57 protein-coding genes (1 of these 57 cut by a window edge) are annotated in these 56122 nt (G+C 59.0%); 24 read left to right on the top strand and 33 right to left on the bottom strand.

Going from position 1 to position 56122, the window contains the following annotated elements; translation table 11 throughout:
* From pyrC to ACR0AL_RS12785, 4 genes are all read left to right on the top strand, one after another.
* Positions 1-1115 carry the 3' portion of a dihydroorotase gene (gene pyrC / locus ACR0AL_RS12800; protein WP_170516704.1) on the top strand. It extends 166 nt beyond the left edge of the window, so the window shows 1115 of its 1281 coding nt (coding positions 167-1281); the start codon falls outside the window, past its left edge; it ends in the stop codon at positions 1113-1115.
* Entirely contained in the window at positions 1115-1720 is a 606-nt protein-coding gene (plsY, locus tag ACR0AL_RS12795; RefSeq protein WP_170350708.1) for a glycerol-3-phosphate 1-O-acyltransferase PlsY, read from the top strand. Before pyrC ends, plsY begins: the two co-directional genes overlap by 1 nt.
* Positions 1717-1986, top strand: a complete 270-nt coding sequence (locus tag ACR0AL_RS12790) for a hypothetical protein (protein WP_170350709.1) — start codon at positions 1717-1719, stop codon at positions 1984-1986. The genes plsY and ACR0AL_RS12790 overlap by 4 nt, the downstream gene beginning before the upstream one ends.
* Before the next feature lie 179 nt (positions 1987-2165).
* Positions 2166-2639: a YHS domain-containing (seleno)protein gene (locus ACR0AL_RS12785; protein WP_170350710.1), complete on the top strand. Its 474-nt coding sequence runs from the start codon at positions 2166-2168 to the stop codon at positions 2637-2639.
* 106 nt (positions 2640-2745) lie between these two features.
* Here ACR0AL_RS12785 and ACR0AL_RS12780 read toward each other — a convergent pair whose 3' ends face one another.
* A complete protein-coding gene (locus ACR0AL_RS12780; protein ID WP_170412613.1) occupies positions 2746-3729 on the bottom strand; it encodes a quinone oxidoreductase family protein in 984 nt (327 codons plus the stop codon).
* 191 nt (positions 3730-3920) lie between these two features.
* Here ACR0AL_RS12780 and ACR0AL_RS12775 point away from each other — a divergent pair, with 191 nt between their 5' ends.
* Positions 3921-4778: a DUF2189 domain-containing protein gene (locus ACR0AL_RS12775; protein WP_170350712.1), complete on the top strand. Its 858-nt coding sequence runs from the start codon at positions 3921-3923 to the stop codon at positions 4776-4778.
* Positions 4779-4812: 34 nt separating this feature from the next.
* Here the strand turns inward: ACR0AL_RS12775 and ACR0AL_RS12770 are convergent, their stop codons facing one another.
* Positions 4813-5799, bottom strand: a complete 987-nt coding sequence (locus ACR0AL_RS12770) for an NAD(P)H-quinone oxidoreductase (RefSeq protein ID WP_480663290.1) — start codon at positions 5797-5799, stop codon at positions 4813-4815.
* Between the two features lie 55 nt (positions 5800-5854).
* The gene (locus ACR0AL_RS12765) at positions 5855-6547 is read right to left on the bottom strand and encodes a COQ9 family protein (protein WP_480663288.1); all 693 of its coding nucleotides are present in this window, start codon (positions 6545-6547) and stop codon (positions 5855-5857) included.
* A gap of 111 nt (positions 6548-6658) precedes the next feature.
* On the opposite strand from ACR0AL_RS12765, the gene rpsU reads away from it, so the two are divergent.
* From rpsU to ACR0AL_RS12750, 3 genes are all read left to right on the top strand, one after another.
* Positions 6659-6865, top strand: coding sequence for a 30S ribosomal protein S21 (gene rpsU, locus ACR0AL_RS12760; RefSeq protein WP_005614280.1), 207 nt, complete (start codon positions 6659-6661; stop codon positions 6863-6865).
* 296 nt (positions 6866-7161) lie between these two features.
* Complete coding sequence (locus ACR0AL_RS12755; RefSeq protein ID WP_480663286.1) at positions 7162-8349, top strand: CAP domain-containing protein; 1188 nt, start codon at positions 7162-7164, stop codon at positions 8347-8349.
* A 203-nt stretch (positions 8350-8552) separates the two neighbouring features.
* Positions 8553-9692, top strand: coding sequence for a CAP domain-containing protein (locus ACR0AL_RS12750; RefSeq protein WP_480663284.1), 1140 nt, complete (start codon positions 8553-8555; stop codon positions 9690-9692).
* Between the two features lie 56 nt (positions 9693-9748).
* Here ACR0AL_RS12750 and ppk2 read toward each other — a convergent pair whose 3' ends face one another.
* Positions 9749-10666: a polyphosphate kinase 2 gene (gene ppk2 / locus ACR0AL_RS12745; protein WP_170350719.1), complete on the bottom strand. Its 918-nt coding sequence runs from the start codon at positions 10664-10666 to the stop codon at positions 9749-9751.
* 291 nt (positions 10667-10957) lie between these two features.
* Between ppk2 and ACR0AL_RS12740 the strand changes: the two genes are divergently transcribed.
* On the top strand, positions 10958-11797 hold the full coding sequence (locus tag ACR0AL_RS12740) for a CPBP family intramembrane glutamic endopeptidase (RefSeq protein ID WP_170350720.1): 840 nt from the start codon (positions 10958-10960) through the stop codon (positions 11795-11797).
* A 3-nt stretch (positions 11798-11800) separates the two neighbouring features.
* On the opposite strand, the gene ACR0AL_RS12735 is transcribed toward ACR0AL_RS12740, so the two are convergent.
* Complete coding sequence (locus ACR0AL_RS12735) at positions 11801-12259, bottom strand: Lrp/AsnC family transcriptional regulator (protein WP_170350721.1); 459 nt, start codon at positions 12257-12259, stop codon at positions 11801-11803.
* Positions 12260-12397: 138 nt separating this feature from the next.
* On the opposite strand from ACR0AL_RS12735, the gene ald reads away from it, so the two are divergent.
* The gene (ald, locus tag ACR0AL_RS12730) at positions 12398-13516 is read left to right on the top strand and encodes an alanine dehydrogenase (RefSeq protein ID WP_226689294.1); all 1119 of its coding nucleotides are present in this window, start codon (positions 12398-12400) and stop codon (positions 13514-13516) included.
* Between the two features lie 166 nt (positions 13517-13682).
* Here ald and ACR0AL_RS12725 read toward each other — a convergent pair whose 3' ends face one another.
* On the bottom strand, positions 13683-14495 hold the full coding sequence (locus ACR0AL_RS12725) for a mechanosensitive ion channel family protein (RefSeq protein ID WP_480663282.1): 813 nt from the start codon (positions 14493-14495) through the stop codon (positions 13683-13685).
* A 208-nt stretch (positions 14496-14703) separates the two neighbouring features.
* Between ACR0AL_RS12725 and ACR0AL_RS12720 the strand changes: the two genes are divergently transcribed.
* On the top strand, positions 14704-15402 hold the full coding sequence (locus ACR0AL_RS12720; protein ID WP_226689292.1) for a glutathione S-transferase family protein: 699 nt from the start codon (positions 14704-14706) through the stop codon (positions 15400-15402).
* Between the two features lie 71 nt (positions 15403-15473).
* On the opposite strand, the gene ACR0AL_RS12715 is transcribed toward ACR0AL_RS12720, so the two are convergent.
* The 9 genes from ACR0AL_RS12715 to ACR0AL_RS12675 all read right to left on the bottom strand — a co-directional run bounded on the left by ACR0AL_RS12715 (position 15474) and on the right by ACR0AL_RS12675 (position 25060).
* Positions 15474-15923, bottom strand: coding sequence for a YtoQ family protein (locus ACR0AL_RS12715; protein ID WP_170361282.1), 450 nt, complete (start codon positions 15921-15923; stop codon positions 15474-15476).
* Between the two features lie 161 nt (positions 15924-16084).
* Positions 16085-18481: a phenylalanine--tRNA ligase subunit beta gene (gene pheT / locus ACR0AL_RS12710; protein WP_170350727.1), complete on the bottom strand. Its 2397-nt coding sequence runs from the start codon at positions 18479-18481 to the stop codon at positions 16085-16087.
* Positions 18482-18569: 88 nt separating this feature from the next.
* A complete protein-coding gene (locus ACR0AL_RS12705) occupies positions 18570-18977 on the bottom strand; it encodes a cupin domain-containing protein (protein ID WP_170350728.1) in 408 nt (135 codons plus the stop codon).
* A gap of 69 nt (positions 18978-19046) precedes the next feature.
* Positions 19047-19841 (bottom strand): CE1 family esterase, encoded by a 795-nt coding sequence (locus ACR0AL_RS12700; protein ID WP_480663280.1) that lies wholly within the window; start codon positions 19839-19841, stop codon positions 19047-19049.
* A gap of 532 nt (positions 19842-20373) precedes the next feature.
* Positions 20374-21447: a phenylalanine--tRNA ligase subunit alpha gene (pheS, locus tag ACR0AL_RS12695; RefSeq protein WP_058281830.1), complete on the bottom strand. Its 1074-nt coding sequence runs from the start codon at positions 21445-21447 to the stop codon at positions 20374-20376.
* An 83-nt stretch (positions 21448-21530) separates the two neighbouring features.
* Positions 21531-22901 (bottom strand): glutamate--cysteine ligase, encoded by a 1371-nt coding sequence (locus tag ACR0AL_RS12690; protein ID WP_170397072.1) that lies wholly within the window; start codon positions 22899-22901, stop codon positions 21531-21533.
* A gap of 64 nt (positions 22902-22965) precedes the next feature.
* A complete protein-coding gene (locus ACR0AL_RS12685) occupies positions 22966-23493 on the bottom strand; it encodes a hypothetical protein (RefSeq protein WP_480648072.1) in 528 nt (175 codons plus the stop codon).
* Positions 23490-24338 (bottom strand): GNAT family N-acetyltransferase, encoded by an 849-nt coding sequence (locus ACR0AL_RS12680; RefSeq protein ID WP_480663278.1) that lies wholly within the window; start codon positions 24336-24338, stop codon positions 23490-23492. The genes ACR0AL_RS12685 and ACR0AL_RS12680 overlap by 4 nt, the downstream gene beginning before the upstream one ends.
* Positions 24335-25060 carry a 16S rRNA (uracil(1498)-N(3))-methyltransferase gene (locus ACR0AL_RS12675; RefSeq protein WP_170350733.1) on the bottom strand — a complete coding sequence of 242 codons (726 nt, stop codon included), beginning with the start codon at positions 25058-25060 and terminating at the stop codon, positions 24335-24337. The genes ACR0AL_RS12680 and ACR0AL_RS12675 overlap by 4 nt, the downstream gene beginning before the upstream one ends.
* Before the next feature lie 12 nt (positions 25061-25072).
* Here ACR0AL_RS12675 and ubiA point away from each other — a divergent pair, with 12 nt between their 5' ends.
* The 4 genes from ubiA (at position 25073) to ACR0AL_RS12655 (ending at position 29225) form a co-directional block, all read left to right on the top strand.
* A complete protein-coding gene (ubiA, locus tag ACR0AL_RS12670; protein ID WP_170350734.1) occupies positions 25073-26035 on the top strand; it encodes a 4-hydroxybenzoate octaprenyltransferase in 963 nt (320 codons plus the stop codon).
* Positions 26036-26099: 64 nt separating this feature from the next.
* Positions 26100-28016 (top strand): OmpA family protein, encoded by a 1917-nt coding sequence (locus ACR0AL_RS12665; RefSeq protein ID WP_480663276.1) that lies wholly within the window; start codon positions 26100-26102, stop codon positions 28014-28016.
* A gap of 1 nt (position 28017) precedes the next feature.
* Complete coding sequence (locus tag ACR0AL_RS12660; RefSeq protein WP_058281823.1) at positions 28018-28338, top strand: hypothetical protein; 321 nt, start codon at positions 28018-28020, stop codon at positions 28336-28338.
* 68 nt (positions 28339-28406) lie between these two features.
* On the top strand, positions 28407-29225 hold the full coding sequence (locus ACR0AL_RS12655; protein WP_170350736.1) for an isocitrate lyase/PEP mutase family protein: 819 nt from the start codon (positions 28407-28409) through the stop codon (positions 29223-29225).
* Positions 29226-29261: 36 nt separating this feature from the next.
* Here ACR0AL_RS12655 and ACR0AL_RS12650 read toward each other — a convergent pair whose 3' ends face one another.
* From ACR0AL_RS12650 to pgsA, 3 genes are read right to left on the bottom strand one after another with little or no spacing between them, the layout of a single operon-like run.
* Positions 29262-29705, bottom strand: a complete 444-nt coding sequence (locus ACR0AL_RS12650; RefSeq protein WP_170350737.1) for a molybdenum cofactor biosynthesis protein MoaE — start codon at positions 29703-29705, stop codon at positions 29262-29264.
* A 1-nt stretch (position 29706) separates the two neighbouring features.
* Positions 29707-29952, bottom strand: a complete 246-nt coding sequence (moaD, locus tag ACR0AL_RS12645) for a molybdopterin converting factor subunit 1 (protein WP_170350738.1) — start codon at positions 29950-29952, stop codon at positions 29707-29709.
* A 3-nt stretch (positions 29953-29955) separates the two neighbouring features.
* On the bottom strand, positions 29956-30624 hold the full coding sequence (gene pgsA, locus ACR0AL_RS12640; RefSeq protein WP_480663274.1) for a CDP-diacylglycerol--glycerol-3-phosphate 3-phosphatidyltransferase: 669 nt from the start codon (positions 30622-30624) through the stop codon (positions 29956-29958).
* Between the two features lie 181 nt (positions 30625-30805).
* Between pgsA and ACR0AL_RS12635 the strand changes: the two genes are divergently transcribed.
* Complete coding sequence (locus ACR0AL_RS12635) at positions 30806-31690, top strand: DMT family transporter (RefSeq protein WP_170412566.1); 885 nt, start codon at positions 30806-30808, stop codon at positions 31688-31690.
* On the opposite strand, the gene uvrC is transcribed toward ACR0AL_RS12635, so the two are convergent.
* The 6 genes from uvrC to ACR0AL_RS12605 form a co-directional block, all read right to left on the bottom strand.
* Positions 31687-33561: an excinuclease ABC subunit UvrC gene (uvrC, locus tag ACR0AL_RS12630; protein ID WP_170350772.1), complete on the bottom strand. Its 1875-nt coding sequence runs from the start codon at positions 33559-33561 to the stop codon at positions 31687-31689. The genes ACR0AL_RS12635 and uvrC overlap by 4 nt on opposite strands.
* 290 nt (positions 33562-33851) lie before the next feature.
* Positions 33852-34631: an SDR family oxidoreductase gene (locus ACR0AL_RS12625; RefSeq protein WP_170350741.1), complete on the bottom strand. Its 780-nt coding sequence runs from the start codon at positions 34629-34631 to the stop codon at positions 33852-33854.
* Between the two features lie 21 nt (positions 34632-34652).
* Complete coding sequence (locus tag ACR0AL_RS12620) at positions 34653-35615, bottom strand: calcium/sodium antiporter (protein WP_170350742.1); 963 nt, start codon at positions 35613-35615, stop codon at positions 34653-34655.
* 168 nt (positions 35616-35783) lie between these two features.
* Positions 35784-36581, bottom strand: coding sequence for a S49 family peptidase (locus ACR0AL_RS12615; RefSeq protein ID WP_170350743.1), 798 nt, complete (start codon positions 36579-36581; stop codon positions 35784-35786).
* Positions 36582-36695: 114 nt separating this feature from the next.
* Positions 36696-37457, bottom strand: a complete 762-nt coding sequence (locus ACR0AL_RS12610; RefSeq protein WP_170350744.1) for an ABC transporter permease — start codon at positions 37455-37457, stop codon at positions 36696-36698.
* A complete protein-coding gene (locus tag ACR0AL_RS12605) occupies positions 37454-38383 on the bottom strand; it encodes an ABC transporter ATP-binding protein (protein WP_170350745.1) in 930 nt (309 codons plus the stop codon). The genes ACR0AL_RS12610 and ACR0AL_RS12605 overlap by 4 nt, the downstream gene beginning before the upstream one ends.
* Positions 38384-38554: 171 nt before the next feature.
* Between ACR0AL_RS12605 and ACR0AL_RS12600 the strand changes: the two genes are divergently transcribed.
* A complete protein-coding gene (locus tag ACR0AL_RS12600) occupies positions 38555-39664 on the top strand; it encodes a CaiB/BaiF CoA transferase family protein (RefSeq protein WP_170350746.1) in 1110 nt (369 codons plus the stop codon).
* 57 nt (positions 39665-39721) lie between these two features.
* Here the strand turns inward: ACR0AL_RS12600 and hemE are convergent, their stop codons facing one another.
* A complete protein-coding gene (gene hemE / locus ACR0AL_RS12595; RefSeq protein WP_170377870.1) occupies positions 39722-40756 on the bottom strand; it encodes a uroporphyrinogen decarboxylase in 1035 nt (344 codons plus the stop codon).
* A gap of 107 nt (positions 40757-40863) precedes the next feature.
* On the opposite strand from hemE, the gene hemC reads away from it, so the two are divergent.
* Positions 40864-41823: a hydroxymethylbilane synthase gene (gene hemC / locus ACR0AL_RS12590; RefSeq protein WP_170361241.1), complete on the top strand. Its 960-nt coding sequence runs from the start codon at positions 40864-40866 to the stop codon at positions 41821-41823.
* A 222-nt stretch (positions 41824-42045) separates the two neighbouring features.
* Here hemC and ACR0AL_RS12585 read toward each other — a convergent pair whose 3' ends face one another.
* From ACR0AL_RS12585 to ACR0AL_RS12550, 8 genes are read right to left on the bottom strand one after another with little or no spacing between them, the layout of a single operon-like run.
* Positions 42046-43323 carry an aspartate aminotransferase family protein gene (locus tag ACR0AL_RS12585; protein WP_480663271.1) on the bottom strand — a complete coding sequence of 426 codons (1278 nt, stop codon included), beginning with the start codon at positions 43321-43323 and terminating at the stop codon, positions 42046-42048.
* 1 nt (position 43324) lies between these two features.
* Positions 43325-44428, bottom strand: coding sequence for a mandelate racemase/muconate lactonizing enzyme family protein (locus ACR0AL_RS12580; RefSeq protein WP_480663269.1), 1104 nt, complete (start codon positions 44426-44428; stop codon positions 43325-43327).
* Positions 44425-45531: a mandelate racemase/muconate lactonizing enzyme family protein gene (locus ACR0AL_RS12575; protein ID WP_480663267.1), complete on the bottom strand. Its 1107-nt coding sequence runs from the start codon at positions 45529-45531 to the stop codon at positions 44425-44427. Before ACR0AL_RS12575 ends, ACR0AL_RS12580 begins: the two co-directional genes overlap by 4 nt.
* On the bottom strand, positions 45528-45812 hold the full coding sequence (locus ACR0AL_RS12570) for a cupin domain-containing protein (protein ID WP_254429568.1): 285 nt from the start codon (positions 45810-45812) through the stop codon (positions 45528-45530). Before ACR0AL_RS12570 ends, ACR0AL_RS12575 begins: the two co-directional genes overlap by 4 nt.
* Positions 45809-46915 carry a mandelate racemase/muconate lactonizing enzyme family protein gene (locus ACR0AL_RS12565; RefSeq protein ID WP_480663265.1) on the bottom strand — a complete coding sequence of 369 codons (1107 nt, stop codon included), beginning with the start codon at positions 46913-46915 and terminating at the stop codon, positions 45809-45811. The genes ACR0AL_RS12570 and ACR0AL_RS12565 overlap by 4 nt, the downstream gene beginning before the upstream one ends.
* A complete protein-coding gene (locus ACR0AL_RS12560; RefSeq protein WP_480663263.1) occupies positions 46912-47484 on the bottom strand; it encodes a dimethylsulfonioproprionate lyase family protein in 573 nt (190 codons plus the stop codon). The genes ACR0AL_RS12565 and ACR0AL_RS12560 overlap by 4 nt, the downstream gene beginning before the upstream one ends.
* Positions 47485-47486: 2 nt before the next feature.
* Positions 47487-48569: an alcohol dehydrogenase family protein gene (locus ACR0AL_RS12555; RefSeq protein ID WP_480663262.1), complete on the bottom strand. Its 1083-nt coding sequence runs from the start codon at positions 48567-48569 to the stop codon at positions 47487-47489.
* On the bottom strand, positions 48566-51022 hold the full coding sequence (locus tag ACR0AL_RS12550) for an FAD-dependent oxidoreductase (protein ID WP_480663260.1): 2457 nt from the start codon (positions 51020-51022) through the stop codon (positions 48566-48568). Before ACR0AL_RS12550 ends, ACR0AL_RS12555 begins: the two co-directional genes overlap by 4 nt.
* A 68-nt stretch (positions 51023-51090) precedes the next feature.
* Between ACR0AL_RS12550 and ACR0AL_RS12545 the strand changes: the two genes are divergently transcribed.
* The 6 genes from ACR0AL_RS12545 (at position 51091) to ACR0AL_RS12520 (ending at position 55958) form a co-directional block, all read left to right on the top strand.
* Positions 51091-51978 (top strand): MurR/RpiR family transcriptional regulator, encoded by an 888-nt coding sequence (locus ACR0AL_RS12545; protein ID WP_170350755.1) that lies wholly within the window; start codon positions 51091-51093, stop codon positions 51976-51978.
* Positions 51975-53063 carry an aromatic ring-hydroxylating oxygenase subunit alpha gene (locus ACR0AL_RS12540; RefSeq protein WP_480663258.1) on the top strand — a complete coding sequence of 363 codons (1089 nt, stop codon included), beginning with the start codon at positions 51975-51977 and terminating at the stop codon, positions 53061-53063. Before ACR0AL_RS12545 ends, ACR0AL_RS12540 begins: the two co-directional genes overlap by 4 nt.
* 19 nt (positions 53064-53082) lie before the next feature.
* Positions 53083-53901, top strand: coding sequence for a hypothetical protein (locus tag ACR0AL_RS12535; RefSeq protein WP_480663256.1), 819 nt, complete (start codon positions 53083-53085; stop codon positions 53899-53901).
* A 20-nt stretch (positions 53902-53921) separates the two neighbouring features.
* Complete coding sequence (locus tag ACR0AL_RS12530) at positions 53922-54662, top strand: sulfotransferase-like domain-containing protein (RefSeq protein ID WP_480663254.1); 741 nt, start codon at positions 53922-53924, stop codon at positions 54660-54662.
* 17 nt (positions 54663-54679) lie between these two features.
* Entirely contained in the window at positions 54680-55063 is a 384-nt protein-coding gene (locus tag ACR0AL_RS12525) for a carboxymuconolactone decarboxylase family protein (protein WP_170350759.1), read from the top strand.
* A 424-nt stretch (positions 55064-55487) separates the two neighbouring features.
* A complete protein-coding gene (locus ACR0AL_RS12520; RefSeq protein ID WP_170361221.1) occupies positions 55488-55958 on the top strand; it encodes an aminoacyl-tRNA deacylase in 471 nt (156 codons plus the stop codon).
* Positions 55959-56122 lie beyond the last annotated feature (164 nt).

Genomic DNA, 56122 nt, shown 5'->3' with positions numbered 1-56122 from the left:
CTGGCATCGTCGATATCGGCGTCAAAGTCTGCGAACCGGGCGAGCGGCACAAGGAAAGCTATAAATCCGCCGGTCTGGCAGCAGCAGCCGGCGGTGTGACCACCATCGTTACCCGCCCCGATACCAGCCCGGCCATCGATACGCCCGAAAGCCTTGAATTTGTCACCCGCCGCGCGCAGGCGGATACGCCGGTCAACGTCTTGCCCATGGCCGCCCTGACCAAAGGACGCGACGGGCGTGAGATGACCGAGATCGGTTTTCTGCAAGATGCGGGCGCGGTGGCGTTCACCGATTGCGATCACGTTGTCACCAACACCAAGGTATTCTCGCGCGCTCTGACCTATGCGCGGTCTTGCGACGCGCTGGTTATCGCGCACCCACAGGAACCTGTCCTGAGCGCCGGGGCCGCCGCGACCAGCGGCAAGTTTGCAACCTTGCGCGGATTGCCCGCCGTCACGCCCATGGCCGAACGCATGGGGCTGGACCGTGATATTGCCCTGCTGGAAATGACTGGCGCTGCCTATCACGCCGATCAGATCACCACCGCCCGCGCTCTGCCCGCGCTAGAGCGCGCCAAGCGCAACGGGCTGGACATCACCGCGGGCACTTCGATCCACCATCTGACGCTGAACGAGCTGGACGTGGCCGACTATCGGACTTTCTTCAAGGTCAAGCCGCCGCTGCGGTCCGAAGATGACCGTCAGGCGGTTATCGAGGCCGTGCGCAGCGGCTTGATCGACATCATCAGCTCGATGCACACACCGCAGGACGAGGAAAGCAAACGCCTGCCGTTTGAAGAGGCCGCCTCGGGCGCCGTTGCGTTGGAAACGCTGCTGCCCGCAGCCCTGCGCCTGTATCATTCGGAACAGTTGGACCTGCCGACGCTGTTCCGGGCCATGGCGCTGAACCCGGCAAAACGGCTGGGGCTGGACAGCGGTCGCCTGTCCGAGGGCGCGCCCGCCGATCTGGTGCTGTTTGACCCGGATGTGCCCTTTGTGCTGGACCGGTTCTCGCTGAAGTCAAAATCGCAAAACACACCGTTTGACGACCAGCGGATGCAAGGTAAGGTCACCGCAACCTACGTGGCTGGACAAGAAGTTTACCGGAGACCCTGATGCCGCCATTTGACAGTTCGATGACCCAGCTGATCCTCTGGGCTGTGCTTGGTTATCTGATGGGGTCTGTTCCTTTTGGCATGATCGTCGCCAAGGTCATGGGGCTGGGCAACCTGCGCAATATCGGGTCAGGCAATATCGGGGCAACCAATGTGCTGCGCACCGGCAACAAGGCAGCCGCGGCGCTGACGCTGATCTTTGACGCCGCCAAGGGCGCGGTGGCCGTTCTGTTGGCGCGGGCACTGGCTGGGGAAGACGCCGCCCAGATCGCGGCGCTGGCCGCCTTTTTGGGCCACTGCTTTCCTGTCTGGCTGGGCTTTAACGGCGGCAAGGGCGTGGCCACCTTTCTGGGCCTGTGGCTGGCGCTGGATTGGCGCGTAGGTGTGGCCTGCTGCCTGACATGGCTGGTGGCTGCAGCGATCTGGCGGATTTCATCACTGGGCGCGCTGGTGGCTGCGGCCATGTCGGTTGTCTGGGTGATTGTGCTGACGGACAGTTCAGCCTTTGCGCTGAGCATCATCCTAACCCTGCTGGTCTACTGGCGCCACAGCGCCAATCTGGCGCGGATCAAGGCGGGAACCGAGCCGAAAATCGGCAAATCGTGATTGCGCCAACCGGTTTTCTGAACGCCTTTTTCGCGTTGCCCGAGGGTACGTTTACCGGTTATGCCAATGGGCGGCGCTATGTGGTCAGCCGTTCGGTTTTTGGCGCTGGAAGGTCTCTCAAACTGGTGGCCCATCAGCTTGGCGGCCCGGACTATATCAGCATGAACTTGTATTTGACGCGACAAAGTGGTGCCCTGCTGCGCCCCTGTGAAATGCCTGCCGATAAGGTCGTTTCATTCGTCACCGCTCTGATCCCGGATACGTAATCTGCATCACCAAAACTTGTGTTACCGGACCTTCACAATTGATTGTCTTGAACGTGATCAGGGCGCTGCCCAATTGAGGTTCTGTGACGGCCAATTACCGGCGTCGCAAAAACAAAATCCGGTTTGCCCGGGCAAAATTCAGGTGCTCTAGAGCGAGCCTATTCACGAAAGGTGAAACCATGAACAAGTTCAAATCCATTCTGGGCGGCGTTGCGCTGTCCGTTGCAATCGCAAGCTCGGCGCTGGCCGCTGGTGTTGAGATCAACGCAAGCTCGACCGGTCTGGCAATGCAGGGCTATGACCCGGTTGCATATTTCACCGTAGGCGAGCCGACCAAAGGCGATTACCGCATCTCGACCCTGCACAACGACGCGCTGTACCGTTTTGCTTCGGAAGAAAACAAAGCTGCCTTTGAAGAAAACCCAGAAGCGTACCTGCCCGCATATGGCGGTTACTGCGCATTCGGCACCGCGATGGGCTTCAAGTTCGACGGCGACCCGAACTACTGGAAAATCGTTGACAACAAACTGTACCTGAACCTGTCGAAAGACATTCAGGAGCGCTGGGAAGGCGACGTTCCGGGCTTTATCGAAAAAGCCGGTGTGAACTGGGAAAACATTGCTGACAAAGATCCGGCTGAGCTGCAGCAATAATTTGCTGACATCTGACAGTCTTTCGGCGGCGAGGTCACTCGCCGCCGTTTTTGTTTGTTCCCGCTGGCGACAGGCCCTGTGACATTTGCCCAGGACTTGATGAGTTTTACAATTCCAGCACCGTGCTGCCAGTGGTCTGTCGTGCCTCAAGCGCACGATGCGCATCGTCCACCTGATCCAACGGAAAGCGCTGGTCGATATGGATCTTGACCTCACCGCCCTCAACCTTGCCGAACAGACGTCGGGCCATCGCCTGACAGACCGCGTGATCGGCAATATGGGTAAACAAAGTCGGGCGGGTGATCTTGAGCGAGCCCTTCTTCGCCAGCATCCCAATATCTATCAGCGGCACAGACCCTGACGCATTGCCGAAGGAAATCATCATCCCCAACGGCTTGAGACAGTCCAGCGATCCGGTGAACGTATCCGCCCCGATGGAATCCATCACCACATCCACCCCCTTGCCACCGGTGATTTCGGCTACGCGCTCGACAAAGTTTTCGGTGCGGTAATTGATGCAATGCGCAGCGCCGTTGAATTGGGCAAGGCTACATTTTTCGTCGGTCCCGGCGGTTCCGATCAGAGTAATCCCCTCGGATTTGGCCCATTGGCACGCGATCAGCCCTACGCCACCAGCGGCCGCGTGAAACAAAACAGTATCGCCACGTTTCAACGGCGTCGTTCGGTGAAACAAATATTCGACCGTCAATCCCTTTAGCATCATCGCCGCCGCCGCATCATACGGAATCCCGTCAGGTAGTGGACAAACCTGCGCTGCGGGCATCACCCGGGCTTCAGAATAGGCGCCTGCCGGTGCCGCCGCATAAGCTGCACGTTGGCCAGGCTCAAGATGGGTCACACCTTCGCCAACAGCTTCGATCACGCCTGCGGCCTCCATCCCCAGAGCGTGCGGCAGATCCATCGGGTACAGCCCGATCCGCTGGTAGATGTCGATAAAATTCAATCCGCAGGCATGATGGCGGATACGCACCTCGCCGGGGCCGGGGTCCCCGACGGGGCGGTCTTCGATCCTCAGAACTTCGGGGCCGCCGTGTTCGTGAATGACGACGGTTCTTGCCGTTTGCTGCATGCTGACCTCCTGTTGCCTGCGACCAAGCTAACACGCCTGAAAATCAGGGCAATCGGCACATTTCCGCGTCACGCAACCGTAACGTGAAAAAATGTGCTATACTGCTATCTGGGCGTTGCCGGCTGGTCCGGCCTCAGGCAATCGATGCCGGATCCACCCTGCTGCGCGATACGCAAAGGGAGGGGAAATCAATGGCTAAAACGATTGGAAATCCGATTAGCTGGGCCGCCCAGAATATCGGTGCGACCGGTGATCACATAGCTGAAAGCGTCAACCATATCGGCAGCGCGGATACGCGGCATCTGCCGGTGGTGCAAAATTTAACAATGCAAGACCTGCGGGCTTGTCTACAGGCTGGGTACAATGACTTTCTGGAAACCAGAGCAGATGCCATATTCATCGTGCTGATCTACCCGATCGCAGGATTGTTGATGTTCGGGTTCGGGCTGAACCGCAACATGGTGCCGCTGCTGGCGCCGCTGATCATGGGGTTTGCTCTGATCGGCCCAATAGCCGCAGTGGGTCTGTACGAGATCAGCCGCAAACGCGAACAAGGGGGAGAAGTGCATTGGCTGGATGCGTTCGGTGTGTTCCGATCGCCATCTTTCGGTGCCATTTTGATGTTGGGTTTCTATCTTGTCATGCTGTTGCTTGTCTGGCTGATGGTAGCGCAGAGCATCTACGTCCACACGCTGGGCCCTGATCTGCCCACATCCTTAGGCGCCTTTGTCACGCAGGTGTTCACCACCGGTGCGGGCTGGACAATGATCATCTTTGGCAACGCGGTAGGATTCCTGTTTGCTCTGGTCGCACTAGCCATCAGCGTGGTCAGCTTTCCGTTATTGCTGGACCGCAAAGTGGGTCTACCAGTGGCGGTTGTGACCTCGGTCCGGGTGCTGCGGCAAAACCCCGGAGTGATCCTGACATGGGGCTTCATTGTCGCCGCCTTGCTGGTGATTGGCGCAATCCCGATGCTGCTGGGGTTGATTGTGGTGATGCCCGTGCTGGGCCACGCCACATGGCACCTGTACCGCCGGGCCGTCGCCTAAAGCGCGCGGCCTGAACCGCGCGCTGGTCAGCAGCTTATCCGGCGACGTTCAAAACGATCTTGCCGATGTGATTTGAACTTTCCATACGCGCATGTGCAGCGGCGGCATCGGCCAGCGCGAACTCGCTGTCCATCACGGGCGCCACCCTTCCGGCGTCCAGCAATGGCCAGACCGCCTCGCGCAGATCCTGCGCAATCTTTGCCTTGGCCAGATCACTTTGTGGGCGTAGGGTGCTGCCGGTCAGGGTCAACCGTTTGACCATCATCAGGGCGAAGTTCAGTTCGACCTTCGGGCCCTGCAAAAAGGCGATCTGCACCAAGCGCCCGTCTTCAGCCAGGGTCTTGACGTTGCGCGGGATATAATCGCCCCCAACCATGTCGAGGATCAGGTTCGCCCCACCTTCGGCGCGCAGGACACCCACGAAATCCTCATCGCGGTAATTGATCGCCTTTTCGGCCCCCAGTTTGACGCAAGCCTCGCATTTATCGGCCGACCCGGCGGTTGCAAAGACCCGTGCGCCAAACGCATTGGCCAGTTGGATGGCCGTCGTGCCAATACCGCTGGACCCGCCATGGACCAGAAAACGCTCACCCGCTTTCAACCCACCGCGCATGAAGACGTTGGACCAGACGGTAAAGAAGGTCTCGGGCAGGCAGGCGGCCTCTTTCATTTCCATACCTATGGGAACCGGTAGGCAATGTGCAGCGGGCGTGGCGACATATTCGGCATAGCCACCGCCGGGCAACAACGCACAGACCTTGTCACCAACCGACAGGCCATCGACACCCGCACCGATCGCCACGACCTCGCCCGACGCCTCCAGGCCTGGCAAATCGCTGGCACCCGGCGGGGGATCATAAGCCCCAGCGCGCTGCAACGCGTCCGGGCGGTTTACCCCGGCATATGCCACTTTGAGGATTACCTGACCGGCTTGGGGTTCCGGTACGGGACGGTCGGTCAGTTGCAAAACCTCCGGTCCGCCGGGTTTGGTGATCTCAACGGCGCGCATTGTCTCGGTCATGGGCAAATCTCCTTTGCCCAATGCCTAGCAGGCAATTTCTGGAAGGCCCAGATGCTTACTTGCGCGGATTCATCATCCCGGGCAGGTCGACCCGCATTTTCACGGGCGGTTTCACCTGGCTGGCAAACCAGTTCGGCACCGCCAGAAACGGTTTGAACAGCGGATTACCATTCACCTGCGCCTTGAGCTTTTCGAATTGCATGACATTGTCGATGCGACGGTCCAGAAACTCCCACGTTTTCTGGTGGTCCGGCGAATCATCCCCCAACCAGAACAACAGGGTCGAGGAATAGACCCCAGACAAGGTCGCGCGCTTGGTGTACCAGTTCACGTCGTCCGAGGTATCGCCCAGCGTATCCCAGATCAGATCGCAGGTCTGCCACAGCGCCTTGGCCCCATCCGCCGCATGGGTCGGCAGCGAAAACAGCGTCAAGCCCCGGCGTACCAATTCCTTGTCAGGCACAGCCTCAAGCCGGAACCGAACGGCAGCGGCCACGCGCTCGCGGAATTTCAGCTCGCTCAGGTCGGTGGATTTCAGGCGCTCTACCATGACCGCATCCCCGCGCGCATGAAAAGCCAGCGCCAGATCAACCGCGCCTCGGGGGCAGATCGCGCGCGCCAAACCGTCATCCAGATCGCAATCAATGATCGCGGCGCGAAAGCTGGTTTCAGACCAACCGTCAAAGGGCACGTGGGTCAGCATCGCATCCAAAAGCTGTTGTTTTGCATCTTCATAGGTAACGGTCATGGCGGGTCTCCGGTTCTCGGGGCCAGTACTAGACAAGATAGACCGGCTTTGCTATACGGCCAACTCCTGCAATTTCCTTGCAACTCTATCTAGAAAGGTGGTGACAACCACATGCAGGTTAGTGTTCGCGACAATAACGTCGATCAGGCGCTTCGTGCCCTGAAGAAAAAGCTGCAGCGCGAAGGCGTGTTCCGTGAAATGAAGCTGAAGCAACATTTCGAGAAACCGTCCGAGAAAAAAGCGCGCGAGAAGGCTGAAGCGATCCGTCGTGCCCGTAAACTGGCACGTAAGAAAGCACAGCGCGAAGGTTTACTCTAAGCACCTCGCTCGTCCAGCTTTGGATGACACTATTTGACGACCCCCGAGGCATCGCCCGGGGGTTTGTCGTTTCTATCACCGGTTGCATTCCGCCGAGTCCACCTCAGCCTTAGGCGACAAGCTGCTAAATCGGGCCAAGCAACATTTTGCCCGGCATTTTGCAGCGCAGCGAATCCCGTATCGGTAGCACGCCCCTGCTGAAATTCGCCTGAAATCTAAACCGCTCTGTCCGTCCGTTCGACGCTCCCTGTAACTGGCCTCGTCTACTCAGACGACCATTCAAAACGGAGGCTACTATGTCGACTGCAAGTACATTCGAGCAAGAAATGCTGGCGTTAATCAATGATGAGCGCACATCCCGCGGGCTATCCCCGCTGCAACTGGAAACCCGCCTGAACGCATCGGCCGAAGATCACAGCACCTGGATGCTGAACGCCGATATATTCAGCCACACCGGTTCGGGCGGTTCTAGCGCGACCGAGCGCATGGAAGATGCCGGGTTCGACTTTACCGGCAGCTGGCGGTCAGGTGAAAACATCGCCTGGCAATCGGAACGCGGTGCCGCAGGCATCAGCGACGATGTCGAGCAACTGCACCAGAGCTTGATGAACAGCCCCGGCCACCGCGCCAACATCCTGAACCCTGACTACGAATTTATCGGAATTGGGATTGAAGAAGGCGACTACAATGGGTGGGATGCCGTAATGGTGACCCAGAACTTTGCCACTACCGACGCTGCAGTGGTGCTGGACAACGGTGCGACACCAACGCCGCCCACGGACGACGTGGCAATGCCGGACGACCCTGTCTCCGAAGACCCGGTCGAAGATACACCGGACACCGACGTCACCGAAACCGATGACCCGGTCGAAGAAACACCGGATACCGATGTCACCGAGACCGAGGACCCGGTTGAGGAAACGCCTGACACCGACGTCACCGAGACCGACGACCCAGTCGAAGAAACGCCTGACACCGATGTCACCGAAACCGAGGACCCAGTCGAAGAAACGCCAGACACCGATGTCACCGAGACCGACGACCCGGTTGAGGAAACGCCAGACACCGATGTCACCGAGACCGACGACCCAGTTGAGGAAACGCCAGACACCGATGTCACCGAGACCGACGACCCAGTTGAGGAAACGCCAGACACCGATGTCACCGAGACCGAAGACCCGGAAACACCTGAACCGGATGTCACCGATACGACTGCAGGCGTTTGCTTCGACGTGGAAGAATTCCTGGCGGCAATCGAGGATTTCGTGAACGACCTGTTGGCGCTGGTAGACGATTTCAGAATGAATGACGACCCGATGGTGACCGATGCGGACACCATCGAGGACGATTTCATGCTGACCCTGGATATGTGCGACGACACTCCGGCGGCGAGTGACGATGCCCCGGTCATGGAGGCGGACGCACCGGATGACTTCTTTATCCTGATACCGGCCGACAGTGGATGCATGATGGACTTTGTCTAAGGTCCGATGCAGCGTGTGAGGCACTGAAACGGTGCCTTACATCGCTTTCACAGCGCACTTGCGCAGTTTTTCGCACAAACAACGCGAATCAGGCGGTGGCAAATCGCCGAACGGGTCGGGGTGTCCAGATTGTGTCTGTATCCCGTCAAATTCTCGCCATTAATGTCTCGCCAAAATAACTCAATTCAATTGGAGGCAGAATCATGTCAACGGCCAGCAATCTAGAACGGCAGATGCTTGCATTGATCAATGACGAACGCACAAGTCGGGGGCTGCAACCCCTCAAGCTTGAGCTTCAGCTGAACGACTCGGCCGAAGATCACAGCGAATGGATGCTGCAGACAGATATCTTCAGCCACACCGGTCAGGGCGGCTCGAGCGCAACCCAGCGGATGAGAGATGCCGGTTTCGATTTCACCGGCAGTTGGAGGTCGGGTGAAAACATCGCCTGGCAATCCGAACGCGGGCCCAATGGTGCCAGCGATGATGTGGTACAGCTTCACCAAAGCCTGATGAACAGCCCCGGTCACCGGGCCAACATACTGAACCCCGATTTCGAATATATCGGGATCGGGATTGAAGAAGGCAATTTCAACGGTTGGGATGCCGTGATTGTGACCCAGAACTTTGCCACGACCTCGGCGCCGGTGCAGTTGGACACCGGCGGGTCCGGTGGCGGCTCGGGTGGCGGCTCTGGCGGCGGCACACCTACCCAACCCGGCCAACAGGCCGTGGACGCAGGCACTGTGGGCGACGCCTCAGACAATTGGTTCATTCTGAAAGCCGGTCAGGCCGGCGCGCTGAACGGCGGCGAAGGAGATGACATTCTTGACGGCGGCTTCGGCCGCGACACGCTGACCGGCGGCACCGGCGATGACACACTAAGCGGTCATGGCGGCAATGACGTCCTTCTGGGTGGCCAAGGCGTCGATTTGTTGATGGGTGCGACCGGCAATGACTGGCTGCAATCGGGCATGGGTGCCGACAGGTTGCAGGGCGGCTCTGGCAACGACGTGCTTAGGGGTGGCCGTGGCCGCGACACCCTGATCGGAGGCGACGACGACGATACTCTGATCGGTGCCCGCGGCATTGACACAATGACCGGCGGCAACGGGGTGGACACATTCGTATTCACCATCGGGCCGGACACCGTCACGGATTTCACCTCTGAAGACTTCATCGACCTCAGCCTGAATAGTGCGATCACCGGGTATAACGACCTGATGAACAACCACATTTCGCAATCCGGCAATGATGTGATCATCGACGACAACGCTGGGAATACTCTGACTCTGCAAAATACTCAGATCGCAGACCTGGCAAACGAACATTTCGTGTTCTGAGACCCCAGGTTTTCCAAATTAATGACGCCCCCGGTTTTGGGGGCGTTTTCTTTTGATCAATAGATTTTGGGAACGTGCAGCTCATCCGGCAGGACGCGCCGTTCATATTCCGGGTTGTATCTTCGATCCGGTAATTCGACCTTTTCCTGTGGAACATCCGTATAGGGAATCTTGGTCAGAAGATGCTCGATACAGTTCAGGCGCTCGCGTTTCTTGTCATTGCCTTCGACGATATACCAGGGCGCCTCGGGAATGTTGGTGCGGAACAACATGTCTTCTTTGGCCTTGGTATAGGCCTCCCAGCGGATGCGGGATTCCAGATCCATCGGCGACAGTTTCCACTGTTTCATCGGGTCGTGAATGCGCATGAGGAACCGCAACTGCTGTTCTTCATCAGTGATTGAGAACCAGTATTTCAGCAAAATGATCCCCGACCGCACCAGCATCCGTTCGAATTCGGGAACGTCCTGAAAGAACTGTTCGACCTGATCCTCGGACGCAAACCCCATCACCCGTTCCACCCCAGCGCGGTTGTACCAGGATCGGTCGAACAACACGATTTCGCCGGCCGCGGGCAGATGCGGTACATAGCGCTGGAAATACCATTGGCTTTGCTCCCGGCGGCTGGGCGCTGGCAAGGCGACCACGCGGGCGACCCGCGGGTTCAGCCGCTGGGTGATCCGCTTGATCACGCCGCCCTTGCCGGCGCTGTCACGCCCTTCGAACAGGATGCACACTTTGGCTCCGGTATGCTGTACCCAGTCCTGAACCTTAATCAATTCGGCCTGCAAGCGCAGCAGATTGCGGAAATAGACTTTGCGATCCAGCATGTCGGGATGCTGGTCCTTATAGATCTTGCGGACTTCCATCGAGAGCATGGGTTCGCTGAACTCGATCTCGAAATCTTCGTCCAGCGTGTCTTCCAACTCGGCTTCCAGCCAATCTTTTGGGGCATCGTTATGTTCGTAAGCCAAGGTCTTATCCTTATCGTCTATCGGGTCCGGACCATACAACGCGCGTGTAACCGCCTGATGTCATCAGAATAATTGATAAAGCCCTTCCCCAAGCGAAACCGCTTATGGCAGCAAGGTCAAGGCGATGCGAAAAGAGGTTTGGTCCTTTTCTAAATCTGAACCTACACGCCCAGGGATACAAGCGGCAGATTTGCCGCATTACCAACAGGTTGGCATAAATCCGCCCCAAACCTACTTGCCAGAGGGTTCATTCCGTCGGCACAAGTGCCCTTCAACCCCCCTGAGGTGAATGTGGCGCATTTCATTTCCCTACTGCCTGCGATCTGGCCCTGGTTCATATTGATTGCCGCACAAATAGGCATGGTATCAGGTCGACAAGGGCTGGGTCTGGCCCTGTTGGCAGCGTTCCTAGGTTCAGCAACAGTGCTTGGCCTGCTAACCCCGCTGGCCTTGGCAATCACGGCAGCGGGCTTGCTGGGTGCTGTAGGGTTGCGCCGTCTGACCGGTGTGCCCGCCGTTTTCGGGCATCTGGTGTTGATCCTGTGGTGTCTGGCTCTGGGGGCGCATCTGATCCCCGGGTTTCACAATCTATTGGTTCTGAATCAGGTACAGGCAGGCCCGGGCAGCGCTGCGTTCACAATGTATCTCAATCTGGACAAACCAATGGTCTTGTTTGCCGTTCTGCTGGCTTGGCCAGGCATGATCCATGGCGCGCGGCTGGTCAGAACCGGGCCTTTGTTGATCGGGTTGGCGGCACTGCCCGCCCTGTTTGCGTTGGGTCTTTCCCTGGGTGCGGTGCGGCCCGAGATAGTCCTGCCCGCATGGTGGCTGATTTTTGCGTTTTCAAACCTATTCCTGACCTGCCTGACTGAAGAGGCTTTTTTCCGTGGCTATCTGCAATCGGTCCTGACGTCGAAAATCGGCGTGGCGCTCGGGATCGCAGCTGCCAGCCTGCTGTTCGGTCTGGCCCATGCGGGCGGTGGCCCGGCACTGGTCGTCTTCGCCTCGATCCTCGGGGCCGCCTGCGGATTGGGGTATTACGCAACCGGGCGGCTTTGGGTGCCGGTTCTGATGCATTTTGGCTTTAACGCCTTGCACCTGGCCCTGTTCACCTATCCCGGCCCGGGCTGAACGTCACACCGGCAGAGCAGTGGTCTTGAACACCGTGCGCAGCGCGAAGGAACTTTGCATCTGCGCCACCCCCGGCAGCCGTGACAAATACTGGCGGTGAATACGGGCAAAATCCTCGGTGTTCTCGGCGACAACCTTCAAAATATAGTCCGCCGTGCCGGCCATGAGATGGCATTCAAGCACATCAGGAATGCGCGCCACGGATTTTTCGAACGCATTCAGAAGCTCTTCGGCTTGCCCTTGCAGCGTGATCTCGACAAACACCGTCGTGGGCACATTCATCTTGCGCGCATCCAGCAGCGCCACGTATTTGCGGATATAGCCTTCAGCCTCTAGCCGCTGAACGCGCCGGTGACAGGCCGAAGGCGACAGATTCACCTGCTCGGACAGTTCCGCATTTGACATACGGCCATCCCGCTGAAGGGCTGCCAGAATCTTTTTATCCGTCGCATCCAAGCTCATTTGCGCAAATCCTTTGCGAGTTTCCGACTATATAACGAAGATTCTCCTGAAAAAAAGCAATTTTGCAGGCAGAGTTTCACAGAAATTGCGCTCTGGATCGCCCATTATTTAGGCAGTTTATGAATGGAGGAGCGAAAAATGAAGATCGGTTGCCCCAAGGAAATCAAACCACAGGAATTCCGCGTCGGCATGACGCCCAATGCGGCACAAGAAGCCGTCGCGCGCGGCCACGAAGTTGTAATCGAAACCGGTGCCGGGATCGGTTCGGGCTTTGACAACGAATCCTACATCGCTGCTGGCGCCCAGATCCTGGACACCGCAGAAGAGGTGTTCGCCACTGCCGACATGATCGTCAAGGTCAAGGAACCCCAGGCGGTCGAGCGCAAGATGCTGCGTGAAGGCCAGTTGCTGTTCACTTACCTGCACCTGGCACCCGATCCAGATCAGACCCACGACCTGCTGGCATCGGGCTGCACCGCGATTGCATACGAAACCGTCACCGCACCTGGCGGTGGTTTGCCGCTGCTGGCCCCGATGTCCGAAGTTGCCGGTCGTCTGGCGCCGCAGGTTGGCTCGTGGACCCTGCAAAAGGCAAATGGCGGTCGTGGCGTTCTGATGGGCGGCGTTCCCGGCGTTGGACCGGCCAAGGTCGTTGTGATCGGTGGCGGCGTTGTTGGTACGCATGCCGCGAAGATTGCGGCTGGCATGGGCGCAGATGTTACCATCCTGGACCGCTCGCTTCCGCGTCTGCGTTACCTCGATGACGTGTATGGCGGAACCTTCAAGAACCAGTACTCGACCGCTGGTGCCACCGCCGAACTGATCCAGGATGCCGACATGGTTATCGGTGCCGTTCTGATCCCCGGCGCGGCTGCTCCTAAACTGGTGACACGCGAACAGCTTTCGACCATGAAGCCCGGCGCGGTTCTGGTTGACGTTGCGATCGACCAGGGTGGCTGCTTTGAAACCTCCAAAGCAACAACCCATGCTGACCCGATCTACGAAGTCGACGGCATCATGCACTATTGCGTTGCCAACATGCCGGGTGCCGTTGCGCGCACCTCGACCATCGCGTTGGGCAACGCGACCATGCCGTTCATGCTGTCGCTGGCCGACAAAGGCTGGAAAAAGGCTTGCCAGGACGACCCGCACCTGCTGGCTGGTCTGAATGTTCACGCTGGTCAGCTCACCTATGAGGCCGTTGGTGTAGCACTGGGTCTGGACGTTGTATCGCCCAGCGACATCGTCAACGCCTAAGGCTGGCACATAGAAATCGAAAGGCGCCCTTTTCCGAAGGGCGCCTTTTTTTGTTGTTACGCAAAGTTCACCGACCTGCGCGACAAAGAAAACGCCGCGCGATCAGCGCGGCGCCGGGCCCAACCGGAGGAGGGCATATCAATGCCCGACCGACGGGCGGGAGCCTTCAGGCCTGTTTGTGAATCTCTACCGAATGCGGATACGGGATCGACACGCCTTTTGCGTCGAAAGCCTCTTTCACCGCTTTGGTGATTTCGAACTTCACGTCCCAATAATCCGCCGCCGCACACCACAGACGGGCCGTCAGATCAACCGAGCTGTCGCCCAGGTTGGTCACACGCACCCAAGGTACGGGATCGCTGTGAATACGCTCGTCCGCTTTGGCGACATCCAGAATGATCTTCATCGCTTCGTCCGCGTTGTCGCCATAGTCGATACCAAACACCAGATCGACACGCCTTGTGTCATGCGCCGAATAGTTGGTGATGATCGACCCCCAGGATTGCCCGTTGGGGACAATGATCTGCACATTGTCCGGCGTCACCAGTTCGGTGGTGAACAGGTTCAGGTCTTTCACTGTCCCGGCCGTGCCGCCAATATCCACATATTGACCCAGCTTGTAGGGGCGGAACACCACCAGCATGACGCCGGCCGCCAGATCGCTGAGCGTCCCTTGCAGCGCCAGACCAATGGCCAGCGACGCGGCACCCAGAATGGCAACGATACTTGTGGCTTCGATCCCGAAGATCCCCAGAACGGCCACCAGAACCATCGCGAGGATGACCCATTTCACCAGGCTGGCTGAGAAGTTGCCCAACGTCGGATCAATCTGCGGAGTCGAGTTGATCCGGCGGCGCACCAGGCCGCCCACGGCCCCAGCCACGATCCAGCCAAGGATCAGAACGATCAGCGCCTTGACCGCGTTCATGATCAGCGGCGCAAACGCGCCCACCTGTGTTACGACCTCATCCACGGCCATCTCCTTTCAACAACAAGAAACCCGCGGCTTTCGCGCGGGAATTGCCAAAGTCTGAGGCAAAAACACACTTTGGTCTAGGTGCTAGTTCCACCGGATTTCCCCGTTGTTCGCCAGCAAACACGCGCTGACCGGTCGCGCACAGCTTCGGGGGCTTCCAAGATGGCCCCTCGCGCCCTACGTTCTGGGGGTATCCACTCAGGAGCCCCCAATGCTGGACACCAAACCACACCCGATCATGAATCGCTGGCCCGCACAGTTCCCGGACCGGATTCAGCTGTATTCCTTCCCTACGCCCAATGGGGTCAAAGCCTCGATCATGCTGGAAGAAACCGGCCTGCCATATGAGGCACACAAGGTCACCCTGTCGGACGCGGATGTCAAAAGCCCCGAGTTCTTGTCGCTGAACCCCAACAACAAGATCCCCGCAATCATCGACCCGGACGGCCCGGACGGACAGCCCATTGGTTTGTTCGAAAGCGGTGCCATCCTGCTGTATCTGGCAGAAAAATCGGGCAAGTTTATTGGTCAGACCCAGGCAGACAAGCACCAGGTCACTCAATGGCTGATGTTCCAGATGGGCGGCATTGGTCCAATGTTCGGCCAGCTTGGCTTTTTCCACAAATTCGCTGGCAGCGAGATCGAAGACCCCCGCCCCCGCGAGCGATACGTGAACGAGGCCAAACGGCTGCTGAACGTGTTGAACCAGCAGCTTGAAGGGCAGGATTGGGTCGTCGGAGAGTACTCGATCGCCGACATAGCCATCGCGCCCTGGCTACGCGGGCTGGATTTCTATGGTGCCAGGGAACTGGTCGGATGGGACGACCACACCAATGTAACAGCATATCTGGACCGCTTTCTGGAACGCCCTGCCGTTCAGAAAGGTCTTGTGACACCGCCACGGGACTGACCGCCCGCCCCCTCGGGCCTGTTCGGGCTTGCAGCCACACTATGCTGCAAGCCCAATTTCAATGGGTCAATTCAGCCCGGCAACTTGCCTGTCAGCACATAGCGCAAGACCTCAACCACTTGCGATGGTTGTTCGGCCACGGCTAGGGCTGCGGCGTCCACCTCTTTCAGCGCATGCTGATGATCGGGGCCGTGTAGGACGATGAGCGACTTGCCCAGCGCTGCCGCATAACCTGCATCAAAGGCAGCGTTCCACTGTTTGTATTTCTCACCAAACCGGACGACCACCACATCTGCATCCGCGATCCCTTTGCGCGTCCGGATCGCGTTGACCATCGCGCCCTTGTGGTCGTGCCAGTATTTGTTCGGCTCTTCGCCCAAAATAGCCACACCGCAATCGTCGCTGGCGTCGTGATCGGTGACGGGGCTGTTGAAGGTGATGTCCAACCCCTGTGCGCCGTCGATAATTTGCTCACGCCAATCGGTGTGAATTTCCCCTGATAGGTATACGTTCAAGCCCATGTCGACCTCCGGTATTGATTTGGAACCTACTTAAGGCGCATTTGCGGGAAGCCCAATCAAGAAAATCCAGAAACACTTATCCCAAACACGCCCTAATTCCCGTAGGTGAAACGAAAAACGCGCCCGGAAGCGCGTTTTTTTGAAGTCTTATGGCAGGGCCCCTATCCGCGCAACACACCGCCTGTGGCCTTGGTGACCTTGGCGATGATCTTCTCGGCCACCGCTTCGATGTCTTTTTCCTTCAGCGTCGCGTCGGTTGGTTGCAGGCGCACGGTGATGGCCAGCGATTTTTTACCCTCGCCCAGACTGCCACCGATGAATTCATCAAAGACACGCACATCCTCGATCAGCGCCTTGTCAGCACCGGCCGCGGCGTTGACCAGCGTCAGCGCCTCGACCCCCTCGTCAACGACAAAGGCAAAGTCGCGTTCAACCGCTTGCAGGTCACGCAGTTCCAGCGCAGCACGGGTGGCTCCGGATTTACGGGGCAGAGGCACCTCGTCCGGCCAAATCGTAAAGGCCATCGCCGGGCCTTTGATATCCAGCGCTTGCAACACACGAGGGTGCAACTCGCCGAAGACGCCCAGCACCTTTTTCGGGCCCAGACAGATTTTGCCGTGACGCCCCGGATGCCACCAGGCATCGCCGTCACGCAGGATCTGCACCTTGGCGGGTGCGCCAATGGCAGCCAGCACCGCCTCGGCATCCGCTTTGGCGTCGAACACGTCGACCGGGCGCGATGCGCCATGCACGTCCTTGGGACCATTACGACCAACCAGCAGACCGGTGATCTGCGTTTTTTGATCTCCCGGTTCGCCATCATGGAACACCGGACCGACCTCGAACAACGCCACATCCGCGTAGCCACGCGCCTGATTGCGGGCGGCGGCCTGCAACAGGCCGGGCAGCAGATCGGGGCGCATGTGGCTCATCTCGGTCGAGATCGGGTTTTCCAACTGCGTCGCTTCGTCCCCGCCACCAAACAAGGCCGCCGAGGCCTGATCGATGAAAGTGTAGGAAACGCACTCATTGTACCCCAGCGCTGCACACGTGCGCCGCGCCATCGACTGACGGCGTTGTGTCGGGGTCATCACCGGTTTCGGGATGCCATCGGTGATACGCGGCAGCGGTTTGCCCTGCAGCTTGGTCAGGGATGCAATCCGCGCGACCTCTTCCACCAGATCGGCCTCACCCATGATATCTGGGCGCCAGCTGGGAACATGCGCCATCTCGCCCTCAAGGCGGAATCCCAGACGAGTCAGGGTCTGGCGTTGTTCGCTTTCGGGGATTTCCATTCCGACCAGAGACTGCACCCGCTCGGCATCCAGTTTAAAGGCGCGCGAATGATCCGGCGCTTTGCCCGCTTCCACGACCTTGGACACTTCGCCACCGCAGATATCCAAAATCATCTGCGTTGCCTGCTCCAACCCTTCCAGCGTGTATTCCGGGTCTACCCCACGTTCGAACCGATAGCGCGCATCCGAATTGATTTTTAAAGCCCGCCCCGTCAGGGCGATCTGCACGTGATCCCAGAACGCGCTTTCCAGGAAGACATTCACTGTTTCTTCGGTACAGCCGGTTTCCTCACCGCCCATGATACCGGCAATGGATTCCGGGCCTTTGTCGTCGGAAATCACCATCATGCCAGGCTGCAGAGTGTATTCTTTCTCGTCCAGCGCAACCAGCTTCTCACCACCCTTGGCGCGATGTACCCGCAGATTGCCGTGCACTTTGTCCGCATCGAAGACGTGCAGCGGGCGATTGTGGTCAAAGGTCATATAGTTGGTGATGTCCACCAGCGCCGAAATCGGACGCAGACCGATGGCCTTCAACTGATCCTGCAGCCATTGCGGGCTGGGTCCGTTCTTAACGCCCTTGATCAGACGTCCGGTGAAATGGGGCGCGCCGTCCAGCGTATCCTCATCAATCGTCACCTTGATTGGGCTTTCGAAATCACCCGGCACCGGAGTGTAGTCACGCTGTTTCAACTTACCAATGCCACGCGCGGCCAGATCGCGGGCAATCCCTTCGACGCCCAGCGCATCGGGGCGGTTCGGGGTGATCGCGATCTCGATCATCGGATCAACCTTCGACGGCTCATTCTCAGCCAGCCAGTCGATGAATTTGTCACCGACCTTGCCCGAAGGCAGCTCGATGATGCCGTCATGCTCATCCGACAGCTCCAACTCACGCTCGGATGCCATCATGCCATAGCTTTCGACGCCGCGGATCTTGCCGACGTTGATGGTCAGGTCCAGACCGGGGATATACATGCCTGGTTTGCAAACCACGACGGTGATCCCTTCACGCGCGTTGGGGGCACCGCAGATGATCTGCAATTCACCCTCATCGGTGTCCACCTTACAGACGCGCAGCTTGTCGGCGTCGGGGTGTTTCTCGGCGTGTTTCACATAGCCCAGCGTAAAGTCCTTCAGCCGGTCCGCCGGGTTCACGATCTCTTCGACCTCAAGGCCCAGATCAGTCAGCGCCTCAGCAATCTCATCCACCGAAGCGTTGGTGTCGAGGTGGTCTTTCAACCAGGAAAGAGTGAATTTCATCGGTCGGTTTCCGCCAGTAAATCTCGGGTCAGACCGCGTTTACCGGATAATGCGCAGAGGGGAAAGAGGGCGCGTAGAACCGCCGCGCCTACTCCGCGGTCACTGTGTTGGCAACGCTGTCCGATCCAGCAAACACCACCAAAATCCGCGCGATCCCGTCGCCGGTATTCTCACCCGCATGGGGCGACCGGAACGCCTCAACCAGCGCATCACCTTCCTTATAGGTCCGGCTGCCCGCGTCGCCGTAATCGACGGTGATCTCACCTTCGAGAATATAGGCCGCCAGCGGAGCGTCATGACGGTGCAGGCCGGTTTTCTGACCGGGCTGCATGGTGACGATGGCCATGGTGATCTGCGGGGTGCCGTCGGGATATTCCAGCGCCTCGCCGATGACCGAAGTTTCGGTCTGCAGCAGCACGTCAACCGGCGGATAGATGTCACGCGCAAAGGCGGGTGCGGCGGCAAGGATCAGGGCGAAGGGCAAGAGCAGTTTCATGCGGCAAGGAATCCCGTGTCAGATCGTTTCGCCTAACTGGAAGGGGGACGCACGGCGATGTCAAACGGTTCAGGGATAACTCGGGGCGCGGCCCAACAATTCATCCAACTGCCGTCCGATCCAGCCGTGGGGGATGAAATGCCCGCCCGGATGCGTGTCCAACACCACCTGCCCCTGCACGCAATCGGTCCACTCCATGCGGCTGAGCGTCAGGATCGGCACTACGCTCCAATCTCCACGCGGGGTCGCGTCGTGGCAGCCGTATTTCTGCCGCCACAGCGCCACCGGATAGGTGGTGTCGCCATCCGAGCCATAGGGGAAATCCATCACCGTATCGCTAAGGCCATGCACATGGCGCACCTCACGCGGGGCCTGCGGGCACTCCTCAGTCTGGCGGATGCTGCCCGCAACGGCTAATAGCGCCGCCGTGTCATTGCCCGACTGGCAGACATAGCGCCACGCCATCGCACCACCAAAGGAATAACCCGAGACATAGATGCGCTCCGGGTCAATGGGATAGCGTTTGGCCACGTCCTCAAGCACCCGGTCAGCAAATGGCACGTCGCCGGTGTCCGAGGTCCAGAAATCCCAGCTTTTGCCCAACCCGTTCGGAGCCACCAGCAACACGCCGCGCAGCTTCGTGGCCCCGGCTATGCGTTCGTGGTTCACCACCACGGTCCCCTGCCGCGCCCAACCATGGAAATGCAGCAACACCGGCAGAGGCGTTTCGCCATCCCACCTGTCCGGTTCCAGCACATGATATGAGCGGTCACCGACCCGACAGGCGGTATCGCCGTGACAGGATTCGATAGCGGTGGCTTGGGTGGCGGTCAGCAGGAGAAGGCAGAGCAGTCGGTAAATCATCCGTCGAACCCTAGCGGGCCTGCGCCCGCTGTCACGTCACAACCCCGTGGGAGATTGTGACAAGCCGCGCTGTTGCCAGACCGCGGGATGGCGATCAACCGGTTGTAGTGGATATTTTTTCTTGGCCAAGCCCGTGCATCGTTCAAATTGAGTGCCTGCGGGGACAAATCGCCAGCCTGTGCGGGCGGTCTGGCGATAGCGCGGCGGCCTATCGACCTTTGCTTCGCGCTTCTGTCTGTTTGACCGCTACCTGTACTTTCTTGATCTGCTCAAGTTCTTCACGCTCTTGTCGAAATTGGATTCCATACCGGATGTATCCCACCAACAGGCCAGGGTAGACAAAAACAATAAGCGCAAAGCCTAGTATCCCTAAGACGACCCCGAACGCTAACATGGCGGGTACCACGGTGGGCACAAAAGACAACAATACAGGACCAATAAACAACGCAACAATCCACCGTACCGGAGCGCTCGCTATTCGGTCACTCCACCAATCGAAGTAGCCTGCTAGATATACCCCAAGCAGATACACTTAGCGGCTCAAGCCACCATGCAGGTTTGGCATATCCAGCGCCGCAAACCCGTAGTGGCGCAGCCAGCGCAAGTCGGAATCAAAGAACGCCCGCAAATCCGGAATACCGTATTTCAGCATCGCCAGACGGTCGATGCCGATACCAAAGGCAAAGCCCTGATAGACCTCGGGATCGATGCCACCGGCAGCGATGACCTTGGGGTGGACCATGCCCGAGCCCAGAATCTCCATCCAGTCGTCGCCCTCGCCGATCTTCAGCTGCCCGTTATCCCAGGAACAGCGGATATCGACCTCGGCCGACGGTTCGGTGAAGGGGAAGTGCGAGGCGCGGAAGCGCAGTTCGACGTCGTCGACCTCGAAAAACGCCTTCACGAACTCTTCCAGAACCCATTTCAGGTTCGCCATCGAGATGTCTTTGTCGATGGCCAGCCCTTCGACCTGATGGAACATCGGCGTGTGGGTCTGGTCATAGTCGGCGCGGTATACGCCGCCCGGACAGATGACGCGGATCGGCGCGCCCTGTTTCTCCATCGAACGGATCTGCACCGGAGACGTATGGGTCCGCAGCACATGCGGCGGGCGGTTATCGCCCTCGGCGCGGTGCATATAGAATGTGTCCATCTCGGCCCGCGCGGGGTGGTGGCCGGGGATGTTCAGGGCGTCAAAGTTGTACCAGTCGTCTTCAATGCGCGGCCCTTCGGCAACCGAGAAGCCCAGTTCAGCAAAGATCGCAGTCAGTTCCTCGGTCGCCTGGCTGATTGGGTGGATCGAGCCCTGACGGCGCGCACGGGTCGGCAGGGTGACGTCCAGCCATTCGGTGCGCAGACGCTCATCCAGCGCGGCATCGGCCAGCGCGGATTTCTTGGCGGACAGGGCCGAGTTGATCTCGTCCTTCAGGGCGTTCAACGCGGGGCCTGCGACCTGCCGTTCCTCGGGCGTCATCTTGCCCAGCTCGCGCATCTTCAGCGCGACCTCGCCCTTTTTGCCCACGGCGGCGACACGGATCGCCTCAAGCGCGTTTTCATCGCCCGCTTCGGCAATCTGCCCCAGATATTTTGACTTAAGATCGTCCATGACGCTTTCCGAAACTGGCCCCTGAATTTGGTCCAGAACCTGCTATCGGCCAATCCCGGTGAATGCAAGCCGCACGGCGCGGATCAATAGCTGTATTCCGGGAACACCCGCGTCAGATCGCCATTCCAATCGCCATTGTAGTGATCCAGCAACTCATCCGCCGGAACCTTGCCGGTTTCGATGCTGTCCTTCAGCGCGTTGAGGAAATGCGTCTCATCCGGGACTAGGCCACCCGCACCTGGGAAGGCACGTGATTTCAGACCGGCCTCGGAAATCGCGACCACTTCGCGTGCCAGATCGTGCATGTTGATGTTGCCAACCTGGGCCTGCAGCCCGTCTTTTGCGGCCTCGACACGCAGAGCCTCACGAGTTTCCGCGTCCCAGCCTTTGACCAGATCCCAGGCTGCATCAAGCGCGCCCTGATCATAGGTCAGGCCAACCCAGAACGCAGGCAGCGCACACAGGCGTCGCCAGGGGCCCCCATCAGCGCCGCGCATCTCCATGAACTTCTTGATCCGCGCCTCGGGGAAGGCCGTGGTTAAGTGATCGGCCCAATCCGACAGGGTCGGCGTTTCACCCGGCAGCGCGGGCAGTTTGCCCTGCAGGAAGTCGCGGAAGGACTGTCCCAACGCGTCGATATACTGACCGTCGCGATAGACGAAATACATCGGCACATCCAACGCGTATTGGACCCAGCGTTCGAACCCGAACCCGTCCTCGAACACAAAGGGCAGCATCCCGGTACGCGCATCGTCGAGATGCTGCCAGATATAGCTGCGCCAGCTTTTCTGGCCGTTGGGTTTGCCATCGAAGAACGGAGAGTTGGCGAACAGCGCCGTTGCCACCGGTTGCAAGGCCAGCGCGACCCGCAGTTTCTGCACCATGTCGGCCTCGGACCCAAAGTCGATATTGACCTGAACCGTACAGGTCCGGCGCATCATCGACCGACCCATGGTGCCGACTTTCTCCATGTAGTCATTCATCAGCTTGTAGCGGCCCTTGGGCATCAGGGGCATATCGTCATGCGACCACGTTGGCGCGGCACCAAGACCGATGAAGCCGACGCCGATCTTGTCAGCAATATCCTTCACGTCGCGCAGATGCGCGTTCACCTCGTCACAGGTCTCATGGATGGTCTCAAGGGGCGCACCCGACAGTTCCAACTGTCCACCGGGTTCCAGCGAGACATTGGCCCCGTCTTTTTGGAGACCGATCAGCTTGCCGTTTTCTTCCAGCGGCTCCCAATCGTGCAAGTCGCGCAGACCTTTGAGCACGGCCAGAATCGAGCGCTCGCCCTCATAGGGCAGCGGCTTCAGCGTGTCTTTGCAATAGCCGAACTTTTCATGCTCGGTCCCGATGCGCCAATCCTGTTTGGGCTTGCAGCCCGATTCCAGATATTCGGCCAGTTGCTCATGGCGTTCGATCGGTCCGCCGCCGGACTGGGGGATGGACATGAACCGTTCTCCGATCCTGATGTGTCTGTCGTTCGGTCTTTCGTGGTCGGAAACCGCGCCAGTGTCAATGCAGCCTGAGATGCGCCGGACGCGAGGGTGTACGTTCCCAGATCACCACCTGATGTGCCGTGCTACTGTTCAGTTCCGCCAGCATTTGTTCGGTTTTCAGCCCTGGCAGCGCCGAGAAAACATCGAACAGCGCCTCGGCCCCTTCGGCATTCACAGGAATGTGAAGCACCGGCTGACCCGGTTGTTCCAGCACCCAATGCGCAGGCGACGACGTCGGGTCCAGCGCCAGACGCTCAATTTCACGCGCGGCGACCATGCCGCCGTCCAACGGGCCCAGATAGGTGATCTGGCCTTCGTCAATGGTTACTACGCCCGGTCCACCGGCCCCGGTGCGGAAGCGGGCACGCTGAATGCCGATGACCGCAAGCGCGACTGAGACCAGAACCAGCACCCAGCCGAGCCATCCCAGCAACCCACCGGGGCCGCTGATCCAGCTGAGCCCCACCAGCAGGACAGCCCCCGCCACCAGCACTTCGCGCCAGCGCCACAGGGTCAGTTTGGCTTCGGGTCGGATGAAACTCATGCCGTGTCCTCGGGGTTTGTGAACAGGATCAGTGAATACTGCCCCGCCGGTTGAAATCCGATTCCGATATAGGCACGCGCGGCGGAATCGGAAGCCGCGAACAGAACTGCACGGGTCACTCCGGCTCGGCACGCCTCAAGCAGATGCAGCGCAACCGCTAAGCGGGCGTAGCCATGGCCGCGCAGGTTGGACGGTGTATAGACGCCGCCGATTTGTACAATCTCGGGCAGGCGGGCGTTGAATCCGGTCATGGCAACCGGCTGTCCGTCGATCAGCAGAACCCGGTGAGAACCGCGGGCTGTATACGCCAGATAATCCTCGCCCGCCTGTTTCTGCGCGCGTTCTGGATCGAAATCCATTGCCTCGATCAGATAATGTTCACGCCACCCTTCAATGACCGCCTTGTCGACTTCACCCAAGGGCACAAGTTCAGCGCCCTCGGCATCGGGCAGCACAAGCTGGTCCAAATCCAGCGAGAAACCCGGCTCATCACTGTTCAGCGTCGCGGGGCGACCTTTCCACCCGGCCAGCCGCATGATCCTGCGTGCCTGCACCGCCTCGGCAGCCAGCCCAAACAGCTTGCGGCCACGGATCAGAGCAATCGCGTCTGCAAGCTCCTGATCGGAACAGTCGGGACATTGCGGCAGGACCATGCCTTCGTTGGTGATGCCAAACACGGCCCGTGGTTCATTCCCCAGAACCCAGAAATTCACGGCACGCGGGTGAGACCCACACAAACCATGATCCCGCAGATTGGCCAACGGGAACATCGAGGTCTGAATATGCTGCGAAAGAAATGCGTCGATCTTTGGCGCATCAGCGGCTTGCGCTAATTGCCATGTCACGACCAATCCCCCAGCGCCTGCTGCCACATGGTCAGCGCCGCAACGGCCGCCGTATCGGCGCGCAGGATACGAGGGCCCAGGCTGACCACATGGGCAAAGGGCAGGCCAACAAGACGCACGCGTTCACGATCCGAAAAACCGCCCTCGGGGCCGATCAGTATGGCCCAAGGCTGTCCTTTTTTGTTTGCTGCCAATCGCAGCGCCGAGCCGACCTCGGCCTCGTTACAAAACATCAGCAGACGGCCATCGGGCCATGCATCCAGAACACGGTCAAGCCGTTGTAGATCAGCGACCTCAGGCACGAAGGTGCCTCCACATTGCTCGGCGGCCTCAACCGCGTGGGCTTGCAGGCGGTCCTGTCGGATACGTTCGGAATTGGTGAACTCGGTCTGCACGGGCAGGATCCGAGCCGCACCCATTTCCGCCGCCTTTTCAACGATGAAATCAGTGCGCGCCTTTTTGATCGGCGCGAACAGGAACCACAGATCGGGCGGCATTTGCAGCGGCTTGGTCTGTTCCACACAGGTCAGAACGCCACCGCGCTTTCCCGCTTCGGCAACATCGGCCAACCACTCTCCGTCCCGGCCATTGAACAGGGCCACGTGGCCGCCCACAGCCAGGCGCATGACACCGAACAGGTAATGGGCCTGCTCGCGCGTCAAATCAACGGATTGCCCCTGACCCAGAGGGTGCTCTACATACAGTCTGATCTTTGCACTCATGAGGCCTTACATATGCAAGGCAACGCCCCAACACCAGACGGTCAGGTCGCCGATGCCGTATCCGGCAACTGGGTCGACACCCACGCGCCTGAATTCACCCGCCCCTATCTGCGCCTCAGCCGCGCGGACCGGCCCATCGGTACGTGGTTGCTGCTAATTCCGTGCTGGTGGGGTCTGGCGCTGGCGATCCTTAGCGACGGCAATCCCAGGTGGGAGGATCTGTGGATCGCCATCGGCTGCGCCCTTGGCGCATTCCTGATGCGCGGAGCAGGCTGTACGTGGAACGACATCACCGATCGCGAGTTCGACGGGCAGGTGGAGCGCACACGGTCACGCCCGATTCCATCCGGTCAGGTCAGTGTGCGGCAGGCGGTGATCTGGATGGGCCTACAATGCCTGATGGCGCTGGGGATTCTGCTGACATTCAATCAGGCCGCCATCGCCATGGGCGTGCTGTCGCTACTGCCGGTGACGATCTATCCATTTGCCAAACGGTTCACATGGTGGCCGCAGGTGTTTCTGGGGCTTGCCTTCAACTGGGGCATCCTGTTGGCCTGGGCCGCGCATACGGGCACGGTCAGTGCGCCTGCAATCATATTGTACTTGGCTGGTATCGCCTGGACGCTGTTCTATGACACGATCTATGCCCATCAGGACGCAGAAGATGATGAGCTGATTGGCATCAAATCCACCGCCCGTCTGTTTGGCACCGATACAGGGCGCTGGCTGAAGTACTTTCTGGTGGCAACGGTTTTCCTGATGGGTCTGGCCATTATCGACGGGGCGCTGGCACAAGCCTCAATCATGTCTTTGGCCGTGGCCTTGGCCGGGCCATGGGCGATGGGCTGGCACATGGCTTGGCAATTGCGCGGGCTGGATCTTGAGGATAACGCGAAGCTGCTGCAATTGTTCCGCGCCAATCGGGACACCGGCCTTATTCCGCTGATCTTCCTCTGCGTCGCACTGTTGCTCTGATTGCACCTTGGCGCGGGGCTAGGTAAGAGTTCGCACATTCGCCTGAGGAGTCGTTAACCCGCACATGCGTTTGCCCTATATCTTTGCCGTAGCCTTTATCTTCCTCGTGTCGGCTGGCCTTTGCCTGTTGGCGGCCAGCTTTGCAGTGACCAAGGTCGAAGAGTCCTCTGAATTTGCCGTGCGCCGTGCGCTGGACCTGAAGGGGCACGATTGGGCCGAGGTGTATTCCGACGGGTTGCGCGTTGTGCTAACGGGCACTGCCACGGATGAGGCCACCCGCTTTAACGCCCTGACCGCAGCCGGGACCGAGGTCGATACCTCGCGTGTGATCGACGAGATGAATGTGGCGCCGACCTCGCAACTGGCCGCCCCCCGGTTTTCCGCTGAGATTTTGCGCAACGACAGCGGGATTTCTGTGATCGGCCTGATCCCAGCCAGTCAGGACCGCGAGGCACTGGTGGAGCGGCTGCGTGATCTGAGCGATGGCAGCCAAGTGTCAGACCTGATGGAAACCGCCGATTACCCCAAGCCAAAAGGCTGGGACACCGCGATCACCTATGCCGTCGAGTCGCTGACCAGCCTACCCCGCGCCAAGATCTCGGCCAGCCCGGGTCTGGTCAAGATCACCGCAATTGCCGACAGCCAGCAGGAAAAGGAACGGCTGGAACAAAGCCTTACCCGTGCCGCGCCGCCCAGCCTGCGGATCGGCCTGGCGATCTCGGCCCCGCGCCCGGTGATCACGCCTTTTACGTTGCGGTTTTTGATCGACGAAAATGGCGGCCAGTTCGACGCCTGTTCGGCGCAAGACGAAAAAGCCCGCGATGCCATTATTGCCGCAGCGAAAGAGGCCGGTCTGAGCGCCACCTACTCCTGCACCATCGGATTGGGCGTACCCTCGCCACGTTGGTCTGACGCCGCCACGCTGAGCATTCAGGCGCTGGCGGATCTGGGTGGCGGATCGGTTACGATGTCGGATGCGGATATCACGCTGGCAGCGGCGCAGGGCACCGATGCCGGGACCTTTGATCGCGTGGTGGGCGAGCTTGAAAATGCGCTGCCTCCGGTCTTTGCCCTGCACGCGATCCTACCGCCCCCGGAAACCGATACCGTGTCCGGCCCCCCCGAATTCACCGCCACACGCAGCCCCGAGGGGTTGGTGCAGATACGCGGACGGCTGGGCGACGACACCCAGCGCGACATGGTCGACAGCTATGCCCGCGCTGCCTTTGGGTCGGAACAGGTCCACACCGCAACCCGCATTGCGCCCGAAGGGCTGCCGACGGGCTGGCCCGTGCGCATTCTGACCGGGCTTGAGGCGCTAGCCCAACTGCATAACGGTGCTTTGACGGTGACGCCGGATGATCTTGAGTTGTCCGGTGTCAGCCATGACCCCGACACAAAGGCGCAGATCGCGGGTCTGTTGTCCGAGAAGCTGGGCGACGCACAGGAATTCACCCTGTCGATCACCCATCAGGAACCCCCCGAACCCGCCGACAAACTGCCTGATCCCGAAGTTTGCGAGGAACGCATCGCCGAGGTTCAGGCGGGCACCAAGATCGCCTTTGAACCTGGCTCGGCCACTGTTGCCACCGACTCGCGCGATACCGTGAACCAGATTGCTGACATCTTGCGCGAATGCGGCCCCATCAGGCTTGAGATTCAGGGCCACACCGACAGTCAGGGCCGGGAAGAGATGAACCAACAACTTAGCCAATCGAGGGCGCAATCGATCCTGAACGAGCTGCGCGCGCGCCGGGTGCCCACCGCCAGTTTCACTGCCATGGGATACGGGGAAACGCAGCCCATTGCCGATAACGACACCGAAGAAGGCCGCGAAGAAAACCGCCGGATCGAGTTCCGCCTTATCCGGCCCGAACCGATTGAGAACCCGGAAACCGGGCTGGACGCGATCGAGGCGGAAATGATCGAGGGCGAACAGACGGACAATACCGCCTCAGACGCGGATACAGGGGACCAGTAAGTTGAACAGAATCGAATTCATCATCGCCACCGCCATTATCCTGTTCTCGGCCTTTTGCATGGGCTGGTTCGCCAACTGGCTGGCCCATCGCCTGTCACGCGTGCGCCAAAGTGACGTGGCCGATCTGGACCGCATGAGCCAAGAGCTGCACGAGGCCGAAGAAACCCGCGATCAGGCGATCACCTACCTGCAACAGCGCGAGGCCGAACTGACCAATCAACTGACCCAGGCCGAGGCTGAACTTGCCGCCGCCATGGACGGTCTGCGGGCCGCCCGACAAGAGGCCGAAGAACTGCGTGGACGTATCAACAACGCAGATTGAGGAACCGGATTTTTCGCTCTGATTCCGGTTACATTGCTGTAGGGTCGTCCCAAACGTGAGGGCGATCCATGTCAAATCAAACAGTCAAATTCGAACAGTTCAGAGACCTGCACTTTGGGTCCAAGGCTTTTGTCATGCCCAACCCCTGGGACGCGGGCTCGGCCCGGTTGCTGTCCAATTTGGGCTTTGAAGCCTTAGCAACAACCAGTGCCGGCTATGCGTTCACAAAAGGCAAACGCGACTCTTTTGCTGACCTAAGCAGGGATGAGTTGCTGGACAATGCCTCAGACATCGTCAAAGCGGTTCCCCTGCCCGTTTCTGCTGACCTTGAGGCGGGCTTTGGGCATGAGCCTGGGGCCTGCGCCCAGACCATTCGCATGGCGGCGGAAATCGGTCTGGTTGGCGGATCGATCGAAGACGCGACAGGCAATCCAGATGCCCCGATCTATGATCTGCACCAATCGGTTGACCGCATTCAGGCTGCTGCAGAAGTCGCGGCAGGCTTGCCTTTCCTGTTGACCGCAAGGGCAGAGAATTACCTTTGGGGCCGCGCGGACCTGGGTGACACGATCAAACGCTTGCAGCTGTTTTCCGAAGCAGGCGCTGCCGTGTTGTACGCCCCCGGTCTGCCGGATTTGGACGCAATCAGAACCGTGTGCCGCGAAGTCGACAAACCGGTGAATGTGGTGATGGGACTCAGCGGACCTGTCTATTCCGTATCCGAACTTTCCGACGCAGGCGTTCGACGGATCAGCGTCGGCGGGTCATTTGCGCGCGCTGCGTTTGGCGCATTGAAGCGGGCGGCTGACGAAGTGAAATCAAAAGGCACCTTCAGCTATTCGGCGGATGCGATCCCCGGCGAAGAACTTAACAGGCTTTTGAGTTGAGATTGGACGGTCACATTCTGTGCACGGCTGGCAATGTCACCAGCGGGTCAGCGCGTCTTCGTCTTCGTCCTTGGCGTCGACCCATTGCGCGCCGGAATTGGTGATTTCCTTCTTCCAGAAGGGCGCGCGGGACTTCAGGTAATCCATCAGGTACTCCGCCGCCTCAAACGCATCCTTACGGTGCCGCGCGGCCGTGGCGACCATCATGATCCGGTCCCCCGGTGCCAGCCGTCCGTGGCGGTGGATCACCAGCACATCGCCTAAAGACCAGCGCTGCTGCGCTTCTTCGGCAATCTTGGTCAAGGCCCGTTCGGTCATGCCGGGGTAATGCTCTATCTCCATCACATCCAGATCGCCCGAGGCCAGATCGCGCACAACACCGGTGAAGGTCACAATCGCCCCGTTGGCGTCGTCACCGGCGGCAAAGGCATTGGCCTCAGCCCCCAGATCGAACTCTTCTTCCTGAACCGCGACGCGCATTTTAGCCGCCTGTCATAGGTGGGAAAAACGCCACCTCGCGCACACCGGTCAGCGAGGCGTCAAAGTCCGACAGTTCCTGATCCAACGCCACCCGCAGCGCGGAAAGGTCGGCAAAAGCTGCGGCATAGCGGTCCTCGCGCGCGCTGAGTTCGGCAACCAGATCGGAAACCGTTGCGGCGTCGGTCTCGACCCGCTCTTTCGGCAGACCGATTCGTTCGCGGACCCAGGCGAAATACAGCACGTCCATCGCTTAGCTCTCCTTCAGATGGGGCATGGCTTTACGTAGGTAGTCAAAGCCGGTGATCAATGTCAGCGTCGCAGCAATCCACAACAGCCACAGCCCAACGCGGCCTGACCAGAACATCCCCTCCAGATGCCAGCGCAGGTGGTTCACGTCCTCAATCTGCCCGGTCAGAGCCTGATCAATCAATTCCGGGTTCATCCCGAAAGAGCCCATCACGAAATTATGCTCAAAGATACCCTGCGAAAACAGCACCGCAATCGCCACCATCTGTGCCGTGGTTTTCCATTTCGCCAGCTTCGTCACCTTCAGCGTTCCGGCCGTGTCGCCCAGATATTCGCGCAGGCCTGACACGAACACTTCGCGGAACAAGATCACGGTGGCGGGCAGCACCAGCCACGGCGTCCAATGTTCGGCTGAATAGCCCACAAGGATCATCAGCGCGATCACCACCATCGCCTTGTCGGCAATCGGGTCCAGCATGGCCCCGATCTTGGTTTCTTGTTTCCACGCGCGGGCCAGATAGCCGTCGAACCAGTCGGTGATCGCCGCTGTTAAAAACAGGATCAGCGCGAACCAGTCCGCATAGGGTCGGGTAAAATACAGAAACATCACGGCCAGACCGGGGGCTGCAATAAGGCGTAGCACGGTCAGGATATTGGGCAGGTTCCACTTCATGGTTTGGACATTACATCGCTGGTTGCAGACATAAAAGACGGCACCGCAAAAAACGGTCCCGATCACAGGCAGTTGCGGCACGGTTGGTCAAAGGGTCGCAAGCTGGAACTCTCAGCCAGATACCCCCTTGGCGCGCGATCCCTTTACGGTCAGATTGGCGCGGTTTCCACGTGGCAGAGCAATGACAACACATATTCAAACCGATCCCCGATCAAACCTGATCGGCAGCGCCTGGATGATCTCGGCCATGGCGCTGTTCGCGTTAGAGGACGCGCTGCTCAAGGGGGCCTCGGCCACGTTACCTATATGGCAGATTCTGTTGTTGTTCGGCGCGGGCGGAACAGTGGTCTTTGCGATTGTCGCGATCGTACGCGGAACACGATTGTTTCACCCCGATGTGCTGTCGCGACCGATGAAAGTGCGCGTGCTGTTCGAAATCTTCGGGCGGCTGTTCTATGTGCTGGCGATCACTCTGACGCCGTTGTCGGCGGCCACGGTAATCTTGCAGGCCACGCCTCTGGTCGTGGTGGCAGGTGCGGCGCTGTTCTTTGGCGAAACGGTCGGCTGGCGACGGTGGAGCGCCATCCTGATTGGCCTGATCGGTGTGGTGGTGATCATCCAACCAACCGGAGACAGTTTCACGGCCCTGTCCATTCTGGCCGTGCTGGGGATGCTGGGTTTTGCCGGGCGCGATCTGGCCAGCCGGGCCGCACCGGCCACACTGGGAACCGAGGTGCTGGGGTTTTACGGCTTTCTCTGCATCATCGTCGCCGGGCTGGCCTATCGGTTCTGGGAAGGCGCACCAATGGCACCTGTGGACCTGCACACCAGCCTGCATGTCGGCGGAGCCGTCCTGATGGGAACAGCCGCCTACGCATCGCTGATGAAAGCCATGCGGACGGGCGAAGTTTCGGCCGTCACGCCGTTCCGCTATTCCCGCCTGCTGTTCGGTGTCGGCCTGGGCGTAGTTATGTTTGGCGAAAGGCTGGATCAGACCATGTGGATCGGTAGCGGGCTGATCGTGGCCTCGGGGCTTTATATCCTGTGGCGCGGACGGCAAGTTTAGCCCTTGTCGTGGAAGAAGTCATAAACCTTCTGCGCCAACCCGGCTGAGATACCGTCCACCGCCTTGAGATCGGCCAAGTTGGCCCGGCTGACCGCCTTGGCACTGCCGAAATGGGCCAGCAAAGCGCGTTTGCGCGCCGCGCCCACGCCGGGGATCTCGTCCAACGGGGTCGCCCCCACGGCTTTGGCGCGCTTTGCCCGGTGGGTGCCAATGGCGAACCTGTGTGCCTCGTCCCGCAAGCGCTGAATGAAGTAAAGCACCGGATCGTTGCGTTTCAGGGCAAAGGGGCGTTGGCCGATGCGATGGAATTCTTCCTTGCCGTGATCCCGATCGACACCTTTGGCGACACCCACCATCGGGATATCCTCGACGCCGTGGGTTTGCATAATCTCATGCACAGCACTGACTTGCCCCGCACCGCCGTCGATCAGCAACAAATCGGGCCACAGCCCCTTTTCGCGATCCGGGTCCTCTTTTTGCAGGCGGGTGAAGCGGCGATTCAGAACCTCTTTCATCATGCCAAAATCGTCACCGGGGGTCAGATCATCGCCGCGAATATTGAACTTGCGATAGGCGTTTTTCATGAACCCTTCGGGGCCAGCCACAATCATGCCGCCCACAGCATTGGTTCCCTGTATGTGGCTGTTGTCGTAAACCTCGATACGGTCGGGTGGAGTGTCCAGATCGAACGCCTCGGCCACACCACGCAATAGCTTGGCCTGTGTGGCGCTCTCCGACATTCGCCGCGCCAGCGATTCACGTGCGTTGCGCAGGGCACCGGCGACCAGTTCCTGCTTTTCGCCGCGCTGAGGCACCAGAATCTCCACCTTGCGCCCGGCCTTCTCGGTCAGCGCCTCTTGCATCAGATCGGCGTTTTCGATGGCATCCGACAGGATCAATTGCCGGGGCGGTTCCTTGTTGTCGTAGAACTGACCAAGGAACGCCTCCATCACCTCGGCCGGGGACACGTCCGGCCCTACACGAGGATAGAAATCCTTGTTGCCCCAGTTCTGGTTGGCCCGGATGAAAAACACCTGAACGCAGGCTTGACCACTGTCCATATACAGGCCGATCACATCCGCCTCGGCCACGCCGCGCGGGTTGATGCCTTGAGACGTCTGCACCTGCGTCAGCGCCCGGATACGGTCACGCAGGCTGGCGGCACGCTCGAACTCCATCGCCTCGGAGGCGGCCATCATCTGTTCGGCCAGTTCCTCCTGCACCTTGGTCGACCGGCCCGACAGAAAACGTTCCGCATCCTTGACGCTTTCGCGGTAGTCCTCCTCGGAGATCAACCCGACACAAGGCCCTGAACATCGCTTGATCTGATACAACAGGCAGGGTCGTGTGCGGCTATCGAACATGGAATCCGAGCAGTTGCGCAGCAGGAAGGCCTTTTGCAGCTGGTTCAGTGTCCGGTTCACCGCCCCTGCATTTGCAAAGGGTCCGAAATAGGCGCCCTTTTCTTTCTTTGCCCCACGATGTTTCTTGATCTGCGGAAAGGAGTGGTCTTTGGCCACCAGAATATTCGGGAAACTTTTGTCGTCCCGCAGCAGCACGTTGTACTTGGGCTTGAGCTGCTTGATCAGGTTCTGTTCCAGCAGCAGTGCCTCGGTTTCGGTCCGCGTGGTCAGGAACATCATCGAGGCGGTTGCCGCGATCATCCGTTCGATCCGTCCAGAATGGCCGGGGCGCGCATAATTCGACACCCGCGCCTTCAGGTTTCGCGCCTTTCCGACATACAAAACCCGGCTGTCACCATCCAGCATCCGATACACACCGGGTGAGCTGTCCAGCGTTTTTACATAGCGCTGAATGATGGCATAGCCGGTGGGCTGAGCGTTCGATGTTGGGTCGTCTTGGATGGTCATGGGCCTGAGATATGATTCTCTGACCATGGCTGCAATCTTGTGCCTTTCAGATCAAGAGAAAACAAATCCACGGTTTCTGTGGATAACTGTGGAGATAAGTTTCCGGGCATCGCGAATTTCCCTTGTTTCATTAAGGATTCCTTGATCTGCACAAAAATTAGGCAGCATTTTAACTTGTTGTTTTTAAACGAAACTATTTCCTACACATGACAAGTGTATGAAAAAAAAGACATTTTTGTAACGTGCAGGTAACAGGAACGCGAGCGGTGCAAAACTTACGGCAGAATTACTTATTCTACGCCCAGAACATCCGGTGTCTGCCAGCCCAGATGTTGCCCGCCATCCACGCATAGCAGCTGTCCAGTCACCGCATGCGCGTCCAAAAAATAGCCCAGCGCGGCGGTGATATCCGACGGGTTCGCGCCCCGCTCGAGAACTGTGTTGGCGCGCTGTGCCTTGAAGTGGTCTTCGCTCTGGCGATGGCCCTGCATGGTGGGGCCCGGCCCGATGGCGTTGACGCGGATCGCAGGAGTCAGCGCCTGCGCGGCGGTACGGGTCAGCGCCCACAGGCCCATCTTTGCAATGGTGTAGGACATGAACTCGGGGGTCAGCTTGCGCACGCGCATGTCGACCATGTTGACGATCAATCCGGTGGCCCGGGGCTCTCCGGCGTCGTCCGTGTCGGGCGTCAGCCCTTGCTCGGCCATCGCCTGCGTCAACACAAAAGGCGCGCGCAGGTTGCTGTCCATGTGACGGTCCCAGCTTTGCCGCGTGGCCGTGTGAATGTTGTCATATTCAAAGATCGAGGCATTGTTGACCAAACAGGTGATCGGTCCGCCCAGCGCCTTGGCCGCGCGGGGCAGCAGGGCGCTGACTTGTGCCTCATCCAGCAAATCGGCCTGCAGGGCGACCGCCTTGCGCCCCAGCGCCTGAACCTCAGCCACAGTTTCCAGCGCGGGTTGTTCAGAGGTGGCATAGTGTACCACCACATCATATCCCCGGCGCGCCAGGTACAGCGCCATGGCCCGGCCAAGGCGAATTCCGGCACCGGTCACTAAGGCTCGGGTCATGAATGATCCCTCTTCGTCACGTTACGCCAACAAAACGATGACATAGACCGCGTAGAGCAGAGTCAACACAATGCCCCAGGCGCGCGTGATGTCCCGCTTGAAAAACACGAACGGGATCAGCAACAGCGACGCGCCCAACATGACCCACAAGTCAAATTCAAGGAATTCCGGGTCGACGGGAATAGGGCCAACCAACGTGGCAATCCCGACAATGGCCAGCAGGTTGAACATGTTTGACCCGATCACATTGCCCAGCGCCACATCCGCCTGACGCCGCAGCGCCGCCATCACCGTGGTGGCCAATTCCGGCAGGGATGTTCCCACGGCAACCAGTGTGAGGCCGATCACCGTTTCGCTGACCCCATAGGTGCGCGCAATGACGGTCGCGTTGTCGACAAGAAGATGCGCGCCCATGGGCAGACCGATCAGGCCCAACACCAGGTAGACCGAAACCTTCCAATAGGCCATGTTGGGATCAGCCTCTTCCAGACCTTCCAACTCATCATCGTCGGCACAAGCCTCACCACAGGCCTTGCGATGCGCATAGGCCTCGCGGAACGCATTCCACAGAACAAGAGCCAGCGCAGCCAGCAGAATGGCCCCGCTGAACATGTTGAACACGCCACAGAATGCCAGCCCGATGAACAGAACCGAAGCGAGCAGCATGAAAACATAGTTCTTGCGACTGTCGCATTCGCTGGTGTGCAACGTGGCCAGCAAAGCAGGCAGGCCCAGAACCAGCAAGATATTCGCCGTGTTCGACCCGACCACGTTGCCCAGCGCAATCCCCGGCGCGTTCTCCTTGATCGCGCTGATCGCAATCAAAAGTTCGGGCGCTGATGTGCCAAAGGCTACGATGGTCAGGCTAACGATCAATGCAGGCACGCCCATGCGCAGGCTCAGGTTTACCGCACCGCGTACCAGCGCATCACCCGCCAGCAACAAGATCAGCAATCCAAGGCCGGATAACAGCCATGCCGTCATGTCCGGCCTCCTTTTTCGCAGGCGCAGGGGCCTTTGCCGATCCTGAACCGCCCGCAGCGCGGACATCTTGACGATTGCAGCCTCTTTTGCCCTGGAAAGCGCAGCTTTCCGAACATCGCCAGCACACCCATGGCGATCAGAAACAGGGTGACAATCTTGATAATCACGTCACAAACCGAAACGCGCGTAGGCTGCACGCTCCTCAAGGCCGGCAACGGCATCCTGTGCCAGCGAAGCCCCAAAGCGCGACCAAAGAGGTTTGCGCAGCCCATAGCGGCGGAACTTGACCTTTTCGCCAAAGCGTTCCTGCAACTTGGGCTTCAGATGCGCGATGCCATCAATCAGCCCCAGTTCCTGCGCGCGCCGGGCCAGCCAGACCTCGCCTGTGAACAGGTCCTGACTTTCATCCAGCTTGCCGCCGCGCCGGGTTTTGACATGAGTGATGAAATTTTCGTGAATGTCAGCCAACAGCACTTCCAGCCGAGCGACGTCTTCTTTTTTCTCGGGTGCAAACGGGTCCAGCATAGACTTCGATTTGCCGGCAGTATGCACGCGGCGCTCGATACCCTGTTTTCGCAAAAGGACATGCGCGCCGAAACCCGAAGAGATCACCCCAATCGACCCCAGAACCGAACTGTCATCGGCGTAAATCTCATCCGCAGCCGCCGCCAGCCAATATCCGCCCGAGGCTGCCACGTCTTCGACAAAAGCAATGACAGGAACGTTCAATTCCTCAGATAACCGTCGAATACGCGCGCCGATCAGAGAGCTTTGCACCGGCGATCCACCGGGCGAGTTGACCTCAAGCGCGACGGCGGCAGGTTTGCCCTTGCGAAAGGCTTTCTCAAGTACGGGTGCCAGCGCAGTGTCGGACATCGATCCACGACCGGCCATTCCGATTGCACCGGACAGGCGCACAACGGCCACGCAGGGTTGCTTTTTAATAAACGGCAGGCTGAGTTTCATGGGTGCCGATGTAGAGTGCCCCCAACCGGTAAACAAGGGACCGATTTACCGATAGACGTGACGTGAACACATTTCCTGAGGTCAGAGGGCAAAAATGCAACGCCTCTCTGTGGCTTAGCTACGAATGCGCCAACCGGTTTTAAAGATCCACCAGATGATGCCAAGGCACAGGCCGGTAAAGGCCAGAATGGCCAACAGGCTAAGCCCGATCGGAACATCCGCCAGCCCATAAAACGACCAGCGAAACCCCGAAATCAGATAGACCACCGGGTTGAACAAGGTGACCGTCTGCCAAAGCGGCGGCAGCATCGAAATGGAATAGAACGTGCCACCCAGAAAAATCAGCGGCGTCACGACAAGCTGCGGCACCAGCGACATCTGCTCGAAATTACTGGCCCAGATACCGATGATGAACCCCAACAGAGAAAAGCTGAGGCAGGTCAGGATCAGAAATGCAGCCATCGCAACCGGGTGTTCGATGCGCAAATCCACAAAGAAAGAGGCCGTAACCAGGATGACCAACCCAACGAAAAGTGCCTTGGTCGCGGCTGCCCCGACATAGCCGATCACAATCTCGATAAAATTCACCGGCGCCGAGAGAAGTTCATATATCGTGCCCAGAAACTTGGGGAAATAGATGCCGAAAGACGCATTGGATATTGCCAGCATCACCACCGACAGCATGATCAGCCCCGGCACGATGAAGGCACCGTAGGACACGCCTTCGATCTCTTGAATACGGCTGCCGATGGCGGTGCCAAAGACCACGAAATACAGCGAGGTTGATAGGACCGGCGACAGAAAGCTTTGCGCCAGGGTGCGGAAGAACCGGGCCATTTCGAACCGGTAGATGGCGGCAATGGCGGACCAGTTCATGCGGGCTCTCCGGACACCAGATTGACAAAGATTTCCTCAAGGCTCGACTGCCGCGTCTGCACATCACGCAACACCAGCCCCGCCTGCGCCACATCATTCAACAACGTGGTGATCCCGGTACGATCAGCATGCGTGTCATAGGTATAGATCAGCGCATCACCGTTACCATTCATCGTCAAGTTATGCACCGCCAGACTGTCGGGAATGGTCTGGATCGGCTCAGTCAGCATCACCTCGATCTGCTTCTTGCCCATCTGCGCCATCAGCGTGTGTTTGTCCTGCACCAGTAACAGCTCGCCTTTGTCGATGACGCCGATACGGTCAGCAATGGCCTCGGCCTCTTCGATGTAATGCGTGGTCAGGATGATGGTGACGCCGGCCTGTTTCAGTTCGGCCACGATCTCCCACATATCCTTGCGCAGTTCGACATCAACGCCGGCGGTGGGTTCATCCAGAAACAGCACGCGCGGCTCATGCGACAGTGCCTTGGCGATCAGCACGCGACGCTTCATACCGCCGGACAGTTCTTTGATCGCGTTCTTGCGTTTGTCCCACAGGGACAGCTTGCGCAAAATTTCTTCGATCCGCGCATCATTGCGGCCTAACCCGAACAGACCACGCGACAGGCGGACCGTGTTCCAGACCTTCTCGAACGGCTCCAACGCGATCTCTTGCGGCACCAACCCGATCATCCGGCGTGCGGCACGAAAATCGGTCAGGATATCGTGGCCGCCTACCGCAACCGAACCCGAGGTCGGTGTGGTGATGCCGCAAATGGTCGAAATCAGCGTCGTCTTACCCGCCCCGTTCGGGCCCAGCAGCGCCAGGATCTCCCCCTGCTCAATATCCAGCGAGACGCCCTTCAGCGCCTCAAACCCTCCGGCGTAGGATTTGCGCAGATCCTTGATCGAAAGAATGGTTGTCATGCAGGTTCCTCGTTCTGGCGGCGACCCTACCTCGCCCGCCCGACACAGAACAGGTCAATTCCGCACACCGCCCTGCGCTTTTTTGCGGTTGGGAAAGGCGCCATTGCACGTAACTCCGGCCTTGCAATTCACCGGACAAGTCGAAACCCTGCGCCAAAACGGAGGGGCGCAATGCTGAACGGTATTCGGATTATCGAGATCGAGGGGCTGGGCCCTGCCCCCTTTGCCGCCATGCTGCTGGCGGATATGGGCGCGGACGTCATCACCATCCACCGCAAGGTACGGGCGGCAACACCTGGCATGCCGGAATGCTCGGTTCTGGATCGCGGAAAACGGTCGATTGATCTGAACCTGAAGGACGAGAGCGATCTGGAAGTTACCAAACGGCTGATCGCCTCGGCTGATGCGCTGATCGAAGGGTTTCGCCCCGGAGTTATGGAGAAACTCGGCCTTGGTCCCGAACCCTGTCACGAAATGAACCCCAAGCTGGTCTACGGCCGGATGACAGGCTGGGGTCAGGACAGCCCCTTGTCGGACACGGCCGGACATGACCTGAACTATATCGCCTTGTCCGGCGCGCTCTGGTACGGATCACCCCCCGATCAACCGCCGCAGACCCCCGCCACACTGGTCGGTGATATCGGCGGAGGAGCGATGTATCTGGTCGCTGGCCTTCTGGCCGGGCTTCTGAACGCGCAGAGCACGGGCCAAGGCACCATCGTCGACGCCGCCATTTATGATGGCTCGGCACATATGATGAACCTGCTTATGAGTCTGAACCAATCCGGCAACCTGTCTGACGCACGCGGTCAAAGCCTGCTGGACGGCCCCCATTGGAGCCGCACCTACGCCTGTGCCGACGGCGGGTTCGTGACGGTCCAATGCCTCGAACCCAAATTCTATGCGCTTTTCCTGCAAAAGATGGGCCTGTCCGACGACAAGATTTTCGAGCCCCAGTTCGACCCGTCACTCTGGCCCGCGCAAACCTGCAGTCTTGCCGCCATATTCGCCGCAAAGCCACGCGACCACTGGGCAAATCTGTTCGCAGGAACAGATGCCTGTGTCGCCCCGGTCCTCAGCCCGACCGAAGCACAGGCCCATGAGATGAATACCACCCGCAACACATGGCTGCGTATCGACGGTGACCTTCAGGCCGCCGCCGCCCCGAGATTTTCCAACCATGCGTGGGCCCCGAAACCAAGCCCAGCCCGTGGCGAACACAGTGTGGAAATTCGGGCGGAGCTCGAAACTCTTCGCCGATCCGCCTCTTCATCTGGCTAAAAATACCTCGGGGGATGAATTGGCCACAGTCCAAGAAGGGGGCTGGCCCCTTCCCGGTTACCGCCCGCGAACTGTATCGATCATCAGTTGCACATTCGCAGGGTCAGCATCCGGCGTGATCCCGTGACCCAGATTGAAAATATGTGGTCCTTTTGAGAACGCTTCGACAATCCGGCGCGTCTCATCCACCAAAGCCTGCCCTCCGGACACCATATGAGACGAGGCCAGATTGCCCTGAACGCAGCCATCCACCTGCACATGCTTGGCCCCCCATTCAGGCGAAACTGAATTGTCCAGCGCGACACAGTCCACACCCGTTGCCTTGGCAAATCCGATATAGCCATCCCCGGCCTCTCGCGGGAAACCAATCACCGGGATACCGGGATGGCGTTCCTTGATGGCCTGCGTGATCACCCGACAAGGCTCAAGCGCATATTTCCGAAACGCATCCCCTTTCAGTGACCCGGCCCAGCTGTCAAAGATCTTGACCACTTCAGCCCCGGCCTCGATCTGCGCCGAGAGGTATTCGATGGTCGCCAGCGTAATACGCTCCAACAGTGCCTCGAACAGAGCGGTGTTTTCCTCGCGCAGCGCATGCGCGGGCCCCTGATCCGGGGTGCCGCGCCCGGCAATCATATATGTCGCAACGGTCCAGGGCGCGCCCGCGAATCCAATCAGAGTGGTCTCGGACGGCAATTCGCGCGACAGGATGCGCACCGTCTCATAAACCGGCGACAGCGTTTCATGGATATCCTCGACCGGTTTCAGCGCATCGAATTCCGAAGCTTGCGTTATGGTCGACAGACGCGGGCCTTCTCCGGTGACAAACCACAAATCCGCGCCCAGCGCCTGCGGTACCAGCAGGATATCGGCAAACAGGATCGCTGCGTCGAACCCATAGCGGCGGATCGGCTGCAGCGTCACCTCGGCCGCCAGTTCAGGGTTATAGCATAGCGACAGAAAATCCCCAGCCTGCGCGCGGGTTGCGCGATACTCGGGCAGATACCGCCCGGCCTGACGCATCATCCAGATCGGCGGCACATCCTGCACCTCACCCGCCAGTGCCCGCAGCAGTTTCTTTGTCTCGGCCATCTTTGCCCCCAATCGTCTGGTTTGTCGCAACGGGTCATCCTTCGGCGGCAATTTGTCAAGGTGTCCCCCCATTGTCAGGGCAATGTGACGCGACTAAAGCTTGGCGCATGACACTGACCCTGCCTTCCCCCGACTCACCGCTGAAGATTGGCACCCGTGGTTCGCCTCTGGCGCTGGCGCAAGCATACGAAACCCGGCAACGGCTGGGCACTGCATTTGACTTGCCGGACGAGGCGTTCGAGATCGTGGTGATCAAGACCACCGGCGACAACCGCGCCATGATCGACGCGGACCGCCCGCTGAAAGAGATCGGCAACAAGGGCCTGTTCACCAAAGAAATTGAAGAGGCGATGCTGCGCAGCGATATCGACATCGCAGTGCATTCCACCAAGGACATGCCGGTGGAACAGCCCACAGGTCTAGTGCTGGACACGTTCTTGCCGCGCGAAGATGTGCGCGACGCCTTCATCTCACCCAGCCTGACCTCGATCCACGATCTGCCGCAGGGTGCCGTGGTCGGCACCTCATCGCTCCGCCGCAGGGCGCAATTGCTGAACCGACGGCCTGATCTGAATGTGGTCGAGTTTCGCGGCAATGTGCAGACCCGCCTGAAGAAGCTGGCCGACGGCGTGGCGGACTGCACCTTTCTGGCCATGGCAGGCATCCGCCGCTTGAACATGGCCGAGGTTCCCGCCACGGCCATCGCCCCCGAGGACATGCTGCCCGCAATTGCACAGGGCACCATCGGTATCGAGCGTCGTAGCGACGATTCCCGTGCAGCGGGTATGCTCGAAGCGATCCACCATACCGAGACGGGTCAGCGCCTGGCCGCTGAACGCGCCCTGCTGGCGGCCCTGGACGGGTCCTGCGAAACCCCCATCGCGGGTCTTGCCGAAGTGCAAGGCGGACAACTGCGCCTGCGCGGCGAAGTGCTGCGCCCCGATGGGTCCGAGGCGATTGCCGAAGACCAAACGGGCACGATTTCCGACGGCCCCGAGATGGGCCGCGTCATGGCACAAACACTGTTGAAACAAGCAGGTCCGGGCTTCTTCGATTGGAGAAGTTGAGAAAAATTTGAGTAATGTGAATTACTTCACTGTAGATTGCATTCCGATCTGGCATCAAGGTGTCATACCGATGTGGTGAAGGGGCGATCTCGATAAAGTCGAAAGTTTTTTCAGTATATTCGCTTAAGTGGTATTCGAGGGGGCGAGACTGCACCAAATCACTAATCGGTTAGGGCCGCTGTCATATTTTGACAGCGGCCCATTTCATTTCAGATCAATCGTTCAGGCTGCACTGATCGCCTGTACAGCTTTTTCAACAGCCGCCCGGGTCTGTTCCAGATCGGCTTCGGTCACGGCCAATGACGGATACAGCTTGCCCGGAGATTTGAAGATCCCATTTGCGCGCAACGTATCGTTGTAGAGGGTAATTCGTTGTGGATCGTCATGTCTGGCGCTGCGGTAGTCGCGACAAGCCCTATCGGTGAAATAGATATCGAACAGCGTTTCATCTCCGACGACCTGATGCGGAATACCCGCCTTGGTCAGCGCGTCGACCTGCATCTGCTGCAATGCCAACCCAGTTGCGCGCAGCTGGTCATAAACACCGTCGCGCCGCAAAACCTCGAGGGTTTTCAAACCTGCAACCGAAGCCACCGGATTGCCAGACAAGGTGCCCAACTGCATCAGCCAGCCTTCTTCGCCGACCTGCGCCTTGTTGAAATGCTTCATAATTTCGGCGCTGGCACCCAGCGCGGCCAGAGGGAAGCCACCGCCTGTAGCTTTGCCCAAAGTGCAGATATCGGGCGTCACGCCGTATTTTTCTTGCGCGCCGCCATAGGCCAGGCGGAACCCGGTGACGATCTCGTCAAAGATCAGAAGAACATGGTGCTTGTCGCACAGATCGCGCAAGCCCTGCAGGTAACCGGGTTCAGGCGGCACGATCCGTTGCAACGGCTCAACCATGATCGCAGCGACGTCATTGTGTTCGTCCAACAGGGCGGCCACCGCCTCAAGGTCATTAAAAGGGGCAACCAACACCTGTTCGGCCACGCTGTCAGGGATACCGGCACTGTCTGGCACGGCTTGCGGAAAGTTGACCTGCCGACTGGGCGCAAGACTCATCTGTGCCTCGGCGCTCATGCCGTGATAGCCACCTTCGAATTTCAGAATCTTGCTGCTCCCCGTATATGCGCGGGCCAGACGGATCGCATACATGTCCGCCTCACCGCCCGAGGCGACAAACCGCACCTGTTCGCAACAAGGCACCGCATCGATGATCGCCTCGGCCAGTTCAATGCCTTTGGCGTTGTTGGCAAAGAAGGTCATGCCTTTGGGCAATTGCTCCAGTACGGCCTCCATCACTTCGGGGTGGCCATGACCCAACAACATGGGGCCTGACCCGATCAGATAGTCGATATATTCATTGCCGTCCTCATCCCAGACGTGGCTGCCTTCGCCGCGGGCAATGATGATGCCAGGATCAAAATTGCCAAACCCTCCGGCCGGTAGAACTGCATTGGCGCGGTCGATCCATTCGGATTGTGTGCCTATCTTCAGCATCTCAAACGATCTCCAATATCGGGGAACCAAGAACTTCCGGGTCAGGTGAAACACCTAATCCTGAACCTTCGGGCGGAGCAATCCGGCCGTTTTCACGATTTGGTGCATCCTGGCAAAGTCGAGGGGCCACATAGGACGACAGGTCACAGGTATTCAGCAATGATCCATGCGGCGTCGACGCCGCAAAGTGCAACGATGCGGCCGTAACAATATCCGACCCCCAGGTGCATTCGGCGCAAATTTCTGCCCCCAGATGAACGGTCAGATCCCGCGCGCGGCGCATGGCCGACAAGCCGCCAAATTTGGAAAATTTCAACGCCACTGCATCCATGCACCCCAGTTCATGCGCCCGCAACAGCGAGGCCAGATCAAATGCGTTTTCGTCAATCTTCATCGGCAAGCCGGTGGCCTGTCGCACAGCAGCGCAGTCTTCCAGCGTTTTACACGGCTGCTCCAGCATCACGTCCAGATGCGCAACGGCCCGCCCCGTGCGTGTGGCTTGCAACCGCGACGCGCCACAGTTCCAGTCGCCATAGACCAGAGGGCCCGGTCCCACGGCCTCACGCACTTTGATCAGACGTTCCGCATCGGCCTGCCAGTCGCCCTCAACCCCCAGCTTGACCTGAAACTGGCGAATGCCGGTTTGATAAGCGGTTTTGGCGATCCGCGCCATGTCGTCCGGCGCGATACAGGTGATCGAATGATAGAGCGGCATGTCCTTCCGCGTCCGCCCGCCCAGCAAAGCATAGATCGGTTGGCCCGTGGCCTGACCAAACAGGTCCCACAGAGCAATGTCGACAATGGACTTGGCATAAAGATGCCCTTGCAAGAACCCGTCCAGTTTACGCATCGGTGCGTCGACTCCAAACGGGGAAACCCCTATGATCTGCGGTCCCATTTCCGCCACCGCCCCCGGCACGCCATCAGCAAAGGCTGGCAGGTAATGGGGGATCGGGCAGACCTCGCCCCAACCTTTCAGGCCGGTATCCGTTTCCAGACACAGAACATGGGTTTTAACTGTGGCACAGGTCTTACCCTCGGCCATGTGGTAGGTCTCGTGACTGGTCAGATCGACGGACCAGAGCATTATCTTGGTGATCCTCATTGATAAACTCCAACCGGATCGCCAAGCGCCTCTTCGTCGGGATGAACACCAAGCCCCGGTGTTTCCGGAAGGTGCAGGTGACCTTCGATGTTACGCGGCCCGCGCCCGGCGGCGATATCAACCGTGATCATATCCTGACAAGCCCAGACCGCGTGGCAATTGTCGTCCGGGATGGTAGAGGCAAGATGCAGTGCCTCGGTATCGGCCAGAACCGAGCCGCCAGTGGCCATCACGAACATGTCGATCCCGTGCGCCAGAGCGATATCTCGCATCCTAACTGCTTTGGTCAGACCGCCGACGCGATTCAGTTTGATCCCGAACACCTCGGCCAGCCCGTCACGGGCAATCCGCGCAGCGTCCTGCAAGGTGACCAGGCTTTCATCTACCGACACGGGTGAGGCATGACGGCCCGAGATCGCGGCAATATCATCAAGCGTCTCACCGGGTTGTTCAAAAATGACGTTCAGATCCTCGCAGGCGCTCATTACTTGCAGGGCCTGTTGCCGGGTCCAGCCTCGGTTGACGTCATATAGGACGATCTCACCCGGTCGCCGAATGCTCTCCACGTCGCGCACACGAGTAATGTCACGTTCGACGTCACCTCCGATCTTTACCGAATGGGCAACGTAGCCGCGGTTGCGATACCGCTCCATGACCACACGGGTTTCTTCCACAGTCTTGGCCCCGACCGAGGATGCAATCGGACGCGGCGTCCGCGACCCCCCACCCATCAGATCAGCAATCGGCAGGCCGGCCGCCTGACCTGCGATGTCCCAGCACGCCATGTCGATCGGGCTTTTGGCGTAGAGATGTCCGGGCAGCGCGGTATCCATTGCCCGTTCCACATCCAACACTCGTCGCGGATCAAGGCCCAGAATGAACGGCGCCATGGTTTGAATGCCTGCGCGAATGCCCGGCCCATGCGCAGGCACATAGGTGTGACCCCAAGGAGTGCCCTCGCCCCAGCCGATCAGCCCGGCATCAGTTTCCACCTTAACCAGCGTCGCATCTAACACGTCGAATTTCAGCCGCCCACCAGACAGCCAATAGGGATGCTCTAACGGCAAATCGACGTGATAGACCGAAAGGCGGGTGATCTTCATTTCAACTCCACCTCGACAAAGGACATGGGGGTATCCCCAGCGTTGATGACGTTATGTTCCACCCCTTCGTCGCGGCGATAGGCGGTTCCAGCGAGAACCGTCACTTCGTTGGCCGTTCCATCGGGCAACTCCAACCGCATCTGGCAATCGGTGACAGCCATGATGACGTAATCCATCGCGTGACGGTGCCAGCCAGTTTCAGCGTCGGGGGCAAAGTCAAAGCGCGTCACCCGCACACGCGCGTCATCGATCATCTGGGTTGCAACAGCTTGCGGTCTCATAATCTAAACTCCTCAACAGGCGCACCGAGGCTTTCGAAATCGGGCACTACACCCATTCCTGGTACATCCGAGGCGTAGAGCTTGCCATTCCGCGACATTGGTCCGCCGATTCCGGTAGAACGCGTGTTGTAGTTCATCAGGTCGGTTGTGTTTTGCAGGTAGTCAGACGGGGTCGAGGCAGCAAAATGGGCGACAGCCGATGTCGCAATTTCCCCACCCCATGTGTCTTCGCTGACCACCGGAATGCGGTTTTCGACCAGATAGTCCCGCACCCGCCGCGCCTTGCTTAGCCCACCAAGGTTCGAGATTTTGAGACAGCAGATCTCGGCCCCGCGATCCGCGACGATGCGCTGCGCCATGTGCATACCAGTCAGGCATTCATCCAGCTTCATCGGTTGCTCGGCCACGCGGCGTACCTGCTGGCATTCTTCATAGGTGCGGCAGGGCTGTTCCAGAATGTAATCCAGATCGCGCGTTGCGCGCGCCACCCGGATCGCTTTGTCAACGCGCCAGCCCTGATTGGCATCGGCCATCGCCTTTTCACCAGGTTGAAGCAAAGGCAGTGTCGTCCGGATACGGTCAATATCCGTGACCCAGTCGCTGCCGACCTTAATCTGAAACTGCCGGTACCCCTGCTCGCGGTACCGGTTCATTTCGGCGACCGTCTCATCAACCGCTTTCTGAGGCGCGACGCGATACATCGGCGCGCCGTCGGTCAGCTTACCGCCCAGCAGCATCCAAACCGGTTGATCACAATCCTGCCCCAGAATGTCCCAGCACGCGGCATCAAACGGAGCCTTTGCGTACCCATGTCCCTGAATCAAATGATCCATATGCTGTTCGATGCGCCCCACCTGTCGCGGGTCCTCGCCCAACAGCGACGGAGCAACCAACCGGGCCAGCGCGGCGACGCCTTCGGAATGCGCAACCATATAGTTCTCACCACAAGGTGTGAATTCTCCGCACCCCTGCAGACCCGCATCTGTGTCGATGACGACGACTGACGCAGTTGCGGTTTCAATCGCGTTGCCCGCCCCCCAAACGTAAGCACCGCCCACATAAGGCAGACCGGTCTGGAACACGCGCACACGGGTGATTTTCATGCGGCATCCATTCGTGGCAAATCGCCCATTCCCTCGCCGCGCCAAAGAACGAAGGTCAGGATCGGCTCATCTATTGTGGTCATCGCATGGCTTTGCCAACTGAGGTGATGGCGTGTCTGGTTGGGACCGATATAGGTTTCGTTCCCTTCGATGCGAAAACTCGCCCCGCCCCCTACGATCAAATACAGCTCTTCTGACTGATGGCTGTGCCAATCATAATTTAAACCTGCCCCCCAATAGGCGACGTAGCCGCGCAATTGGGTCGAGTGGAAATGCCCGGTTGGCCCGAACAATTCATAATAGCCGTAGCGGTTTAGGAAATCGGCCCCCACCTCTTCTTCGGTATACGTGAGCTTCCATTGCGCCAGATGTGCGGTTGCCCTGATCGCATCGGACAAGGATTGCGTGGCGTCGCCGGTCGGGAATTCAGTTTGCTGAACCAACTCTACTGCCGGGATTTGGTTTGGTTCCAAACCTGTCGCTACAAGATCGTCAGGCCAGGCACCAAAACCCGAAAGATCAGGGTGGGATTGATGCAGCTGCCGGGCGGCCTCTAGAACGTCGTCCATTGTCACGGGATCACCACGATGTTGCCTGTGTGTTGTTTGGCGATAAAGGCCGCCTGTGCCTCACGCAATTCTTCCAATGGATAGGTAGCCGCCAACGCAGGCTTGATCTCTCCGGCCTCGATGTATTTCACGAGGTTTTGCATGACTTGCGGGTCGATCACGGTCGAACCTGTGAAGGTCAAGTCGCGCAGGTAGAATGTTCGCAGATCAAACTCGACCATCGGCCCCGCGATCGCACCCGAGCACGTATAGCGCCCGCCGCGTTCCAGACTGTCGATCAGGTTCGGCCAATAGGGGCCGCCGACCACATCGGCCACTACGGTGATCTTTTCTGCACCCAAAGCCGCACGAAAGTTTTCCGGCGCACGGGGCAAAATCCTGTCGGGGCCTAATTTGGCGACGTCTGCGTGCTTGGTCTCGGACGCCATTGCGATCACACGCGCGCCGCGCCGATTGGCCAATTGCACCAGTGCCCCACCAACGCCACCCGAGGCGCCCGGCACCAACACGGTGTCCTTGTCGGTCACGTTGGCGCGTGTCAGCATGCCTTCGGCGGTCGAATACGAGCAGGAAAACGTCGCCAGCTCCGCATCCGTGAGGTCTGATTTGATCGGCACCGCATTCACCGCAAGTGTCGTGGCGTATTCGGCAAATCCGCCGTCCCGCTCGGACCCGTAGTATCCGGTCTTGTCCTTGTTGCCTGGATCGTTCGGATCGCGCAGCCAGCCATCGGTGATCACGCGTTCACCAATGCGGGCGCTGTCGACACCATCGCCGACGGCCACGATCTGACCGCAGATATCGGCGCCCTGAATGCGCGGGAACGTGATTGGCGCGCCGCCCCATGTCGGGTCATCTTCGCCCACTTCTTCAAACGCGCCACCCGTTGTCGCATCCGTCACCGTTTTGGAATACCAACCCGAGCGTGTGTTCACGTCGGTATTGTTCAAACCACAGGCGGCGACCTTGATCAGCACCTCGCCCGCAGCGGGTTCCGGGCGCGGCCAGTCCTCATGCAACACCATTTGTTCAAGGCCACCATGGCCCATCGTGACCATAGCTTTCATTGTATCGGGCAGGCTCATTGTGCAGTCTCCAGCATGGCGTCGGTACGGGGCAGCAGGCTGTCGGGGTCATAGGCAGGTTCACCCAACACGCGGGCTACGCGGGGTTTGCCGTGGATCACGACCTGCAACGCGGTGCCGGGGGTTGCGGCTTCGGGCTTGATATAGGCAAAGGCCAGAATCTTACTGACCGTATGGCCATAAGCCACCGAAGCCGTCGAGCCCACGACGCGGCCATCCAGCGTGACCGCTTCGCCGCCATGACCGTCGATCTCTCCGTCGGGTTCAATCTCAAGATAGGCGCAGATCCAGGGCAGATCAGAATTCAGGGTCTTGTCCTTGCCCAGATACTCCTTGTCCGTACTGGCAAAGCGTAGCACATCAGCCTCGGCGAGAGTGACCTCGTTGGTCAACTCACCCGCACCTTTGAAGCCCTTCTCCATCCGCATCACGTTCATGGCAAAGCTGCCATAGTCGGCGATACAATGAGGTTCGCCAGCGGTCCAGAGCGCGGTATAGACGTCGAGGCAGGCGGCGTTGGGCATGTGCAGCTCCCAGCCGAGTTCCCCGGCATAGGACATGCGGAAGGCCCAGACCTTGTGCCCCGCGATGGTGATTTCCTGCGCCGACAGCCAGCGGAAACCGGCATTGCTCAAATCCGCATCGGTGCAGCGGGACAAGACGTCGCGCGATCGGGGGCCATTCAGCGACAGGGCCGACCAGTCGACGGACAGCGCGGTGATCTGCACATCCTCTTCAGCGCACTGGTGTGCCAGATGATCCAGTAGGCGCTGTTCAAAGAAAGCTGCACAGACCAGATAGAAGCGGTCCTCGGCCATGCGGACAATCGTCGTCTCCAATTCGATCCGCCCGCGTCGGTTCAGCATATGCGTCAGTGTGATCGAGCCCACCTTTTGCGGCATCCGGTTGGCGGTCAACCGGTCCAGCAGGGCATAGGCGTCCGGGCCAGAGACCTCGACCTTGGTGAAAGCGGTGACATCCATGATACCGACGCGTTCGCGGACCGCTTTGACCTCAGCTGCGACCATGTCGTCTGCCGGTGTGCGGCGGAAGGAATAGTGATCGCGCTGTTCGACCCCGTCCCGTGCGAACCAGCGGGGGCGCTCAAAACCATACACCTCCTCATGCACCGCGCCTTTGGAGTTCAGCAGTTCATACAGCGGCGACGGCTTGATCGGGCGGCCTTCCAGGCGATTGAAATGCGGGAAAGGGATTTCATGGCGCAGGCAGTAGTCTTCCTCAGCCTTGATCACCTGCCAGTCCTTGTTGGCATACGCCCCAAACCGGCGCGGGTCGAATTCGCGCATCGAAATATCCGCCGCCCCATGCACCATCCAGCGCGCCAGCTCGCGGGTCAGACCTGGCCCCCAGCCGATGCCGATCTGCGTTCCGCAACAACACCAATAGTTCCGAACACCCGGCGCAGGGCCGATCAACGGGTTGCCATCGGGGGGATGCGAAATCGCGCCATGTACGTCGCGTTGAATGCCCAGTTCAGCAAAGATCGGCATCCGGTTCAGGCTTTCTTCAAGCCACGGCATCACCCGGTCGTAGTCCGCATCGAACAACCAGTTTTCGTATTCCCAGGGGCAATGATCATGCCAGACCGAGTTCGGGTTCTCTTTTTCGTAAATCCCGATCAGCCCGCGCTGCTGCTCCATCCGGATATAGCCCGAGACTTTGCGATCGTCGCGGATCACCGGCAGTTCGGTGTCCAGGTTCTGGAACTCCGGCACCGGTTCGGTCACGAAGTAATGGTGGGTCATCGAAGTCATGGGCAGTTGTAGCCCCGACCATTCGCCCATCTGACGGGCATAGGTGCCGCCAGCGTTCACCACATGCTCACAAGTTATGGTGCCCTGTTCGGTCTCTATCACCCACTCCCCATTCCCAGCCTGCGTAATGTTGGTGGCGCGGCAGTTGCGGAAGATGCGCACACCCTTTAGACGCGCGCCTGTTGCCATCGCCATGGTGACGTTTGTCGGGTCCACATGGCCATCGTCGGGCGTATGCAGCGCGCCCAACACGCCGTCGAGATTGTAGAACGGGTGCAGCTCCGCCACCTTTTCGGGGCCGACTAATTCGATATTGAACCCAAGCGAGCGACCAACGGACAGGGTGTGGCGCAACCAGTCCATCTCATCCTCAGTATAGGCCAGTCGGAACGATCCGCAGCCATGCCATGTCACCGGCTGGCCTGTCTCTGCCTCAAGCGCACCTGAATACAAACCGATGTTGTAGTCCACACATTTGCCCAGCCCAAAGCTCGATGTTGAATGTGTGATCTGCCCTGCCGCATGCCAGGTGCTGCCGCTGGTCAGTTCAGCCTTTTCCAGCAGGACAGTATCCTCGCCCCACCCTTCATGCGCCAGATGATAGGCCAGACCGACCCCCATGACACCTCCGCCCACGATCACCACGCGGGCATGTGACGGCAGATTCTTCTCGGACATGATTTTTCCTCTTCCCGAGTCGCGTTTCTGCTCGACAGGCTAATTCCACAAATGTACCATCGTCAATCATGAATGACACAAATGTATCATCAATCGTTCTCGACCGCCTCACCGAAGAGTGGGACGCCCTGACGCCCGAGGCACAGAAAGCCGCGCGTTACGTGCTGGAAAACCCCACGGATGTAGGGGTTTCGACCGTGCGCGAGATTGCCGAGGCTGCCAATGTGAAACCCAACACCTTCGTGCGGATGGCTCGGCAGGTGGGCTTCGAAGGCTACGAGGATTTTCGCGCCCCATTTCGCGACGCGATTCGCCAAGGCACCGTGTCGTTTCCCGATCGCGCGCGCTGGTTGCAGACCATTGGCAAGTCGGGTGAGCTGGGTGGCCTTTATGCCGATATGATCGGCGCCGCGATCCGCAACATCGAAGACACCTTTGCCGGAATCGACGCCGACCGACTGAAAGCCGCTGCCGAGGATATCTGGAATTGCCGCCAGATCTTCACGCTGGGCGTTGGCGTCAATAACGCGAACGCGCGCAACTTTACCTATCTGGCCTCTACGGGCATGAAGCAATTTCACGCCATCCCTCGCCCCGGCTCGACCCCGGTGGACGATCTGGCCTGGGCCGACGAACAGGATGTGCTGATCGCCATCACCTGCCACCCCTACCGGACCGAAGTGATCGACGCAATTAAACTGGCGCGGCAGCAGGGCCTGACTGTCATCGGCCTGTCCGACAGCCCCGCCAGCCCAGTAATCCTGAACGCGCAGCATGGCTTTGTCGTCGCTGCTGACACACCGCAGTTCTTCCCGTCCTCCGTATCTACCATCGCTTTGTTGGAAACGCTGCTGTCCTTCGTGATCGCGGTTTCCAGCGATGAGATCGTCGAACGGGTGGAACGGTTTCACCAACGCAGGCACCAGCTTGGCCTTTACGCAGAGGAGCCCGAATGAACGCCCCGCTGACACGTTCGCTTGATGCGCGATACTACACCGACCCTGCGATTTTCACGCAAGAGATGCAGGGCCTTCTGGCCCGAACATGGCAATTCGCCGGACACGTGGCGCAAGTCCGCGAAACAGGGGACTACTTTGCCTTCACGATTGCCGGGCAGAACCTGTTCTGCATTCGGGGTCGCGACGGAGAAATCCGCACCTTTTACAACGTTTGTCAGCATCGAGCGCACGAGATGGTCACCGGCGCCGGAAACACCCGCGTCGTCGTCTGCCCCTACCACGCGTGGACATATGAATTGTCCGGCCAGCTGCGCGCAGGACCCAACATCAAATCCGTCCCCGGCTTTGACCGTAGCGCCATCTGCCTGACTTCTGTCCGGACCGAAGTGTTCAACGGCTTCATCTTCGTCAATCTCGACGATGACGCCGCGCCAATGGACGAATGGTACCCCGGCGTGCGCGAAGAAATCCGCGCCTTCGTCCCCCACATCGACGATCTGGAACCGCTGGAATGGGTCGAGATACCCGAGAACTGCAACTGGAAGGTCAGTATCGAGAATTACTCGGAATGTTATCACTGCCCAACCAATCACCCGACCTTTGCCGAAGGCGTGGTCAAACCCGAGACCTATGACATTCAACCCGATCCAAGCGGCGGCTATGTGCTGCGCCACACGACGGAATGCCAGAGCCTCGACAAGATGACCTATCCCATCGACATGTCGGTGCCTCATGCAGGTGATTATCAGTCGTGGTTCCTGTGGCCGATGTTTTCATTCCAATGCTACCCGGGCAATGTGCTGAATACTTACCACTGGCGCGCGGTCGATGCCGATCACTGCACCGTCTGGCGCGGCTGGTATACCGAAGGCGGGTCGGAAAGTGCGGTGATCCGGCAACTGGCCGTGCAGGATCGTGAAACCACGGTCGAAGAAGATATCCATCTGGTCGAAAGCGTTCACCGGGGCCTGAAATCCCGTGGCTATCGCCCCGGTCCGCTGGTGCTGGATCCCCGATGCGGTGTGATGTCGGAACACTCGATTGCCCGGTTACAACAATGGATGCGTGAGGCCGTGGACTGATGATCAAGGTGATCCACCCATGCTGATGCCCGAAGACTGGCGACCGGAGCACAAGCTATTTCCGCATCAGGTGGGCTTTACCTCTCCTCCGTTCGACTTCGATGCGGCTCCATCCGATTTCCTGCGCATCAGCCCGGGCACCGTAGGGGTACATGGCTGGATGTTGCATGTTCCAGAATATGTGCATGGGCTGGATCAGCGAAAACAGAATTTCGGGATGCTTGAGGATTTTGTCCACTGCATGTCCCGAAACGGCGTCGATGTGTGCGGTCAGGTCGGGTCGAACTGGGTGCATGCCTGCGGACTGGGCGTTGAAGGCGTACGACAGCATTGCGCGGATCTGTCCGACAAATACGGCACGCAGTTTCATATGGCAGGATACGCCATGATCGAAGCGCTGCGAGAGATGAATGTGGAGAAGGTAGCGTTGAACGCTGCCTATCATTGGCCGGAATGGTGGCAAGGCACAGTCGGGTTCCTTCAAGAAGCCGGGTTCGATGTTTTGTATGCCGGCAATTTCTACGATCAGGGATGGTTTGCCAGCCAAGAAGATGTGAACAGCTATCGCTGGGTCTTCGAAGGAGATCTGGCGCTCAAAAGCTTCGAGTACGTTGCCGAGCAAGCCCCGAGGGCCGATGCGATCCTTATCAACGGCATGTGTAATTTCCGCACGGGTCCGAACGATCTGCCACAACGCCCCCTGCATTTGGTAGACGATCTGGAGGCCGCCTTGGGTAAACCTGTAGTCGGCCACGACATCGCGCTCTATTGGCGCATCTTCAGATCCCTTGACTTGCGGCCCGCGACACCATTGGGTCGGCTTCTGAAAAGCCTGTAGATCAAAGAGGGCTGAAACCCATGCACAAAATACTCGCGCTTTGGGCGGTGCCCCGATCCACTTCAACGGCCTTTGAATGGATGATGCGCCAGCGCGGCGATCTGGATTGCCTGCACGAACCCTTCGGCGAGGCGTGGTATCAAGGAGAAGACCCACTTTGGCACCGGTTCAAACCGGGGGATGTCACAACGCCCGGCCTGACGCTTGGGAAAGTGTGGCAGGACATCAAGGCCCGAGCCGAAAATGCGCCGGTCTTCATCAAGGACTTTCCGCACTACATCAACCATATGTGGGATGCCGAGTTCCTGTCCCACTTCAATCATGCCTTCCTGATCCGCGACCCGGCCAAAACGATCACCTCGATGTTCAATCGCTGGCCAGACTTCGCGGAAGGAGAGGTTGGCTTCCCCGAACAGCGCGCCTTATTCGACTTGCTAACCGCCCTGAACGGCACCCCTCCGCCTGTGATTGACAGCGATGATCTGCTGGAAGACCCCCGTGCAATGACGAAGAAATTCTGTGACGCAGTGGGCATTCCTTTTATCGAAGACGCCTTGACCTGGGAAGCCGGTGGCGATCCTTCGGCACATAGCTGGTGGGATGGCGGGTCGTTTCACGCCAATCTCGCGAACTCGACCGGGTTGGCGCCGCAACCTCGCAAATATGTTTCAATCGAAGAGGCGCCAGATCGGGTCAAACAGGTGCATCGCCGGATGAAACCGCACTATGATCACCTCTACAAACATCGTCTGACGCGCTAAAGAACCGGAGACCCCAAATGGCAGACATTTTCGACGAAGACCTGTTCCTCAAAGGGTTGGAACAACGCAAAGGCACGCTCGGGGCCGAATATGTAGAAAAGAACCTGGCGTCCGCGGATGACTTTACGCGCCCGTTTCAGGAGGCCATGACAGCCTGGTGCTGGGGCTTTGGCTGGGGCGACAGCGTGATCGACGCCAAGACCCGATCGATGATGAACCTGTCGATGATCGGCGCGCTGGGGAAGATGCACGAATGGGAAATCCACTGCAAAGGCGCGATTAACAATGGCGTCTCGAAGGAGGAAATCAGGGCCATCATCCACGTGATCGGCATCTATTGCGGAGTACCCCAGGCGCTGGAATGCTTCCGTGTGGCGCGAAAGGTGCTTGAAGCCAAATAAATGCTCAAACTAGTCAGATTTTAGCAGGCATGACTGGTTCAGTATCAGGCTTCGGGCCCTAAGTTTATAAGTATATCGACAATCTCGCCGCGCCTCGTCCCGATTAAGGCGTGTCGGGCAGAGCGAGGGGCAGGCTGCAAGAATTTTTTGACACGCGTTGTCGTCTCATACGATTAGAACGCCAAGAGCCATGTGTTAGATATGTATGGCAACCTCATCGCCGCAACAAACAAGGCAAGCAGAGCCCTCGCAACCTTCTTTAATACTTGAACAGCCTACATCAGGGTTGATCATTGCGACTGCACCCCCCTTGCCGGATCGACTGATTGGGCGCACAATATGAGTTCATACACAAAATTGCGCCCTGGGTGCGCACCGTGACACGCTTCGCGTCCGGGACGCCTTCTATGAATTGGAGGGCACCATGACTATTGCATCTCGTCTGAAACACCATTTGGACTCCCAGGGGCTTCCGTTTGATACTGTCCCGCATCCCTATGCCGCTACTGCAAGCGAATGTGCAGAAGCGGCACATGTTCCCGGCGACCACCTTGCCAAATCCGTCTTAATTCACATGGAAGAGGGGCCCATACTCGCAGTGCTGCCCAGCAACCATCAGGTCGACCTCACTGCTCTGCAATCGATGATGGATCGGCGCCTTGGTTTAGCTCCTGAATCCGAAATGCGCGAATTGTTTGATGATTGCGCCCTTGGCGCGATACCTCCTGTAGGCGATGCCTATGATCTGCCGACTGTTGTGGACAACAGTCTCACTGGCCTCGACAGGGTTTGGTTCGAAGCTGGAGACCACCAAACTTTGATTGAAATGCGCGGGAAGGATTTCGACACGATGATGAAAGACGTTAAGCACGGCGCTTTCTGCTGCATGCATTAAGCTCTGGCGTGTTTTTTCCTGATTTACCCCGCTCCGGCGGGGTTTTTCTGAGCTACGGGAGCAGGATTTTTAGCTCTCACCCTATTGTTTTGTGGTTCTGACGGGTTGAGGGTGTTAAGCGATTGATCTTGGGGATCAATTGTAGTGTGACCGGGCTGTTCTGA

It is taken from the genome of Ruegeria sp. BB1 (assembly GCF_056539465.1).
The sequence above is the reverse complement of the archived record's forward strand: the minus strand, read 5'-3'. Positions and strand labels throughout refer to the sequence as shown.

Coding starts and splice junctions, on each gene's coding strand:
- plsY (WP_170350708.1), top strand. CDS start 1,115: ATGCCGCCATTTGACAGTTCGATGACCCAGCTGATCCTCTGGGCTGTG.
- ACR0AL_RS12785 (WP_170350710.1), top strand. CDS start 2,166: ATGAACAAGTTCAAATCCATTCTGGGCGGCGTTGCGCTGTCCGTTGCA.
- ACR0AL_RS12780 (WP_170412613.1), bottom strand. CDS start 3,729: ATGCAGCAAACGGCAAGAACCGTCGTCATTCACGAACACGGCGGCCCC.
- ACR0AL_RS12775 (WP_170350712.1), top strand. CDS start 3,921: ATGGCTAAAACGATTGGAAATCCGATTAGCTGGGCCGCCCAGAATATC.
- ACR0AL_RS12770 (WP_480663290.1), bottom strand. CDS start 5,799: ATGACCGAGACAATGCGCGCCGTTGAGATCACCAAACCCGGCGGACCG.
- ACR0AL_RS12765 (WP_480663288.1), bottom strand. CDS start 6,547: ATGACCGTTACCTATGAAGATGCAAAACAACAGCTTTTGGATGCGATG.
- rpsU (WP_005614280.1), top strand. CDS start 6,659: ATGCAGGTTAGTGTTCGCGACAATAACGTCGATCAGGCGCTTCGTGCC.
- ACR0AL_RS12755 (WP_480663286.1), top strand. CDS start 7,162: ATGTCGACTGCAAGTACATTCGAGCAAGAAATGCTGGCGTTAATCAAT.
- ACR0AL_RS12750 (WP_480663284.1), top strand. CDS start 8,553: ATGTCAACGGCCAGCAATCTAGAACGGCAGATGCTTGCATTGATCAAT.
- ACR0AL_RS12735 (WP_170350721.1), bottom strand. CDS start 12,259: ATGAGCTTGGATGCGACGGATAAAAAGATTCTGGCAGCCCTTCAGCGG.
- ald (WP_226689294.1), top strand. CDS start 12,398: ATGAAGATCGGTTGCCCCAAGGAAATCAAACCACAGGAATTCCGCGTC.
- ACR0AL_RS12725 (WP_480663282.1), bottom strand. CDS start 14,495: ATGGCCGTGGATGAGGTCGTAACACAGGTGGGCGCGTTTGCGCCGCTG.
- ACR0AL_RS12720 (WP_226689292.1), top strand. CDS start 14,704: ATGCTGGACACCAAACCACACCCGATCATGAATCGCTGGCCCGCACAG.
- ACR0AL_RS12715 (WP_170361282.1), bottom strand. CDS start 15,923: ATGGGCTTGAACGTATACCTATCAGGGGAAATTCACACCGATTGGCGT.
- pheT (WP_170350727.1), bottom strand. CDS start 18,481: ATGAAATTCACTCTTTCCTGGTTGAAAGACCACCTCGACACCAACGCT.
- ACR0AL_RS12705 (WP_170350728.1), bottom strand. CDS start 18,977: ATGAAACTGCTCTTGCCCTTCGCCCTGATCCTTGCCGCCGCACCCGCC.
- ACR0AL_RS12700 (WP_480663280.1), bottom strand. CDS start 19,841: ATGATTTACCGACTGCTCTGCCTTCTCCTGCTGACCGCCACCCAAGCC.
- pheS (WP_058281830.1), bottom strand. CDS start 21,447: ATGGACGATCTTAAGTCAAAATATCTGGGGCAGATTGCCGAAGCGGGC.
- ACR0AL_RS12690 (WP_170397072.1), bottom strand. CDS start 22,901: ATGTCCATCCCCCAGTCCGGCGGCGGACCGATCGAACGCCATGAGCAA.
- ACR0AL_RS12685 (WP_480648072.1), bottom strand. CDS start 23,493: ATGAGTTTCATCCGACCCGAAGCCAAACTGACCCTGTGGCGCTGGCGC.
- ACR0AL_RS12675 (WP_170350733.1), bottom strand. CDS start 25,060: ATGAGTGCAAAGATCAGACTGTATGTAGAGCACCCTCTGGGTCAGGGG.
- ubiA (WP_170350734.1), top strand. CDS start 25,073: ATGCAAGGCAACGCCCCAACACCAGACGGTCAGGTCGCCGATGCCGTA.
- ACR0AL_RS12665 (WP_480663276.1), top strand. CDS start 26,100: ATGCGTTTGCCCTATATCTTTGCCGTAGCCTTTATCTTCCTCGTGTCG.
- ACR0AL_RS12655 (WP_170350736.1), top strand. CDS start 28,407: ATGTCAAATCAAACAGTCAAATTCGAACAGTTCAGAGACCTGCACTTT.
- ACR0AL_RS12650 (WP_170350737.1), bottom strand. CDS start 29,705: ATGCGCGTCGCGGTTCAGGAAGAAGAGTTCGATCTGGGGGCTGAGGCC.
- moaD (WP_170350738.1), bottom strand. CDS start 29,952: ATGGACGTGCTGTATTTCGCCTGGGTCCGCGAACGAATCGGTCTGCCG.
- pgsA (WP_480663274.1), bottom strand. CDS start 30,624: ATGAAGTGGAACCTGCCCAATATCCTGACCGTGCTACGCCTTATTGCA.
- ACR0AL_RS12635 (WP_170412566.1), top strand. CDS start 30,806: ATGACAACACATATTCAAACCGATCCCCGATCAAACCTGATCGGCAGC.
- uvrC (WP_170350772.1), bottom strand. CDS start 33,561: ATGACCATCCAAGACGACCCAACATCGAACGCTCAGCCCACCGGCTAT.
- ACR0AL_RS12625 (WP_170350741.1), bottom strand. CDS start 34,631: ATGACCCGAGCCTTAGTGACCGGTGCCGGAATTCGCCTTGGCCGGGCC.
- ACR0AL_RS12620 (WP_170350742.1), bottom strand. CDS start 35,615: ATGACGGCATGGCTGTTATCCGGCCTTGGATTGCTGATCTTGTTGCTG.
- ACR0AL_RS12615 (WP_170350743.1), bottom strand. CDS start 36,581: ATGAAACTCAGCCTGCCGTTTATTAAAAAGCAACCCTGCGTGGCCGTT.
- ACR0AL_RS12610 (WP_170350744.1), bottom strand. CDS start 37,457: ATGAACTGGTCCGCCATTGCCGCCATCTACCGGTTCGAAATGGCCCGG.
- ACR0AL_RS12605 (WP_170350745.1), bottom strand. CDS start 38,383: ATGACAACCATTCTTTCGATCAAGGATCTGCGCAAATCCTACGCCGGA.
- ACR0AL_RS12600 (WP_170350746.1), top strand. CDS start 38,555: ATGCTGAACGGTATTCGGATTATCGAGATCGAGGGGCTGGGCCCTGCC.
- hemE (WP_170377870.1), bottom strand. CDS start 40,756: ATGGCCGAGACAAAGAAACTGCTGCGGGCACTGGCGGGTGAGGTGCAG.
- hemC (WP_170361241.1), top strand. CDS start 40,864: ATGACACTGACCCTGCCTTCCCCCGACTCACCGCTGAAGATTGGCACC.
- ACR0AL_RS12585 (WP_480663271.1), bottom strand. CDS start 43,323: ATGCTGAAGATAGGCACACAATCCGAATGGATCGACCGCGCCAATGCA.
- ACR0AL_RS12580 (WP_480663269.1), bottom strand. CDS start 44,428: ATGAGGATCACCAAGATAATGCTCTGGTCCGTCGATCTGACCAGTCAC.
- ACR0AL_RS12575 (WP_480663267.1), bottom strand. CDS start 45,531: ATGAAGATCACCCGCCTTTCGGTCTATCACGTCGATTTGCCGTTAGAG.
- ACR0AL_RS12570 (WP_254429568.1), bottom strand. CDS start 45,812: ATGAGACCGCAAGCTGTTGCAACCCAGATGATCGATGACGCGCGTGTG.
- ACR0AL_RS12565 (WP_480663265.1), bottom strand. CDS start 46,915: ATGAAAATCACCCGTGTGCGCGTGTTCCAGACCGGTCTGCCTTATGTG.
- ACR0AL_RS12560 (WP_480663263.1), bottom strand. CDS start 47,484: ATGGACGACGTTCTAGAGGCCGCCCGGCAGCTGCATCAATCCCACCCT.
- ACR0AL_RS12555 (WP_480663262.1), bottom strand. CDS start 48,569: ATGAGCCTGCCCGATACAATGAAAGCTATGGTCACGATGGGCCATGGT.
- ACR0AL_RS12550 (WP_480663260.1), bottom strand. CDS start 51,022: ATGTCCGAGAAGAATCTGCCGTCACATGCCCGCGTGGTGATCGTGGGC.
- ACR0AL_RS12545 (WP_170350755.1), top strand. CDS start 51,091: ATGAATGACACAAATGTATCATCAATCGTTCTCGACCGCCTCACCGAA.
- ACR0AL_RS12540 (WP_480663258.1), top strand. CDS start 51,975: ATGAACGCCCCGCTGACACGTTCGCTTGATGCGCGATACTACACCGAC.
- ACR0AL_RS12535 (WP_480663256.1), top strand. CDS start 53,083: ATGCTGATGCCCGAAGACTGGCGACCGGAGCACAAGCTATTTCCGCAT.
- ACR0AL_RS12530 (WP_480663254.1), top strand. CDS start 53,922: ATGCACAAAATACTCGCGCTTTGGGCGGTGCCCCGATCCACTTCAACG.
- ACR0AL_RS12525 (WP_170350759.1), top strand. CDS start 54,680: ATGGCAGACATTTTCGACGAAGACCTGTTCCTCAAAGGGTTGGAACAA.
- ACR0AL_RS12520 (WP_170361221.1), top strand. CDS start 55,488: ATGACTATTGCATCTCGTCTGAAACACCATTTGGACTCCCAGGGGCTT.